The sequence below is a fragment of the Pseudomonas sp. B1(2018) genome (assembly GCF_003097365.1).
Taxonomy (GTDB): Bacteria; Pseudomonadota; Gammaproteobacteria; order Pseudomonadales; family Pseudomonadaceae; genus Aquipseudomonas; species Aquipseudomonas laurylsulfatiphila.
Genome location: NZ_PYUK01000021.1, coordinates 1 through 57,671, shown reverse-complemented (window position 1 = coordinate 57,671; position 57,671 = coordinate 1). Strand labels below are relative to the sequence as shown.

Below are 57,671 nucleotides of genomic sequence, written 5' to 3'. Positions count from 1 at the left end.
CAACGCAGAAGGAGTCACTGTAGTGGAGGCGACAACCTCGGGTGTACTGCCGGGAACTGAAGAGCGCGAACGCCTCAAACAAATGCTTGCCGAGGGAGATCCCAACCAAGGTGCGGTCGTCATCAATGACGCACAGCCAGCCCCTTGGAGGATTACAACGCCATAAACTTGAACCCCCACAGGGCCGCCATACCAACCGCCAGTGTCAGGACTGTACTTCGAGTCTTCCAGGCGATCCATGCAGCGATAATAGCCGCGGGAATCTGGGGATTGGCGAACGCAAATTCACCCTGTCCATTGGGGTACACCACCGAGGGTGAAACCAGAGCTGCCAGCACGCTGGCCGGCACATACACCAAGGCTCGACTCAGCAGCGTGGGAATTCGCCACCGGCCATAAAGCTCGACAAAAGAAAGACGCATGACAAAGGTTCCGATGCCGACCGCCAGAAACATCCCCCACAAAGACAAATCACTCATGGGGTTTCCCTCTCGACGTGACTGGCTGAAGCACTGCTCAAGTTTTTTTTGCCGGTGCTTTCAATCAATAACCCTGCAATGACTCCACCCAGGGAAGCCGTTACCAACCCAAGGTTGTAGGGCAAACTTACCGCTGACACTGCAATCAGCCCCCCTGTTACCGCCGCCCCCAAGCTCGCCGCACCGCGTATGCCCGGAACGAGTAGCGCTAGAAACGAAAGGGGTACAGCAAAGCTCAACGACCAGGTCTCAGGAATGCTTGCGCCCAGATACACCCCTGCAAACACTGATAGCTGCCAGGTCAGCCACATGGCAACCGCTGTCCCGGCATAAAAATGGGGTGCGAACCGCCCCAGTTCACCTGACGAAAACTTCAGCGTGCAAAGAGCATAGGACTGGTCAGAAAGCAGGTAGGACACCGGCCACGTCCAGCGACGAGGCAAGTGGTGCAGATGAGGGGCTAACGAAGCGCTGTACATGATAAAGCGCAAGTTGATGATCAAGGCCGTGACCACAATCGTCACAGGCAAGGCGCCATTTTGCAGTAGCTGGAGTGCAACCAGCTGGGCGGACCCCGAGTAGAAGAGCAATGTCATTCCCATGCTCATGCCTGGCGACATGCCCATCTCGATCGCCATGACCCCGGTGATCAAGCCGAATGGAACGACACCGGGAGTCAATGGGATGAGCGTTCGAACGCCGTTTAAAAAAGCTTCTGTTGCTGTTCGGTATGTCATGTCGTGTCCTTCAGTCAAACTTTGGCTACACCCTTGCAAGCCGGAATCTAATTGCCTTTCGACCGATCTACCAGACTCAATAACGACGTCCCCTCTCCTTCTCTTAGAAAATTCTCGACTATCACCGTCACCCCAGCCCCATGACATCAACAGGCCGCAGCGAAGCGTGCACGAGGGGCGTCGGGTGCCGCGTTTTTTGAAGGGAGCAGCACCCATCCCGACATTCGTGGTATTCGGGATGAGTGTGCATACCGCTGTTCATCAGCCCGGTAAGTTACCGTTCCGAGACGTCGATCCAGATCGTCTTGATTTCGGTGTACTGATCGTGGGCCCAGATTGACTTGTCGCGCCCGCCGAACCCGGACTCCTTGTATCCACCAAACGGCGTGGATGCATCACCTTCACCGAAGCAGTTGACCGTCACGATCCCCGCGCGAATTTCGCGTGAAAGCTTGATGGCGTTGCGCAGGTTGTCGGTGTAGACCGAGGCTGCCAGGCCATACACCGAGTCATTGGCCAGGGCTATGGCCTCGTCAACGGTGTTGAACGTTGTCACCGCCAGCACAGGGCCGAAGATTTCTTCTTGGAACAGTCGGCTATCGACACCTACGCCATCAACAACGGTCGGTTCAACGAAAATATCGCTCTCGGTGTGGCCGCCATAAACGACGTCGAGCTTCTCAACTGCGGCTTGCTCCAGATAGGAGCGAACCTTCTCGAAATGCGCCTTGCTGACCATGGCACCCAGGCGATTTTCCGGATCCAGTGGATTGCCCATTTTCCACTCGCGCATTTGAACGCCGATGCGTTTCAGCAACTCGACCTTGATGTCGGCGTGTACGATCAAGCGCGAAGACGCCGAACAGTTCTCGCCCATGTTCCAGAATGCGCCATTGACGACGTGGCTCGCGACCAGATCCAGATCTTCAATGTCATCCATCACGACAGCCGGATTCTTGCCACCACACTCCAGCACAATGCGCTTGAGGTTCGAATCCGCCGCGTAGTTCAGGAACCGGCGCCCTGTTGCTGTCGAGCCGGTAAAGCTGACCATGGATACGTCCATGTGACGACCAAGCGGTTCGCCGACTTCACTGCCCCCGCCCGACAGCACGTTGAAGACACCGGCCGGCACGCCGGCCTCATAAGCCAACTCGGCGACACGCAGCGCCGTCAACGTGGTTTCCTTGGCGGGTTTGACGATGATGGAGCAGCCTGCGGCCAGTGATGGGCCGATCTTCCACGCCAGCATGAGCAGCGGGAAGTTCCAGGGCAGCACCAGGCCGACAACCCCGATGGCTTCTCGTACTACCAGGCTCAACGCGCCGGAACCGACCGGTGCGGTACTGTCGTAGATCTTGTCGATCAACTCTGCATGCCAGCGGATCATGTGAATGGTTTCCGGAACATCCGTGAGCTGGCACTCGCGCACGGGTTTGCCGCTATCCAGACTTTCCAGGACAGACAGCTCGTGCGAGTGCTGCTCCAGCAGATCGGCAAAGCGCAACAACACCTTCTTGCGCTCGCCTGGGCTCAGCTTATGCCAGCGTCCATCTTCGAATGCTTCCTTGGCCTTGGCCACCGCGAAGTCAACGTCTTGAGCGTTGCAGGCAGTAATCTCGGCCAGTACGTCATTGGTCGCAGGGTTGATTGTCGTAAACGTTTTGCCCGACACCGAGATGTAGGACGCCCCGTTGACGAACGACTGAGTCGGAAACTTCAGTTCCTGCGCGATGGCGGCATATTCTGCCGCGCTGAGAAGGCCAGTCATTTTGCGCTCCCGGTCACCTGGGCGACGTCACGTTTGAGCGTGGTGATGATGTCCTGCAAGGCCTGCTTCTCGTGGTCGTACAGGGGTTGCAGAGGCGAACGTACACCACCTGTGCGAAGACCATTCAACGCGCAGCCAACCTTGATCGACTGCACGAATTTTCCGCTTTCCAGGAAGTCCATCAGCGGCATGAAGGCGCTCATGATCTTGCGACCTTTATCGAAGTCCTTCTCGACGACACAGGCCTCGTAGAGCGCAACGTGCTCGCGGGGAATGAAGTTCGAGCCGGCGCAAACCCAGCTGCGCGCGCCCCAGGCGAAGAATTCCAGTGCCTGGTCATCCCAACCACAGGACAGGCTGATGTTCGGATACTCCCGTGCCAGACGATGGACTTGCGCCATGTCGCCGGAACTTTCCTTGATGGCCACGATGTTTTTGCTTTCGACAACGGCCGCGAAATACTCCGGCCCCATGCTGACGCCCATGCGTGCAGGGTAGTTGTAGAGCATGATCGGCAGGCCCGCAGCGCGATCCACGGTCAGCGCATGGATGGCGTTTTCCTTCTCGGTCGGCAATGCATAAGGCGGAGAGCCCACCAGAATTGCATCAGCCTTGATCTCACGGGCGGCCTTGGCATATTCGACGGAATCTTCAGTGCGGATTGCTCCGGTACCAATCACCAGTGGCAGCCGTGCGCCGATGACATCCTTAGCCTGGGTCGCCAGTTCGATGCGTTCTTGAGCAGTATGGGCGTAGTACTCGCCGGTCGAACCGCCGATGATGATGCCGTGTACTTTCGACTCGATCAGATACTCCAGCACGTCGGAGAAAGCCGCCTTGTCGATCTCACCGCTTGCGGTCAAAGGAGTGATTGCCGGGGTATAAATGCCTTCGAATTTCATGATTGCCTCTCCATCACTAAGGGAATGTTTTCCAACTTGGCGTCGACCGCCATTTGTCACGGCCCCAACGACTTAATTGGTAAGCGCCGCCGCATCACGCAAGTTCAGCGAACGTGTTTCGGGAGCCATGGCCCAAGCCGCCATCAGCCCGATAAAGGTGACCACTGCGGCCACATACATCGTGTTGCCGATACCCAGTGTCTGCAGCGAAACAGGTACCAGGTAAGTGCCGACAGCTGCTCCCACACGGGAAAGAGAAGTTCCAATGCCTACGGCAAATGCGCGAATTTCCGTAGGGAACAACTCGTTCGGATAAACAAGTTGCAGAACTTGTGCTCCACCGATGAATACCGCGTAGGCGCCGAACAGCAAGAGCACCAGAACTTCATTGCTGTTTGAAAAAGTCGCCAGCCCCAACAGAGCCAGACCAGACCATAGAAAACTGTGTATCAGCATGCAGCGCCGGCCAATCGTGTTGATCAGCCTTGTCGCGACCACACAACCCACAACAAACAACATCGTGATGGCCATGGAACCGTATGAGGCCCACGCCTCTTTCAGATTCAACGCAAGGAGAACCTTGGGGGCGAAGGCATAGACGGCAAAAACCGGAATAATCGAGCAGGACCAGAAGATCGAAACAAAGAACAAGCGTTTCCCGTACCCGGAATGAAGCAAATCCCGGAATGACATTTTCTTCTGGTCTGGCTCTTCAGGCAGGTCTCTAAGCGAATAGTGCTGACCGTACACACGCTTGATCACGCGTTCCGCATCACCCTCGCGCCCTTTGCTCAAGAGCCAGCGCGCAGACTCAGGTGTGCCAACACGCAGCAATAGCAGCACCAGCCCAATGACAGCGGCACTCGCCAGCGCATAACGCCAGGCGTCATCACCGCCCACACTCAGGATTGAAGTGCCGACAACGTAGGCGAATGCCGCCCCGGCAAACCACAGGATGGTCAACGCTGCGAGCCTGGGGCCACGTTGCTTTTTCGGCAGGAACTCGACCAACAAGGACGTGGCCACGGGGTATTCAATACCCACCGCCAGACCGATGATGAATCTGAGGGCGAACAATACCGGCGCTGACTCGACCCAAAACTGTGCCAACGAACAAAGAATGAACAGCGTTGGCCCAACGAAATAAACTTTTTTTCGACCCAGCTTATCGGTCAACCAGCCACCGATGAAACCACCAAAAAACACACCCATTAGAGCCGATGCTGCAATCATTCCTTGCCAGAACTCTGACAAATTCAGCGCTGAGGTAATTTGCATCATCGCTATTCCGATAATGCTAAGTACATACCCATCGACAAATGACCCGCCCCCGGAACGGGCCGTCAGCAAGCGATGGAAGTTATTGAGAGGAACATCCTCAATAGATGTATTAGGACTTGTCATTATTATCTCCTATTTTGCTTCGGCAATTCCCTGGACTGAAGCGCAAACCAAAAACCCAGGCAAACTAAAGCCGTCTCGATAAAAAACCACCGGACTTATTGAACCAGCCAATAAACTAAGAACTTAACGTTTAACTTGCCTGTTACAGTGATGCGTAATCAGCTTTCTTTCCCCGCCCGGCACTGTCCCCATAGCAAGTTCATATTCACGCCTGCTGAAAGCAGGGGTTCAGGCGGGTTTCTGTTAGGCCCCGGGGCCGACAATAGAAAATCGATAAGTGGATCTTTCTTGCCGGCCAGCCAGTCGGCCAACAAGGTCCCTGTCACAGTACCGCGGGTTACGCCCAGGCCATTGCAGCACAGTGCTCCGTAGACGTTGTTGGCCAGTTGCCCGAAGTGCGCCATGTGGTTACGCGACAACGCCAGCGACCCGCCCCAGGTGTACTCGAAATTGACATCGGGGAGCATGGGAAATCTGCGCTCAAACGAATCCTTGTGTCGCTGGCTAAACCGCTCCAGGTATTTCTGGTGGCTGCGTCCATCGGCATTGAAGCTGAAGCTGTTACGCACCAACAGGCGGTTGTCTGTTGTCCGGCGCAAGGTAGTGCCGAACGGATCGGCAGGAATCACGCCCCAATACGGTTTGCCGCCCAGACGTTCCTGCTCATCTTCCGTCAACTGCCGGGTGAGGCTGCCGTAGGTGAAGATCGGCAACATGCGCCCTTTCAAAAAACCGAAGCTCATGGCGAACGCGTTATTGGTCAGCAGCAACTTGTCCGCAACAATACGACCGTTGTTGTGAGTGAGGATGGTTTTGTCGCCGTACTCCACTTCGGTAATCGGCGTGTTCTCATAAAGCGTCACGTTGGCCGGCAGGCTGTCGGCCAAGCCCTTTACCAAGGCGGCCGGCTGGATGAGTGCCGTGCCTGGGGTGAACAGTGCCTTGCGATAGAAATGCGTGCCGATGTGATCCGGCAAGTCCTTCTCTTCGATCATTTCGTATTCTTGCCCGAGTTTGTCCAGGCCACGGCGATAAGCATCCAGAACCGAGATACCCCGGTCTTCAATGGCCGCCTGATACTTCCCGCACATGCGAAACTGACAGTCGATCCGGTGTTTTTCCACGAGATCCTTCAGAATGTGTTGCCCCGTCAGATTCAACGCCATACTGATTTTTGCCGTCTTGATATCGCCGATATAGTCTTCTGCACCGATATCGTGTGGCAGGTCGATGGCAAAACCGGCATTTCTGCCGGAGGCCCCGTAACCGACCTCCTGGGCTTCAATCAAAACAACCTCATCATCCGGGAAGTTCAGCGCCAACTGGCGAGCTGCCGCAAGCCCGGTAAACCCGGCACCCAGCACCACCCAGCGGGCTGAGCGAACGCCGGAGTGGGACGGACGGGCCACTCTCGGCTGGCTCAGGTGGAACCAGCCGCATGTAGAGTCATCTGCAGGTGTGTATCTGATTTTTGCCATTTTCGCGACCTGGGCTCTTTTATATTTGTAGTTACTAAAAGCGTCCCTTCTGCACGTTCTCGTCACACTGTTCATGCAAGTGGCATCGGTTCTGCTTTTTAGAAGGTAAGTGCTACATCCAACCCTTCCGGCGCGGCGTATTCGGACATTCGGCGTCGCGACAATTCCAGATGCGCGCGCACGATATCTCCCGCCAGAACCTGATCATGGTTTTCAATGGCGCTGATCATTTCGTCGTGTTGTTGCGCTGCCACTTCCAGGTCCGCTTGCATATCCACTGTCGTGGGATGGCGATAGAAGATTTTCCCCAGCCGCGCATGGTCGATCAGCAAGCGTTGCAGACTTGGCATCAAGTATGCGTTGTGAGCCATCCTGCCGATCTGCAAATGGAACTCGTCGTTGTAGAGCACGCGCTTCTCTACATCTTTTTCTTCGATGGCCGTGCGGAAGAACGCCTGGATGCGTTTCAACTCTGCAATCTCGGATGGCGTTGCATGCGCGGCCGCCAATTGGGTGGTGGCGATGTAAATCAGTGGCGCGGCCAGAAAGAAGCTTCTGAGCGACTGGTAGCTCATCGATGACACGCGCGCGGCACGGTTCGCTTCGAGATCGATGTAGCCTTCGGCAGCCATCTGCCGCATGAGCTCACGCACAGGTGGTCGGGAAAGGCCGAACTCGTCGCATAAGGCCAGTTCGTCCACGACGGCGCCCGGTGCCAACTCCATGCTCAGGATCCGGCGACGCAACGCCTCTCCCAACACAGCTTTACGGTCAACGGGCAGATCCGGGGAGGCCTGCAGATCGAGTTCTTTGGTAGCCATTTATCAGAAACCTTTGTACGGGTGAGTGAACGCTGTCTACTACCTGTATTCGAACTATAAAACAACATTATTCTTTGTGTCTACAATTAAAATACACAAACAAAACAACCCTGAACACCAAGCGACCAATGGCCGGTGAGGCTGTGGTTTTGCGGGGCTTCAAAGCGATCCCATGGCGCGAAAAAACCGCCATCGGCCCTCGTGCCTTGACGAGGAGTCAAAGAGTCATCGGGGGCACCGTTACTTGACCAGTCGGACTTCCTTCGACGGGCGATAACCAAAGTAGGAGCTGTAGCACTTGCTGAAATGGCTCGGTGAAACAAAGCCACAGGCAACCAGCACATCGACCTGGGAGAGTTCCGTATGCTGCAGGAGCCGTCGCGCTTCGGTGATGCGCAACTCCAGGTAATAGCGTTGCGGGGTAGTTCCCAACTGCTCCCTGAACAGGCGCTCGAGTTGCCGGCGTGAGCGGCCGGCGTAAGCCGCCAGTTGCTCCAGTTCCAGGGGCTCCTCAAGGTTGGCATCCATCAGCTTGACCACCTCGCGCAGCGGTGCACTCAAACAGATATTCTCTGTCGGCTTGATGCGTCGGTAGCGAGACTCCTCAAAAGCAAGAATGTCCTCGATGCCCTCGACCAGGGCTTTGTCGTGCAATCCCTTGATCCAGTCCAGCGCCATATGGAATGCCCCGGAAGGGCTGGAGGCTGTAAGCCGGTCTCGATCGATCACGTAAGGCTCACTGCTGACCTGCGTCGCCTTGCAGAACTCGGCAAGCGCGGGACGGTGCTCGGGATGAATGGCGCAACGGTAACCCGCGAGCAATCCGGCGCGCCCAAGGAACCATGCGCCATTCCACAGCCCGGCGAGAGTGATGCCCAGGCCAGCGGCTGTCTTGAGCAAATGGATGAACTCATCGGACGCCCTGAGCTCTGTCCTGTACCCGCCACAAACGACCAGCAGATCGAGGTCTTGAAGCACCGAACAATTGATACGGGCATCTGGCCGGATGACCAGGCCCAGATCACTGATGACCTCCCCGTCGTTCAAGCCGAACGTGCGGGAGGAGAACAGCCTGGGGCGCAGAAGATTCGCCGTGACAATCGTATCCAGCGCCTGGGTGAAAGCGGGCAACGAGAAGTGCTCGAGCAGCAGGAATCCCGCTCGAACCATTTGCGTCGGCTGGTTGGGGTTGTCACTCACATAGCGAAGATTTTTCCCCTTCATGCCTCCGCTGAACTGGCGTCTTTCGATCAATCTTCGATCCACTTTTTCACGTTATGGAATGCATCATTTGCTGCATTGAAAATGCCCATCATCCTGACGCCACTCCGGTCTGCTCAAGCAAGCTGAAAGCCATGACGAAGGGGATCCTTGTCGTCGACAAAAATGGTGTTGTGGCCGGTGATTTGTGCCCAGCCACCGATACTGGGCCTGATTGCGTCAAACGCTCCCACTTTCACCGACGCTTCGACTTTGCCTTCGAAGATCGTACCGATCAGGCTTTTGTTGCGATACGTATCCCCGACCTTCAAGCGTCCTTTGCCAAACAGTTGAGCCATTCTTGCCGAGGTACCGGTACCTCCAGGCGAGCGATCAATTGCCTTGTCACCGTAGAACACTGCACCGCGCCCATCAGCGGCTGTTGAGTGCTCTTCATCACACCAGATGACATGGTGAACACCGCTGATTCTACTGTTTTCCGGATGCACGGGATCACTGACTTCCGCCAGCGCGGCGCGCAGCTTCTGACTCAGGCTGACGATGTCTGCCGTCGTCAATCCATTCAAGCCAGGCCAGTTTTCCTGCGGCTCGACCACCGCATAGAAATTACCGCCATAGGCAATGTCAACGACGAGCTCGCCAATGCCAGGCACATTGACCACCACATCGGCGCTGTGCAGATAGCTGGCTACATTGAACAGCCGGATGGAGTCGACATATTCACCGTTCATGGTGTAGTCGACATCCACACGACCTGCCGGTGTCTCGATGGCCAGCCGACCAGGTTCGCGAGGTGTGACCAGACCTTCTTCGATGACCACGGTGGACAAACCGATGGTACCCGCCCCACACATGGGCAGACACCCGCTGACCTCGATAAACAAGGCACCAAAGTCGCAATCATCACGGGAGGCTGGATAAATGATCACGCCTGACATGATGTCGTGCCCACGAGGCTCAAACATCAACGCCGTGCGTACCCAGTCATGATCACGAACGAAAATCTCGCGTCGTTCCGCCATCGACACGGAGGGCAATAATGGCCCGCCCCCCGTCACGACGCGAACCGGGTTCCCGCACGCATGGGAATCAACACAAAAAAAGCTACGTCTCATTCTGAAAGTCTCTCACACGAGTTTGCGCGGGGAGTGACGCTGCAACGCGCCGCGAGACAGCCGATCCAGAAGGAGTGCGACAGCGACGATCGCGAGGCCGGCACGCAAGCCCAACCCCATCTCCATCCTGGTGAGGCCTCGGGTGACTTCAGCACCTAGTCCACCCGCCCCCACCAGGCCTGCCAACACCACCATTGCAAGCGACAGGAGGATGCATTGGTTCAGTCCCACCAACAGCGTCGGCGCGGCAGTCGGCAATTCGATCTTGAACAGTATCGCCCTCGGCGAAGCACCGATGGCCTGGCCCAGTTCAAGGAACTCCTTGGGCAGTTGCTTAAAGGCAAGGGTCGTCAGTCTGAGCATAGGTGGAATGCCGTAAACGATGGTCGCAATGATCGCGGGCACCCGTCCCAGGCTGAACAGCATCACGGCAGGGATCAGGTAAACCCAAGGCGGTACGGTTTGCATGATGTTGAGGATCGGCAGGAACGCCTCGTCGACCCGTTTCACTCGTGCTGCCAGAACGCCGAGCGGAAAGGCGATGGATACTGAAATCAGCACCGCAACCGAGACCAAAGCAATGGTTTGCATAGACGCGACCCACAGCCCGGAGAACAGACAGAATGCCAACATCAACCCGGCAAACAGCGCCACTTTTTTGTTGGCAAAGAAGAATGCCAACACCACTACCCCGCCGATCAGGGCATAGGGATGCGGTGCAAGCAATGCACCCTCAACGCCGCCCAGTACCGCCTCGATCACCTGGCTGATGGCTTTGAACAGACCGTGCAAGTTGGCGTTGAGCCAATCGACGGCGGGTGCCAGGAATGCGCCTGGTGAAAAATGGATTTCTGCAGCAGTCATTTCGATTCTCCCATCCGGGAACGCGCGGCGCTCTGCGCCAACCGATCCAGAATCATGGTCAGGATCACAATGGCAATGGCGGCGTTGATCGACTTGGCGATGTCCAGCGTGCGAACCGCGCCATAGATCGACTCACCCAGGCCGCCGGAGCCGACGATGCCGGCAATGACCACCATGCCGAATGCCATCATCAGACTCTGATTGACCCCGGCCATGATGCTTGGCATGGCAAACGGCAGGCGGATCTTGAAAAACATCTGCCACCCGGTGACGCCGCTGGCGTCCCCCAGTTCGATGAACTCTTTTGGCGTCATGCGAATCCCCAGGGAGGTCAGGCGCATGGCAGGTGGCACAGCCACTATAAAAGTCGCCAACAGTGCCGTGGCGGTGCCATAGCCCAGCAGCGCAATGGCCGGCAGCAAGTAGATGTAGGGCGGCATGGTCTGGATCAGATCCAGGAACGGATCCACCACCCGGTCAAACGAAGGTGCGAGACCCGCCAGCACGCCCAGTGGAATCGCTACCACCAGCGCAAGCACCGTAGCGGTCAGCACCAGGGCAAGGGTGCTGACTGTTTCTGGCCATAAACCGATGACATCACAAAACAACAAGGCCAGGCCGGTAAGGATTGCGAAACGCAAACCGACGGCCCGCCAGCCGATCAGGGCAATGACTATCGCAATGACGTAGTAAGGTGGATAAGCGATGCACCACTGCACGCCTTCGTACACGCCCTTCAAAAACGCATTGGTCGTGTCGAACACTGACTCTCCATTGTCCATCAACCATTCAAGGCTCGAGTCGACGACCGAATCGAACTGGTTGGAAAAGTCAGGCGTGCTCATGTCGACGCCTCCAGTGCAGTGGCGGCCTTCGATACCGCGAACTCGTTTGGAATACCTTGAACGCCACGCAGCAAATCACGCGGGGTAATGATCCCCACCACCACCCCGTTATCGACCACAGCGAGTGCGTCGCGCTCGGACTTCATCGTCAAGCCGATCAGCTCGTTGATATCCGCGTCGACTGAGGTTTTGGTGAGTCTGGCGATGTCGCAACCGGGGTTTGCTACCTTGAACGGCTCGACGGGCGTCATGACAGAGCCGGCCCTGACCAGATGCAACCTGGAGATACCGGCGACAAATTCCGCAACGTAATCATCCGCCGGGTTGAGCACGATCTCCTCGGCAGTCCCCACCTGAATGATCGCGCCGTCCTTCATGATCGCGATCCGGTCGCCGATACGAATCGCTTCGTCCAGATCGTGAGTGATGAAGACAGCAGACTTGCCCAGTTCCTTGGTCAGTTGGCGGAACTCATCCTGCAATTGCCGACGAATCAACGGATCGAGTGCACTGAAAGGCTCATCCATCAGGATCACTTCCGGGTCTGCGGTGATTGCCCGAGCCAGCCCTACCCGTTGCTGCATGCCCCCGGACAGTTCGCTGGGGTAGCGTGACATCCAGTCGCTCAACCCGACTTTCGTCAAGGCCTGCTCGGCAACCTTGTAGCGCTCGGCCTTACCCACGCCTTGTACTTCCAGTCCAAACGCCGTGTTCTCCAGAACCGTACGGTTAGGCAGCAACGCAACGCTCTGAAAAACCATGCCGATGTGACGCGCTCTCACCTCCCGCAGCTGTGCGGCATTCAAGGACGAGAGTTCTTTGCCCTTGACTACAATCTTGCCGGCGCTGGGTGTGATGAGTTTGTTCAACAGCCTTATCAGGGTAGATTTGCCACTGCCTGACAATCCCATGATGCAGAAGATCTCTCCCCGGCGTACCTGGAGACTGACATCCGAGACCCCGACCACGCAGCCGTAGTTTTGCAGGATCTGAGTCTTGGTGAGCCCCTGCTGAACAACGGCATTCATCGCAGCAGGTGCGGCTTTCCCGAAGATTTTCCAGACTGACTGGCAATCTATCAGCACTTCGTTGGTATCAATGTTGGGCGTTGTCATTTTTCGTACCCGTCGAACCAGTTTTTCTGGTTTTTCTAATGAATCAAAGGGCGGCAGTGGCGTTTAAAAGGCGTTTAAAAAGGTGCTCGTTATTTCTTTATGTTTTCCCAGCGCTTCAAAAGCTCTGCGTGCCCATCAGTCCAGCCCTGAATGGCCTGCTCCATGGTCTTGCCATCCTTTACTTCACCGTTGATTGCAGTGATATCTGAAATCGGCACGTACACGCTGGCCATTACCTCACGCGCACGTGGGTATTCCTTTGAGAAGTCTTTATGACCAATCCAGTAGTAACCTTGTGGCGGAGGAAAGACACCCTTTGGATCCTTGAGGAACTTCAGGTCAAACTTCTGCGCCATCCATGAAGGCTCCCACACAGTGACGGCAACCCACTCTTTACGATCGACTGCCGATTTCAATGCGGCTGTCATGGCAGCGGTACTGCCCTCGAGCAGTTGCAACTTGATGCCGTAGTCCTTGACCGCCTTGCTCGCATCATTCATCAAGCCCGAACCTGGTTCGATACCGATGATCTTGTTGCCGAATTTCTCGGCGTTGTCATTGAGTTGTTCGATTGAGTCGATGTCGACGTATTTAGGTACGGCGATCGCCTGGTAAAGGCCATAGGAAACCGGAGAGAGTTTTTCCAGACGGTTCTTGTTTTTGTTCCAGTAGTCATTCGCCGCGTAGTCGGTTTGCGAGGCAAGAACCTGGATATCACCTTTGGTCAGAGCGGCATAAGCAATGCCCCACTCGGAAAACTCGATGACTTTTACGCTATAACCGGAGTCTTCAAGCACCTTTTTGGTAATACCGGTAATGGGTGTCAAGTCTTCCCAGGTCAACGTGCCCAGGGTGATTGTTTTTTCTTCCGCATGAACAGGCAGCATTACCATGCCCATCATTGCGACCGCGCACACTGCCTTCCAAATCTTCTTCATGGCGTTCCTCGATCTACATTAAAACTTATTATATTAGCCTCTAAACAATAGAGGCCCGTGGTGCACAGCTGTAAGCTCACCATCTGTTTGCGTTATTGTTGCCTATCAATCTATAAGCGGATTGATACTCAATGCCGTCGTTTCTTCGGCATTAACTTGTATCGAGCCTCGGCCAATCAAGCGAGGATCGGTATTACTTAAGAGGGAATGGCAGGTCTGCGTTCATCCCATGGGGCGCGATAAACATTTCCATGTTCTCGCGAGATAACTCCCAATGTTCAAAAACCAGATCGACTACAGCGTTCTCGTCACGATTCTCAATGGCTTCAATAAAAGAATCGTGGTGTTCTGCAGAAAGCTCTAGCCGCTGCTCCATGTCCTCATCACGAGGGCGGAAAAATGTATGGCCAATGCGTGCATGATCAATCAGCAGTCTTTCGAGGCTGGGCTCGAGGTATTGATTACCTGACATTTCGCCCATGATTGCGTGGAATCGATTGTTTTCCACGACCATCATCAGGGCATCACGCGAAATCGTGGCGGCACGAAAACGGCGTTGCGTTTCCTTCAGGTCGACCAGTTGATGAGCCTTGAAATTCTGAACGGCCAGGCGACCTATCGCGGCGTACACCATGGGGGCAACCAGGAAAAAGTTTCGCAGCGTCGAGTGATTCATGGGAATCACTCGGGCACCCCGGTTTTCCCTGATATCGATGTAACCCTCGCCCGCCAGACGCCGAAATACTTCTCGCACCGGGGTTCTCGAAAGCCCGTACCGCTCACTGATGGCGACCTCGTCCAGCGCCTCGTCAGGATCGAGTTCCATCGTGAGGATCTGACGCTTGAGATCATCATAAAGAGTGCTCTTGCCGTTTTTCACAATGACCTCCCGAGGCAGTCAAATCAGCGGTGACGGCTTGTTGTTGAATTCAGATTCGCACGGGTTCTGGGTGTCGTCAATGCTTTGTATTTTTTATGTATACACAGAAAATACTGTAAGAACACACATAGAAAATAGATTATTTACTTATAAATCATGCAGTTATATTTCAATGATAAAAATCAGTTGGTCGTTAACGGAAATGTAACCTGTCGCAAATTGAACGCCCCTTCGGCTCCTTGATCGGGTAGCAGTTCGAATCGGATGTCTGCGTACGCCACCCGCAAGACCGCAAACGACATGCTATTGCCATGACCCAACGACAGGGATCGCTTGGCAGTCTTCAAAATGATGTCGTAGTAAAGGCACCCCGCGCCAACACCCAACGCAGACACGTATCCACCCACAAATTCCCTCCTTGCCAGCGGGATAAATAGCCAGCTATTGGTTAACGAAAGTCTGAAGTATTCATTTGAACTTTCGGATTCTTTCGCCACTCGGCCTGTGCCTAACATCGGCTCCACAGCGAACCAGCCTCGGCATCGCTCAGTGGCATCAGGTTACGCAGGGATCCGGTTTCGAAGTCCTCTGCCGCCACCGACCACTGATCGCTTCGCCGCCTGGTGCCGTCGAAGTGTTTTTGCAGCAGGCCCTGGGATTTTTGAGGATCACCGATGAAGCTGGAAATTTTCCGTACGCTGTGGGGTTACACCGCCAGCAAGGCCCAGGCGCTCGAAGAGCTGCTGCAAGCGGGCTTTGATGGCATGGAAGCGCGCCTGCCACTGGACGCCCGCGAACGGGCTGAGTTTGGCGCCTTTCTCCAGGCCAACCGCCTGGGCTATATCAGCACCGTCTTCAGCGCCTACGACGTGCTGCCGGATCAGTCGGCAACGCCTGCCGTCCACCTCAATGACCTCGACCAGAAGCTCGCCTGGGCCGCTGAACTCTCCCCGCGCTTCGTCAACGTGCTGGCGGGCAACGACCGCTGGTCCCTGGCGCAACAGGTGGAGTTTTTTGGCCAGGCGCTGGAGCTGGCGCGCAAGCACGGTCAGGTCTGCAGTTTCGAAACCCATCGCTCGCGTTCGCTGTTCAATCCCTGGGTGACCCTGGAGTTGATCCGGCAACTGCCCGATCTGCTGTTCACCAGTGACATCAGCCATTGGGTCGTGACCTGCGAGCGTCTGTTGAATGATCCGGCCGATGACCTGAGCGCGTTCATCGAGCGGGTTCACCATATCCAGGCCCGGGTCGGTTATGACCAGGGGCCACAGGTTCCGCACCCGGCGGCGCCCGAATATGCAAAAGAACTGGCCTTCCATCAGCAGCACTGGGAAAGCATCTGGCGCTCGCAGCAGGCCCGCGGCTACCAGGTCAGCACCCTGACCCCGGAATTCGGTGCCGACGGCTACCTGCATCACTTGCCCTTCACCAATGTCCCGGTCGCCGACCTGTGGTCGTTGAACGTGTGGATGGGCCAGACCGAGCGCGAACACTTCGAGCGTTTCCACCACTCAAGCCATCCTTAGGGAGCCGATGCGTCATGCCTGACAATAAAAACAACAGCGCCAGCACTGACACACTCAAAGCCAACTTCAACAGCATCCCGGTGGTCAACATCGCCGGTCTGTTCAGCTTTGAACTGGAACACCGCCTGGCCGTGGCCGAACAATTGGGGCGCGCCGCCAGCGACGTCGGGTTTCTCTACATCACCGATCACGGTATCGACCCGCAACTGATCGCCAACCTGCGCAAGGCGGCCAAGGACTTTTTCGACCAGCCCCTCGACACCAAGATGCGCCACTACATCGGCACCTCGCAGACCCACAAGGGTTTTGTGCCCGAAGGCGAAGAGGTCTATTCCAAGGGCAAACCGGACCACAAGGAAGCCTTCGACGTCGGCTTCGAAGTCCCGGCCGATGATCCGCTGGTGCTGGCCAACACCCCCTTGCTGGGGCCCAACGACTGGCCGCAGCTGGCAGGTTTCAAGACAGCGGTGCAGGCCTATTATGAAGCGATCTTCGCCCTGGGCCGGCGCCTGTTCGGCGGTTTCGCCCTGACCCTGGGCCTGGAAGAAAACTACTTCGACAGCCTGGTCACCCGTCCGCCGTCGAAGCTGCGCCTGATCCACTACCCGTTCGACGGTGCCGCCCATGACGCACCGGGTCTTGGCGCCCATACTGATTACGAGTGCTTCACCATCCTCCTGGCTGACAAACCCGGCCTTGAGGTGATGAACAATCTTGGCCAATGGATAGACGCACCACCGATTGCCGATGCCTTCGTGGTCAACATCGGCGACATGCTGGAGGTGATGACGGCAGGCGCATTCGTTGCCACTGCGCACCGGGTGCGCAGCGTGAAGGAGGAGCGTTATTCCTTCCCGCTGTTTTATGCCTGTGACTACCACACCCAGATCAAACCGCTGCCCGGGTTCGCCCAGGCCGGCAACGACTACGAAGAGATCACGATCGGCGAACACATGTATGGCCAAGCGCTGCAGACCTATCAGTATCTGCGCCAGAGGGTGGCCAACGGGGACGTTCAACTGCCAGGCAAGGCACGCAAGCCCGCCAGTTTCGGACATTTGAAAAATCAGGCGCAACCGTCCTGATTGAAGTTTTCAGCTAAACCCCTACCTATGCCGGAGTCAGTAAAAATGAAAAACAATAAAAAGAACCTCTTGTGCCTGGCTGTGTTGGCAGCCGGCATGTTCGGTGCCTCGGTGAGCATGGCCGCATCAGATACGTTCAAGGTCGGCATGGAGATCACCTACCCTCCTTTCGAGTCCTATGACAAGGACAAGAATGTGGTGGGTTCGGACCCCGAGCTGGCAACGGCACTGGCCAAGCACATGAACGCCAAGGTGGAGTTCGTCGACACCAAGTTCCCGAGCCTGATCCTGGGCCTGAACTCCGGCAAGTACGACGCGATCATTTCCGGCATGTACATCACCCCGGAGCGCCAGACCCAGGCGCAGACCATCGCGTACGCCAACACCGGCGCCGCGGTCATGGTGCCCCAGGGCAGCGAGATCAATGCGAAAAAACCTGAAGACCTGTGCGGCCTGAAGCTGGGCCTGGAACAGGGCACGACCTGGGTCAAGGAATTCAGGAAGCTGTCCGACGAATACTGCGTGCCGAACAACAAGGGCGCCATCACCGTCAGCGAGTACCCTTCGGCACCCGAAGTGACCCAGGCCCTGCTGTCCAAGAACATCCAGGCCCAGGTTGAAATCGCCGGTGCCGCGAAAATGATCGCGGAAAAGACCAATGGCCGGGTCGTGATCACCACCGAGCATCCGATCTATCAGCAAACCCTGGGCATCTTCGTCAAGAAAGGTAACGACGAGACCTACCAGGCCGTGCAAAAAGCCTTCGAGGAAACGAAAAAGAGCGGAGAATACGCAGCAATCCTCAAGAAATACGGCCTGGAAGAACCGACCGCCAACTAAGAACCTGCCCTTGTAGTCTGGTTATCTGCCGCCCCTGCACGGGGGCGGCAGATCGAGGTGTCCCATGCAATTCGATTGGTCGTATTTCTTCTCCCTGTTCTCCCTGCCGGACTTCTGGAATGCCTGCGTCACGGTCATCCAGCTCAGTGCCCTGGCCTGGTTCATCGGCATGCTGCTGGGTTTTGTCCTGGCCACCGCCAAGCTGTCCCAATCGCCCTTGCTGCGCATTCCCGCAGCGGTCTACATCTGGTTTTTCCGCAGCATCCCGTTGCTGGTGCTGGTGGTGTTCGTCTACAACCTGCCGCAGTTGTTTCCCGGGAGCGGACCGATTCTGTCCAACCCCTTCTACGCAGGCCTGCTGGCCCTGGTGGTCACTGAAGCGGCGTACATGGCGGAGATCCATCGTGGCGGCCTGATTTCCGTGGCCAAGGGCCAGAGGGAAGCCGGACGCGCGCTGGGTGTCGGCGTGCTCGGCATGCAACGCCTGATCGTGATCCCCCAGGCGTTCCGTATTTCGCTGCCCACCCTGATCAATGAATACATCACGGTGGTCAAGCTGACTTCGCTGGTCTCGGTCATCTCCCTGACTGAAATCCTCACGGTCGGCCAACGCCTCTATGCCACCAACTTCCTGGTCATGGAAACCCTGGCGGCGGTGGGCGTCTACTACGTGTTGATCGTCACCGTATTCGGTTATTTCCTGCAGCGCCTGGAGCGTTACCTGGACCTGAACTTCCGCAAGCCGCACACACTCGACGCGGCCACTATTGCCAAGTTCAAGGCCAGCGCCGAAGCCTTGCCCGACATTGCACGCAAAGCCGCAGGCAACACCACCACGCCGATCCTGCAACTGAACAACATCCAGAAGAGCTATGGCACCCACAAGGTGCTGCTGGGTATCGACCTGAATGTCGACTACGGCCAGGTGGTCTCGATCATCGGGCCATCCGGCTCCGGCAAGACGTCGCTGATCCGCACGGTCAATGGCCTGGAAAGCATCGATACCGGCGACATCAAGTTGTTCGGCGAAACGTTCATCGAAGCCTCGGACAAACCCAACGGCTCGCGCCTGCGCAAAGGCGTGCGGCACATCGGCATGGTGTTCCAGAACTTCAACCTGTTCCCGCACCGCACCATCCTCGACAACATCACCCTGGCACCCCGGTACCACGGCCAGCCGGGCGAGCTGAGCGAGCATCGTGCCTATGCGCTGCTGGACAAGGTCGGCCTGCTGGCCCATGCCCACAAGTACCCGCACCAGCTCTCCGGCGGCCAGCAACAGCGCGTGGCGATCGCCCGGGCCCTGGCCATGGAGCCGCAGATCATGCTGTTCGACGAGCCGACCTCGGCCCTCGACCCGGAACTGGTCAACGACGTGCTCAACGTGATCCGCGACCTGGCCAGGGAAGGCATGACCATGCTGATCGTGACCCACGAAATGGACTTTGCCATGTCGATCTCCGATCGAGTGATCTTCATGGAGAACGGCAACATTCAACTCGATGCCGCCCCTGAAACCATTCGCTGCGAAGCTGAAGGCGAGAGGGTACGACGCTTCATGGGCATCGGTGCCCGCTCGCCAAACCTGTCTACAGTGGTGGATCACGCATGAATCTTGGAATTGCAGGACGTTGGGCGCTGGTGTGCGCCGCCAGCAAAGGCCTGGGTAAAGCCTGCGCACAGGCACTCGTTACCGAAGGCGTGAACGTGGTGATTACCGCACGGGGCGAAGACACGCTGAATGAAACAGCCCGTCAGCTGAGGGCGATAAATCCTGAAGTGACGGTCATCGCCGTGGCTGGGGACATTTCCACGCCCGAGGGTCGGGCGGCGGCGCTCAAGGCCCATGAGCATTTCGATATCCTGATCAACAACGCCGGCGGCCCTCCTCCCGGGGATTTCCGCGAATGGAATCGCGACGCCTGGCTCAAGGCGCTGGATGCCAACATGCTGACCCCTATCGAGCTGATCAAGGCAACGGTAGACGGCATGGCGGCACGCGGATTTGGCCGGATCATCAACATCACCTCGAGCGCCGTGAAGTCCCCGATCGAAAGCCTGGGCCTGTCCAACGGCGCGCGCAGTGGACTGACGGGGTTCATCGCGGGGCTGGCCCGGCAAGAAAACATTGCCAGCCGCAATGTGACGATCAACAACCTGCAACCGGGCTCGTTCGACACCGATCGACTGCGCGACAACCTGGTCGCTGCTGCCCACGAAATGGGGCAAGACAGTGAGGCATTCCTTGACGAATGCCGTCGTGAAATTCCTGCCAAACGCTTCGGCTCACCCGAGGAGTTCGGTGCGCTGTGCGCCTTCGTCTGCAGCAGACATGCAGGCTACCTGACCGGGCAGAATCTGTTGATCGACGGCGGGGCCGTTCGCTCCAGCCAGTGATGACGGCACAACTGTCTTCCCCAAGCTCCTGTAGGAGCTGTCGAGTGCAACGAGGCTGCGATCTTTTGATTTTCAAAAACAAGATCAAAAGATCGCAGCCTGCGGCAGCGCCTACAAAAAGCGCTGCAGACGCCATGCTCCTGTAGGAGCTGTCGAGTGCAACGAGGCTGCGATCTTTTGATTTTCAGAAGCAGGATCAAAAGATCGCAGCCTGCGGCAGCTCCTACAAAAAGCGCTGCAGACACCATGCTCCTGTAGGAGCTGTCGAGTGCAACGAGGCTGCGATCTTTTGATTTTCAAAAGCAGGATCAAAGGATCGCAGCCTGCGGCAGCTCCTACAAAAAGCGCTGCAGACGCCATGCTCCTGTAGGAGCTGTCGAGTGCAACGAGGCTGCGAGCTTTTGATGTTCAGAAGCAGGATCAAAAGATCGCAGCCTGGGGCAGCGCCTACAAAAAGCGCTGCAGACGCCATGCTCCTGTAGGAGCTGTCGAGTGCAACGAGGCTGCGATCTTTTGATTTTCACAAGCAGGATCAAAAGATCGCAGCCTGCGGCAGCTCCTACAAAAAGCGCTGCAGACGCCATGCTCCTGTAGGAGCTGTCGAGTGCAACGAGGCTGCGATCTTTTGATGTTCACAAGCAGGATCAAAAGATCGCAGCCTGCGGCAGCGCCTACAAAAAGCGCTGCAGACGCCATGCTCCTGTAGGAGCTGTCGAGTGCAACGAGGCTGCGATCTTTTGATTTTCAAAAGCAAGATCGCAGCCTGCAGCAGCTCCTGCAAAGCCACACCTCCCATTCCCTCAGGGCGACGGCAAGTAGTGCATCGTATGGGACTCCCCCATCAACAACGGACGATTCAATTCCGCACAAGCACGCAGATAGTCGGCTACCAGGGTGACCCGCTTGAGCTTGCGCAGGTCCTCGCTGTAATACATCCAGAACTGTCGCGTGACCTCCACCTCACCCGGCAGCACTTCGCACAGGCGGGGATCGGGGCCGGCGAGGAAGCAAGGCAGGATGGCCAGCGCCCGCCCTTCCAGGGCTGCATGGTAATGGGCGACCACACTGGTGCTGCGCAGGCGGCAGTTGGCGCCAGGCATCAGGTCGTTCAGGTAGAGCAGCTTGAAGCTGAAGGCCAGGTCTTCGACGTAGGTCACGAAGGGGTGGCTGGACAGGTCTTCGCGACAGCCGATCGACGGATGATTGGCCAGGTACTCCGGCGTCGCATACAGGCGCAGGCGGTAGTCGCACAGTCGCGAGCACACGTATGGACCGCGTTCGGGCCGCTCCAGGGTGATGGCGATATCCGCCTCGCGCCGTGACAGGTTGATGAAGTGCGGGACCGGCAAAATGTCCGCCGAGATATTCGGGTAGTGCTCGAGGAAGTGGCTCATCTGCGCCGTGATGAAACAGGTTCCGAAGGCTTCCGTGCAACCAATGCGCAGATGCCCGGAGAGCCCCCCGGTGGTGCCGAAAACCTGCTCGCAAGCCACCAGCAGCGTACTTTCCAGGCTTTCGGCGTGTCCGACCAGACGCTGCCCTTCCACGGTCAGGACGAAGCCTGAGGTTCGCGATTTCTCGAACAGCAAGGCACCCAGGCATTGCTCCAGGGCACGGATGCGCCGCGACACCGTGGTGTAGTCCACGCCCAGGCGTCGGGCCGCACCGCTGGCGGTGCGCGCACGGGCAACTTCGAGAAAGAAGCGCAAGTCGTCCCAGTTCAGTGGGGGCTGCGTTGTGCGTTTTTGCATATCCATCGGGCTTTTCTGCCAATACATATGGGAAATATGCCCTTATATACTCGCATCTCACCCAACTTGGCCAGCGTCGTTTTCCGGCCAGGAAAGTCCCCTCCCCAATAATAAATAACGAGGGCTGACAGCATGAGCGCATGGATAAACCCCGGCCTGCACGCCGGACGCAAACAGCTGCGCAACAGCGCAATCGCGACCACGGTTCTCGCCTGCCATTGGTCCGATCCTCTGCTCGCTTCGCAGCCGATCAGGCCCGCCCTCCTGCTCCGCCCACTCTCCTTCGAAAGATCGTCCGGGCGGCAATAACTCCAGCACATCCGCATTCAGGTGGCGCCCCGCATCGGGTCGCTACCCGGGTACCCGTACGCCCCTCAAAAGGCCGAACGACAAAAACAACTAGAAAAACGGAGCCTCACCATGACGACTGACCATCCGAACCACGCCCAGACCTGTGCACGGGTCAGGGCCAACCCCAAGTTCCAGCGTCTGGCGCGTCAGCGCGCACTGCTGGCCTGGACACTGAGCGGCGCGGTCCTGGCGATCTATTACAGCTTCATCATGGTGGTGGCTTTCGCTCCTGCCTGGCTGCACCTGCCGCTGTATGACGGCAGCCACCTCAGCCTCGGCATGCCAATCGGCGTGACGATCATCCTGTTGTCCTGGCTACTCACCGCCTGGTACGTGCACAGCGCCAACACCCGCTTCGACGTGCTCAGCTCGCAGATCCTCCAGGAGTCCCGCGCATGAAACGTCTGTCCGCCCTGCTCGCCCTCAGCCCTGTGCTGGCCCATGCCGACCCCATCATTGCGCAGAAGCAACCGCTCAACCTGCACGCCATCGGCATGTTTTTCGTCTTCGTCCTCGCCACCCTGCTGATCACCTGGTGGGCGGCACGGCGCACTCGCTCCGCCGCCGATTTCTACAGCGCCGGTGGCGGTATCACCGGTTTTCAGAATGGACTGGCAATCGCCGGTGACTACATGTCGGCGGCCACTTTGCTGGGCCTGTCGAGCCTGGTCTTCGCCAAGGGTTACGACGGCTTCGTCTACATCATCGGCTTCTTCGTCGGCTGGCCGATCGTCACCTTCCTGATGGCCGAGCGCTTACGCAATCTGGGCCGCTACACCTTCGCCGACATTGTCTCCTACCGCCTCGATCAAACCCGCGTACGCAGCTTTGCCGCCCTCGGATCGCTGACCGTAGTGTGCTGCTATCTGGTGGTGCAAATGGTCGGTGCCGGCCAGCTGATAAAGCTGCTGTTCGGTCTCGACTACCGCACGGCGGTGGTGGTGGTCGGACTGTTGATGCTGGTCTATGTGATCTTCGGCGGCATGCTCGCCACCACCTGGGTACAGATCACCAAGGCGGTCCTGCTGCTGGCGGGCGGCACCACCCTGGTGCTGATGGCCCTGAGTCGCTTCGACTTCAGCTTCGAGACGCTGGCCGCCCAGGCGGTGGCGGTGCATGCCAGCGGCGTGCAGATCATGGGTCCGGGCACCTTGCTGGCCGACCCGATCAACGCGGTGTCCCTATCCCTCGGCCTGGTCTTCGGCATTGCCGGTCTGCCGCACATCCTGATGCGTTTCTTCACGGTGCCCAATGCCAAGGAGGCACGTAAATCGGTGTTGTTCGCCACGGTGTTCATCGGTTTCTTCTTCCTGGTGGTCTGCGTCCTGGGCTATACCGCCATCGTCATCGTCGGCACGGATCCGCAGTACTACGTCGACGGCAAGCTCGGCGGGGCCATGATCGGCGGCGGCAACATGGTGGCCATGCACCTGGCGAAGGCGGTGGGCGGCAACCTGTTTCTCGGCTTCCTCTCTGCCGTGGCGTTCGCCACCATTCTCGCGGTGGTGGCCGGCCTGGCCCTGGCCGGTGCCTCGGCCATCTCCCATGACCTTTACGCGTCGGTATTGAAGAAGGGCTGCGCCGACGAGAAACAGGAAATGCGCGTGTCACGCATCGCCACCGTCTGCCTGGGCATCGTGGCGATTTCCCTCGGCATTCTGTTCGAGGGCCAGAACATCGCCTTCCTGGTCGGCCTGACGTTCGGCATCGCCGCCTCGGCGAATTTCCCGGTACTGATCATGGCCATGTACTGGGGCGGCCTGACCACCCGCGGCGCCCTCTATGGCGGCCTGACCGGCCTGGTCAGCGCACTGGCCCTGGTGATCGGCTCGCCGTCGGTGTGGGTCGGTGTGTTGGGGCATGCCCAGGCGCTGTTCCCTTACGACCAGCCGGCGCTGTTCTCCATGCCACTGGCCTTCGTGGTCATAGTGGTCGCTTCCAGGCTTGACCGCAGCGAGCGCGCCAACCGCGAGCGCGCCGCCTATGCCGACCAGTTCGTCCGTGCCCAGACCGGCCTTGGAGCTTCCATGGCCAGCAGTCACTGACGCTGATTTTTCCGGGGCTGACGCCCCGAGCGCGAGTCCGCTCCTTTGCTTCGCGCTTTTTTACACCCGCCCTGCGCCGCTCGGTGCAGGACACCCCACAAGCGCCCTTCCCTCGCCAATGCCAAGTGGCGCGGGAGCGGCTCGTCGACAACAAAAACAACAAAAGGCCTCCAATGAAACCCACCACCCTCACTCTGTTCCTGGCCGGCAGCGGCCTCGCTGCACAGGCTCATGCCGACTTCCTGGCCGACAGCACGGCCAGGCTGGAGATGCGCAACTTCTACTTCAACCGTGACTTCCGCCAGGCCAATGCCGCCCAGTCCAAGCAAGAAGAATGGGCCCAGGGATTCCTGCTGCGCTACGAATCCGGTTATACCGATGGCACGGTCGGTTTCGGTATCGATGCCCTTGGCCAGCTCGGCGTCAAGCTCGACTCCAGCCCTGATCGCTCCGGCTCCGGCCTGCTCAAGCGCGATAACGAGCCGCCCAAGCGCGCCAAGGACGAGTATGGCGAACTGGGCCTGACGGCCAAGTTCAAAGCGTCCAACAGTGTGCTCAAGCTCGGCACCCTGACCCCGAAGTTGCCGGTACTGCTGGCCAATGACTCGCGCCTGTTGCCGCAAACATTCCGCGGTGGCCAGTTGAACGTTCAGGAGATCAAAGGTCTGAGCGTCGACGCTGGGCGCGTGGATCGGGTCAACCAGCGCGACTCCTCGGACTACGAGAAAATGACCATCACCACCACCGGCGCCAAGGGCATTGTCGGTGGCCAGGCCCGCAGCGACGCCTTCAATTTCGCCGGCCTGGCCTACCAGTGGAACGAGCGGCTGAACACGGGCTACAACTACGGCGGCCTGGACGACTTCTATCACCAGCACCAGTTCAGTCTGGTCCACGTCCTGCCGCTGGGCGCAGGCCAGACGTTCAAGAGCGACCTGCGCTACGCCCGCTCCACCGACGATGGCCACAGCAACATCGACAACAATGCCTTCGGCGCCATGTTCACCTATGCCCTCGGCGGCCATGCCTTCGGCCTCGGTTACCAACGCATGAGCGGCGACACCGGCTTTGCCTATGTCAATGGCACCGACGCCTTCCTGGTCAACTTTGTGCAGATCAACGATTTCGCCAACAAGGACGAGCGCTCCTGGCAGGCGCGCTACGACTACAACTTCGCGGCCCTCGGTGTTCCCGGCCTGACCTTCATGACCCGCTACCTATCCGGCGACAGCATCGACCTGGGCGCCGGCAAACCCGACGGCCACGAATGGGAGCGCGACACCGACATCGGCTACGTGCTCCAGAGCGGCCCGCTGAAAAACCTCGGTCTCAAGTGGCGCAACGCTACGGTGCGCACCGCCCACTTCGGTAACGACCTCAACGAAAACCGCCTGATCCTCAGCTATACCCTGGCGCTCTGGTAAGTCCCCGCACAAGGCGTGCGCTGCCTGCATCGCTTGACGGTGCGGGCAGCGCACGCCTTGTGCATTTCTGTCGATTCAACGATGCAGCAGGCCCATGCTTTTTTGCACAACATACGGGATTTTTTGAGCATTCTTATTTGATTTATGCCTGCCTATACTCGATTCAACCACCTGGCCATGAACCCGGTCAGTCCCAATAAAAATAAATAGGGCACCCACCGTGAAGCTATCTTTGCTTGCCGTCGTCTCCCCACTTCCAGGTACCCGCGCGCGTCTCGGGAGCCTCCAATGAACAACCACTGCCAACCCTTCCTGGCCGCTCGTGATTTCCTCCTGGCCCACCGTACCGACTACGCCACCGCCGTACGTGACTTCCGCTGGCCGCAGCTGCACGAATTCAACTGGGCGCTGGATTACTTCGATGCCATGGCCGAAGGCAACCAGGCCAACGCCCTGTGGATCGTCGAAGAGGACGGCAGCGAACAACGCTACAGCTTCCAGCAACTGGCAGCGCGCTCCAACCAGGTGGCCAATCACCTGCGTGCCCTCGGCGTGCGCCGCGGCGAACGCATCCTGCTGATGCTCGGTAACGATGTCGCCCTGTGGGAAACCATGCTGGCCGCCTTCAAACTCGGCGCCGTGGTCATTCCCGCCACCGCCCTGCTGACCCCCGATGACCTGAGCGACCGCATCGAGCGCGGCCATGTTCGCCACCTGGTGGTCGGTAGCGCCCATGTCGACAAGTTCGACGGGCTGGGTGAAGACTGCAGCCGCATCTGCGTCGGCCCGTCCCCCGCCGGCTGGACCCCGCACAGCGCCGCCAGCGAGCATTCCGAGCAGTTCGAAACAGAGGGTCGCACACTGGCCACCGACCCGATGCTGCTGTACTTCACCTCCGGCACCACCTCCAAGCCGAAGATGGTGCTGCACAGTCACCAGAGTTACCCGGTCGGCCACCTCTCGACCATGTACTGGATTGGCCTGCAGCCGGGCGACCTGCACCTGAACATTTCGTCCCCGGGCTGGGCCAAGCACGCCTGGAGCTGCCTCTTCGCACCCTGGAATGCCGGTGCCTGCATCTTTATCCACAACACCGCACGCTTCAGCGCGCCAGCCCTGCTCGGCGTGCTCGAGCGCTATGGCGTCACCAGCCTGTGCGCGCCACCTACCGTGTGGCGCATGCTGATCCAGGAAGACCTGGCCAGTTACAAGACTCGCCTGCGCCTGCGCGAACTGGTGGGTGCCGGTGAGCCGCTCAACCCGGAGATCATCGAGCAGATCCTGCATGCCTGGGGCCTGTTGCTGCGCGACGGCTTCGGCCAGTCGGAAACCACCGCACTGGTCGGCAACACGCCTGGCCAGCGGCTCAAGCCGGGCTCCATGGGCCGTCCGTTGCCGGGCTACCGGGTGACCATGCTCGACCCCGATGGCGTGCCGGGTAACGAAGGCGAAGTGGCCCTGCCGCTGGACGTACGCCCGCTCGGCCTGATGCTGTGCTACGAGGACAGCCCGGAAAAGACTGCCGAAGTGATGCGCGACGGCTACTACCGCACTGGCGACACCGCACAGATCGACGACGAGGGCTACATCACCTTCGTCGGCCGTGCCGATGATGTGTTCAAGGCCTCCGACTACCGCATCAGCCCCTTCGAGCTGGAAAGCGCGCTGATCGAACACCCGGCGGTGATGGAAGTGGCCGTGGTGCCAAGCCCCGACCCCGTGCGCCTGGCAGTGCCCAAGGCCTATCTGATCCTGGCCCATGACGCACAGGGCAGTCACGAACTGGCCGGCAGCATCCTCGCGTTCGCCCGCGAGCACCTGGCGCCCTACAAGCGGGTACGGCGCATCGAATTTGTCAGCGAGCTGCCCAAGACCATCTCCGGAAAGATCCGCCGGGTGGAACTGCGGCAAATGGAAGTGCTACGTCGCCAGGGCGACGCACGTGGCCCGCAGGAATACTTCGAAGAAGACTTCCCGCAACTCAAAGGCTGACCCCCCGGGGCCGGCATGCCGGCCCCTCCCCCGAATTCAAACCCGACCACTCGGCCAACCACGCCGAGGGGACTCATTCGACCCAACGAAAGCAGGCAGGACCCGTAAATGACCTCTTCTATCGTTCCCAGCGTCAAGCTTCTCATCAACGGCGAATTCGTCGAATCGCGCAGCACCCAGTGGCGCGACGTGGTCAACCCGGCCACCCAGGAAGTCCTGGCCCGTGTCCCCTTCGCCACCGCCGAGGAAATGGACGCCGCCGTGGCCAGCGCCAAGCAAGCCTTCAAGACCTGGCGCAAGACCCCGATCGGTGTCCGTGCCCGTGTGTTCCTCAAGTACCAGCAGCTGATCCGCGAGAACATCAAGGAACTGGCCGCCCTGCTCACCGCCGAGCAAGGCAAGACCCTGCCGGATGCCGAAGGTGACGTGTTCCGCGGCCTCGAAGTGGTCGAGCACGCCGCCAGCATCGGCAATTTGCAGATGGGCGAATTGGCCAACAACGTGGCCAACGGCGTCGACACCTACACCCTGCTGCAGCCGCTGGGCGTGTGCGCCGGCATCACCCCGTTCAACTTCCCGGCGATGATCCCGCTGTGGATGTTCCCGATGGCCATTGCCACCGGCAACACCTTCGTCCTCAAGCCATCCGAGCAGGATCCGCTGGTGACCATGCGCCTGGTGGAACTGGCCCTGGAAGCCGGGGTACCCAAGGGCGTGCTCAACGTCATCCACGGTGGCGTCGACGCGGTGAACCTGATCTGCGACCACCCGGACATCAAGGCCGTGTCCTTCGTCGGCTCGACCAAGGTCGGCACCCACGTCTACAACCGCGCCACCCAGAACGGCAAGCGCGCGCAGTGCATGATGGGCGCGAAAAACCATGCCATCGTCCTGCCTGATGCCAACAAACAACAGACCCTGAACAACCTGCTGGGCGCCTCCTTCGGTGCTGCCGGCCAGCGCTGCATGGCCCTGCCCGTGGTAATCCTGGTGGGTGAAGCGCAGACCTGGCTGCCGGACCTGATCGAACGAACCAAGACCCTCAAGATCAATGGTGGTACCGAACCGGGCACCGACATCGGCCCGGTGATCTCCTGCGCCGCCCTGGAGCGCGTCAACGGTCTGATCGCCAGCGGCATCGAAGAAGGCGCGAAGCTTGAACTGGATGGGCGCAACCCGAGCGTGCCGGGCTACCAGGACGGCAACTTCGTCGGCCCGACCATTTTCTCCGGCGTCACCGCGCAGATGTCGGTGTACCGCGAAGAGATCTTCGGCCCGGTGCTGTGCGTCATGCACGCCGCCAACCTGGACGAGGCGATCGAGATCATCAACGCCAACCCGAACGGCAACGGCACTGCCCTGTTCACCCGCTCCGGCGCAGCCGCGCGGCACTTCCAGGAAGAGATCGACGTCGGCCAGGTCGGCATCAACGTACCAATCCCGGTACCGGTCCCGCTGTTCTCCTTCTCAGGTTCCCGCGCCTCCAAGCTGGGCGACCTGGGCCCGTACGGCAAGCAAGTGGTGACCTTCTACACCCAGACCAAGACGATCACCCAGCGCTGGTTCGACGAGGACGACACCGGCGGCGCGGTGAACACCACCATTACCCTGAAATGACCTTTGCCGGCCGGCGCCTTGCGTCGGCCGACGACAAGCGCGCGCAGGGTTTCCTGCGCCACTGCCCCCTATCGTAAAGGTAGCCAACATGCATATCGGATTTCTCGGCCTCGGCAACATGGGCGGCCCAATGGCCCGCAACCTGCTCAAGGCCGGCCACAGCCTGACCGTCTTCGATCCCTTCCCCCAGGCGGTCGCCGCCCTGGTGGAGGCCGGCGCCAGCGCCGCCGACTCACCCGCCGCCGTGGCCAAGGCCAGGGTTGAGGTGATCATCACCATGCTGCCGACCGCCGAGCACGTGAAGCAGGTCTATCGCGGCAAGGATGGACTGCTGGCCAATATCGGCCCGGGCGTGCTGTTGATCGACAGTTCGACCATCGACCCGCTGAGCACCCGCGAGGTGGCCAAATACGCCCTTGCCCAAGGCAACCCGATGCTCGACGCGCCGGTATCCGGCGGTACCGGAGGTGCGGCGGCAGGTACCCTGACCTTTATGGTCGGTGGCCCGGACAGCGTGTTCGACCAGGCCCTGCCGATCCTCTCGGCCATGGGCAAGAACATCGTGCACTGCGGCGCAGCAGGCAACGGCCAGGTGGCCAAGATCGCCAACAACATGCTGCTCGGCATCTCCATGGTCGGCGTCGCCGAAGCCATGGCCCTGGGTGTAGCCCTCGGGATCGACGCCAAGGTGCTGGCCGGGATCATCAACACCTCCACTGGTCGCTGCTGGAGCTCGGAGGTCAACAATCCGTTCCCGGGCGTACTGGAAAACGCTCCGGCTTCGCGCGGCTACAGCGGCGGATTTGGCAGCGACCTGATGCTCAAGGACCTGGGCCTGGCCACTGAAGCGGCCCGGCACGCGCGTCAGCCGGTCGCGCTCGGTGCCGTAGCCCAGCAGCTGTACCAGACCTTCAGCCTGCAAGGTAACGGCGGCCTGGACTTCTCCGCCATCATCAACCTGTTCCGCGGGGAAGCCTGAACATGAGCGAGCAGCAAGCCCCGGTGCTGGCCAGCGTACGCAACCGTGTCGGCCACCTGACACTGAATCGGCCAAGCGCGTTGAACACCCTGGACCTGCCCATGGTGCGTCTGCTCTGCCGACACCTGTGGGCGTGGGAGCAGGACCCGGAGATCGTCGCCGTGACCCTTCGCGGCGCCGGTGAAAAGGCCTTCTGCGCCGGTGGCGACATCCGCATGCTGTACGACAGCTACAAGGCTGGCGACAACCTGCATGAGCTGTTCCTCGAAGAGGAGTACGCCCTGGACGAGTATCTGCATGGCTACACCAAGCCAGTGCTGGCACTGCTCGATGGTTTTGTCCTCGGTGGCGGCATGGGCCTGGCCCAGGCCGCCTCGTTGCGGGTGATCACCGAACGCACGCGGATGGGCATGCCGGAAGTCGGCATCGGCTTTTTCCCCGACGTCGGTGGCAGCTATTTCCTGCCGCGCCTGCCGGGTGAGCTGGGAACCTACCTGGGTATCACCGGCTGCCAGGTGCGTGCCGCCGATGCCCTCTATGCGAATCTTGCCGACTACTACCTGCCCAGCGAACGGCTGGCCGAGCTGGATGCCTGCCTCGACCACCTGAACTGGACCGCTGCGCCCGTCGAAGACTTGCAGGACCTGCTCGCCGACATGGCCACCGAGCGACTTGCCGGCTCCGAGCTCAAGGCCTGTCGCCAGGCGATCGACGCGTATTTCGCCTTGCCCGATGTCCCGGCCATTCACGCCGCGCTGCAGCGCGAACAACGCCCCGAGCTGCAAGACTGGGCCGAGCAGACGGTGAAGCTGCTCGACAGCCGCTCGCCATTGGCGATGGCCACGACGCTCGAGTTGTTGCGCCGTGGTCGTGACCTGAGCCTGGCCGAGTGCTTCGCCCTTGAGTTGCACCTGGACTACCAGTGGTTCGACAAGGGCGACCTGATGGAGGGAGTACGCGCCCTGATCATCGACAAGGACAAGTGCCCACGCTGGAACCCGCCAACCCTGGCAGAGCTGGCACCTGCCCGGGTGCAAGCCTTCTTCAATGACTTTGAACGCGCCTCCGGCAAGCCCGTTCGTACCGCCTGACTGGCAGGAGACTTTGCAATGCACGATATCGAACTGACCGAAGAACAACGCATGATCCGCGACATGGCGCGCGACTTCGCCCGCAGCGAAGTTGCGCCGCATGCCCAGGCCTGGGAGAAGGCCGGCTGGATCGATGACGCCGTGGTGGCGCAGATGGGCGAGCTGGGCCTTCTGGGCATGGTCGTACCGGACACCTGGGGCGGCAGCTATACCGACTATGTGGCCTACGCCCTGGCCGTTGAAGAAATCTCGGCCGGCGACGGTGCCCTCGGCGCGCTGATGAGCATCCACAATTCGGTGGGCTGCGGCCCGCTGCTGAAATACGGCACCCCCGCGCAACAGGACAGCTGGCTGCCGCTGCTGGTCAGTGGTCAAGCGATCGGCTGCTTCTGCCTGACCGAGCCACAGGCCGGCTCCGAGGCGCACAACCTGCGTACCCGTGCCGAACTGCGCGACGGTCAGTGGATTCTCAACGGTGCCAAGCAGTTCGTCAGCAACGGAGAGCGGGCCAAGCTGGCCATTGTCTTCGCCGTCACTGATGCGCAACTGGGCAAGAAAGGGCTGTCGGCCTTCCTGGTCCCCACTGACAACGCCGGATTCGTGGTCGACCGACGCGAACACAAGATGGGGATCAAGGCCTCCGATACCTGCGCGGTGACCTTAAACAACTGCACCATTCCCGAAGCCAACCTGCTGGGTGAACGCGGCAAAGGCCTGGCCATTGCCCTGTCGAACCTGGAAGGCGGCCGCATCGGCATCGCCGCCCAGGCCCTGGGCATCGCCCGCGCGGCCTTCGAGGCTGCCCTGGGCTATGCCCGCGAACGCGTCCAGTTCGGCAAGCCGATCATCGAACACCAAAGCGTGTCCAACCTGCTCGCCGACATGCACACCCGGCTCAACGCCAGCCGCCTGATGGTCCTGCATGCCGCGCGCCTGAAAAGCGCCGGGCAACCGTGCCTGTCCGAAGCCTCCCAGGCCAAGCTGTTCGCCTCGGAAATGGCCGAACGCGTTTGCTCCAGTGCCCTGCAGATCCATGGCGGCTACGGCTACCTGGAAGACTACCCGGTGGAGCGCTACTACCGAGACGCGCGCATCACCCAGATCTACGAAGGCTCCAGCGAAGTCCAGCGCCTGCTGATCGCCCGCGAACTGAGCCACTACGCACTCTGACCCCCTCGAGCCGGACGCGACCGCCGCCTCCGGCTTTCACCTGCCTTCCCTCTCGCGGAGTTGCCCATGCCCGGCTTGCGCAATATTTCCATTAGCCGACGTCTGTGGCTGATTTTGCTGACATCCATCCTGATGCTGCTGATTCTCGCCGGCCTGATGCTCAAGCAGAGCCATGACGACCTTTACACGGCCAAGGCGCTGAAAACCCGCCACGTGGTCGAGACCGCCAGCGGCATCCTGCGCCACTTCCAGAGCCTGGAAGCCCAAGGCCTCAGTCGTGAGCAGGCGCAGCAGCAGGCCATCGCGGTCATGCGCGACTTGCGCTACGACCACGAGGATTACTTCTGGCTCGAAGACCTCGACACACGCATGGTCATGCACCCCAATGCCAAGCTCGAGGGCAAGCGCATGGCCGGTACACTCGATCCGGACGGCAAGGCGCTGTTCGACGAAATGGTCGCCACCGCCAAACGCGATGGCGCCGGGCTGGTGCACTACCGCTGGCCCAAGCCGGGTTCCGATGCGCCAGTGGAGAAGGTTTCCTACGTCGAACTGTTCAAGCCCTGGGGCTGGATTGTCGGCTCGGGCATCTACATCGACGACGTGCAGGTCGAGTTCCGCCGCCAGCTGCTCCAGGCTTTTGTCATATTGCTGACGATCACCCTGATGCTCAGTGCGCTGATCCTGCTGATTGCCCGCAGCATCGCCTCGCCACTGACGCGAGTGGTCGATGCAATGGAAAACATCGCCAGCGGCGAAGCCGATCTGACCCGTCATCTGGATAACCGCTGGCGCGATGAGCTGACGGACTTGAGCGGTCATTTCAATGTGTTCACCAACAAGCTGCGTGGCGTGATCAGCCAATCCATGCAGTCCGCCGACAGCCTGGACCAGGCTTCGAAGTCGCTCGGTGAAATCGCCGCCGATAGCCAGAACCACAGCCAGCAGCAATCGCAGCAGATGGAGCTGGTCGCCACCGCCATCCATGAGGTCTCCTACGCCGTGCAGGAAGTGGCCAGGAACGCCGAGCACGCAGCCAACGAAGTTCGCCAGGCCGAAGAGCAGGCACGCCGGGGCCAACACAACATCGACAGCAGCCTGCTCCAGATCGACCAGTTGTCCGATACCATCGGCCAGGCCGTCGAGGTGATCCAGAGCCTGGCCCGGGAAAGTATCCAGATCGGCAGCGTGCTGGAAGTGATCCGCGCCATCGCCGAGCAGACCAACCTGCTCGCGCTGAACGCCGCCATCGAGGCGGCGCGCGCCGGCGAACAGGGTCGCGGCTTCGCGGTGGTGGCCGACGAAGTGCGCCTGCTGGCACAGCGCACCCAGCAGTCCACCGCGCAAATCCAGGACATGATCGAGCGCCTGCACGGCAACTCCGAAGCCGCGGTGGATGTCATCAATGCCAGCAGCCAGGCCGCTCGACAAACCGTGGAGCAGGCCCACCAAACGGCTGAAAGCCTGCACCAGGTACTCGGCGCACTGCGCAATGTCACTGAACTGAACGCCTCGATCGCCAGCGCCACGCTGGAGCAGTCACACGTAGTCGAAGACATCAACCAGAATGTGACCCGAGCAGCCTCACTGGCCCACGAAAATGCCCAGGCAGCAGACCGTTCCAACGCGGCGAGCCAGGAACTGGGCCAACTGGCGGGTCAGCTCAATCGGCTGTTGGGGCAGTTTCGCGTATGAGGTGGATGAGCAACATGCAGACTTCCGGATCCCTTTTTGCCATGCCTGTCGACGAAGCGCGCAACACGCGCTACCTGGAAACGCGGCACAAGGCGGTCGAGCTGTTCGCCAGGCACGGTTTCAGCCGGGTCAGCATGCGCGACCTGGCCACTGGCCTGGGGATCACGGCCGGCTCCCTCTACAACCACATCGATAACAAAGAGGCACTGCTGTTTGAACTGATCGAGGAGCTCTACGAAGCGTTGCTTGATGGCGCCCGCCTGGTGACCCGGCGCAAATCCGCCCCTGCTATACGACTGCAGGGCCTGCTTGAGGCGCACCTGCGGCTGCACGAGCGCATGGCCGCGCATTTCCGCCTGGCTGAGTACGACCTCCATTGTTTGAGCTGCGAACAGCAGGCCTCGATCCTGACCCTGCGCGGACGCTACGAGGAACATCTGGTGGAGGCCATAGAGCAACTCACCGGTAAACCGGCTGGCGCCACCCTGCGCGCGACCATGAACGGCATCGTATCCCTGCTCAATCAGCTGCCGGCCTGGGTCGGGAAGCCCCAGGCCGGCATTGGAGCACGCCGCAAGCTGCTGCATGAGATGGTGATGAGCACGCTGCAGGGGGCATTGCGTGCAACTGAGGCCGCAGACCTTACACGCCCGGAAAAGCCACCGCTCCAGCGCTTATGAAGCATGCAGTGGCCAAGCGACGTCTTGGCCATCAGCCCTATGAATTTGCAGCGACGGCATCCCTGCCGATCAGCCTGTGAACCGAACGAGCGCCGCTAAAAAAACGCTCTTTCGCCCCCCCGGAAAAATCATTGCGAAACCCCACAGAAACGCTCACCAGTGCCTGGACCGACCGGCCACGGGTGCACGTTGTCACGCCCGAGACTGATATGTTTTTTTTCAGTTGTATTGCATATGGGTTTTTATTGTGTCATTTATAGCCTCGCCGATCACAGGACTGATCCACCGCGCCAACCCGGATGGCGGGCACCCGTTCCCCCAACGCCCTCCAGGGAGTCAACAATATGAACAAGACAGAACTTCTAGGTGCTCTGGCGCTATGCGCTTTCAGCTTTCTGGCACATGCCGACGAAGACAGCCTGCGTATCGGTATCGAAGCCGCCTACCCGCCCTTCTCCTTCAAGACACCGGAGGGCAACGTCAGCGGGTTCGATTACGACATCGGCAACGCCTTGTGCGAAGAAATGAAGGTCAAGTGCGAATGGGTCATTCAGGAGTTCGACGGCATGATCCCGTCGCTCAAAGTGCGCAAGATCGATGCCGTGCTGTCGTCGATGTCCATCACCGAAGACCGCATGAAGTCCGTGGACTTCAGCAAAAAGTACTACCACACGCCGGGCAAGTTCGCGATGAAGGCCGGCAACGTGATCAACGATCCTCTGGTCGACCTCAAGGGCAAGAAACTCGGCGTGCAACGCTCCTCGACCTACGATCGTTTTGCCACCGAGCAACTGGAAAAAGCCGGCGTCGTCGTGGTGCGCTACTCCTCGCAGAATGAAGCCTTCCTTGACCTCGCCTCGGGTCGTCTGGACGCCACCCTCGCCGACATCGTCAACACCGATGAGAGCTTCATCAAGACAGCGGCGGGCCAGGGTTTCGCATTGACCGGGCCCGACATCAACGACCCGAAATATTTTGGCCGGGGCGCCGGGATCGCCGTGCGCAAAGGCGACAGTGCCAACGTTGCGCGCCTGAGTGCCGCGATCGATGCCATTCGCGCCAATGGCAAGTACCAGCAAGTGATGGCCAGGTACTTCGCGTTCGATATCTACGGCGAGTAAGCCTGCGTCCTGAAACCTGAAACCTGACCCCGGCGCCGGCCCCTGCAGGCGTCTGCCGGGGCTTGTCCTGCGCGCCTCGCGGCGCTCGCTTGAGGAACTTCATCATGCTCCACGGCTACGGATCGAGCATTCTCGATGGCGCCTGGCTGACCATCAACCTGGCCTTGACCTCCATGTCCCTGGCGATTGCCCTGGGCCTGATCGGTGCGGCCTTTCGCCTGTCGCCGCTCAAATGGCTGGCCCTGCTCGGGGAAAGCTACACCACCCTGATTCGCGGCATTCCAGACCTGGTGCTGATCCTGCTGATCTTCTACGGCGGCCAGGACCTGGTGAACCGCCTCGCCCTGGCGCTCGGTTACACCCGCTATATCGACATCAACCCCTACATCGCCGGCGTCTGCACCATGGGCTTCATTTTTGGCGCCTACCTCTCGGAAACCTTTCGCGGCGCCTTCATGGCGATCCCCAAGGGCCAGGCCGAGGCCGGCGTGGCCTATGGCATGGGCGGTGCGCAGGTGTTCTGGCGAATCCTGGTACCGCAGATGATTCGTTTCGCCATTCCCGGGTTCACCAACAACTGGTTGGTACTGACCAAATCCACCGCGCTGATCTCGGTGATCGGCTTGCAGGACATGATGTTCAAAGCCAAGAACGCAGCGGATGCCACACACGAGCCCTTCACGTTTTTCCTCGCGGTGGCGGCGCTGTACCTGATGCTCACCAGCCTGTCCTTGCTGGTGCTGCGCTATCTGGAAAAACACTATTCGGTCGGCATCAAAGCCGCCGAATTGTGAGGGGAGCCACCCATGATTCTCGACTACAACCTGATCTGGGAAAACCTGCCGCTGTACTTCAACGGCGCCTTGTTGACCCTCAAAGTCCTGCTGATTTCCCTGGCCCTGGGCCTGGTGTTGGCGATTCCGTTGGCGCTGATGCGGGTGTCGCGATCGCCGCTGATCAACTTCCCGGCCTGGCTCTATACCTACGTGATTCGCGGCACGCCAATGCTGGTGCAATTGTTCCTGATCTACTACGGCCTGGCGCAGTTCGAAGCGGTGCGCCAAAGCGCGCTCTGGCCTTACCTCTCTAGCGCCACCTTTTGTGCCTGCCTGGCCTTCGCGATCAACACCAGCGCCTACAGCGCAGAGCTGCTGGCCGGCAGCCTGAAGTCCACCAACCACGGCGAGATCGAAGCCGCCAGGGCCATGGGCATGTCCCGCCTGACCCTGTACCGGCGCATTCTCATGCCGTCGGCCTTGCGCCGGGCATTGCCGCAGTACAGCAACGAAGTGCTGATGATGCTGCAAACCACCAGCCTGGCCTCCATCGTCACCCTCGTCGACATCACCGGGGCCGCGCGAACTGTCAGCTCACGGTTCTACCTGCCGTTCGAGGCGTTTATCACCGCCGGCCTCATCTACCTCGCCCTGACCTTCATTCTGGTGCGTCTGTTCAAGCTGGCCGAGTGCCGCTGGCTGGCGTACCAGGCACCGCGCAAGCACTAAGGAGCTGACATGGAGCACATTCAATACCTGTTGCCGTGGAGTGCCTCGGGCACCGAACGCACGCTGTCGCTGTTCCGCTTTGGCAGTGGACCACGCAAAGCCTACATCCAGGCGTCGTTGCATGCCGACGAGTTGCCGGGGATGCGCGTCGCCGTCGAACTCAAGCGCCGTCTGCTGGAACTGGAAACCCAAGGCCGCCTGACCGGGGTGATCGAGTTGGTGCCCATGGCCAACCCGATCGGTATCGCCCAGATGTTCCAAGCCACCCACCAGGGGCGCTTCGAGTTCTCCAGCGGCAAGAACTTCAATCGCGACTTCCCGGAGTTGGTCGATACCGTTGCACCGCTGCTGGAAGGCAAATTGACAGACGATGCCGACGCCAACATCGCCCTGATCCGCCGCGCCATGGGTGATGCCCTCGCTGCCCTGCCGGCACCGGCCTCGGAACTCGACGGCCTGCGCCGCCTGCTGCTGCAGCATGCCTGTGACGCCGATGTGGTGCTGGACCTGCACTGTGACTTCGAATCGATCATGTTGCTGTATGCGATGCCGCAACACTGGCCACGCTTGCAGTCACTGGCCGCACGCCTCGACGCGGAGGTCACGTTGCTGGCCGAAGGTGCCGGCGGCAGCGCCTTCGACGAAGCCTGCGCCATTGCCTGGCTGCGCCTGGCCGAGCGGTTTCCCGAAGCCAACATTCCCCTGGCATGCGCGGCCACCACCATCGAACTGCGCGGCATGGCCGACACCGGGCGCGAGCAATGCGTCGACAGCGCCCAGGCCATTCTCGGCTATCTCGCCGAACAGGGCCTGATCAGCGGTGACTGGCCAGCGGCACCGCCGAGCCGTTGCCAGGCCATGCCATTCGCCGGCGCCCAGTACGCCTGCGCACCCCATCCCGGAGTGGTGAGTTTTCTGCAACCGCTGGGCGCGCAGGTCAAGGTCGGCGATCCGCTGTTCGAAGTCATCGACCCGCTGACCGACCGCCATAGCGTGGTAAGCGCCAGCACCGACGGCATTCTCTATGCCCGCGAACGCCTGCGTTTTGCCCAGCCTGGATTGTGGCTGGCCAAAGTCGCAGGCATCACCCCCATTCGCCAGGGTCGCTTGCTCAGCGACTGATTCCAGAGAGTTCAAACCATGTACAAACTTGAAGTTCAGGACCTGCATAAAAGCTACGGCGCACACCAGGTACTCAAGGGCGTGTCCCTGCAAGCGCAGGCCGGCGACGTGATCAGCATCATCGGCTCCAGCGGCTCCGGCAAAAGTACCTTCCTGCGCTGCATCAACCTGCTGGAGCAACCCAATGCAGGCAACATCGTGCTCAATGGCGAACTGCTCAAGCTGGTGACCAACAAACTTGGCGGGCTGAAAGCGGCCGAACCCAGGCAGTTACAGCGCATGCGTTCGCAACTGTCGATGGTGTTTCAACACTTCAACCTCTGGTCGCACATGAGCGCTCTGGAAAACGTCATGGAAGCCCCGGTGCATGTGCTGGGCCAAAGCAAGAAAGAGGCACGGGAAAAGGCCGAGCACTACCTGGACAAAGTTGGTGTGGCGCACCGCATGCACGCCTGGCCGGCGCACATGTCCGGTGGCGAGCAGCAGCGCGTGGCGATTGCCCGCGCACTGGCGATGGAACCGCAAGTGATGCTGTTCGATGAGCCGACCTCGGCCCTCGACCCCGAACTGGTCGGCGAAGTGCTCAAAGTCATGCAGGACCTGGCACAGGAAGGCCGCACCATGGTGGTGGTGACCCACGAAATGGGCTTTGCCCGCGAGGTTTCCAACCAACTGGTGTTCCTGCACAAGGGCGTTGTCGAAGAGCGCGGCGACCCGCGTGAGGTGCTGGTCAACCCGCAGTCCGAACGCCTGCGGCAGTTTCTGGCCGGGAGCCTGAAGTAAGACCGCCACCCACCCGTCCACTGCTCGGCGCTGCCCTGACCAGGCAGGCTTGGGATACACTCCGGCCAACCTTGTCAGGGCATCAGGCACAGCCCTTCTCTCACCTTCAGGAAACGTTGAGCCGGATATGCCAACCCCATCGAAAGACACCACCGTCTATGCCGCGCCGGTCATGCGCAAACTGACGGAAATCGTTTCCGAACTGCCACCGTCACTGCGCAAGGTGGCGGACTTCATCCTGCGCCACCCGCTCAAGGCCGCGACGCTGACCATCGAGGAGATGGCTCAAGAAACACTGACCTCACCCGCCGCCGTCAACCGCCTGGCCAAAGCGCTGGACCTCGGCGGCTACAGCGGCATGAAGGCCGAGCTGGTCGCCACCTTGCAGCAGATGGTCTCGCCGGTCGACAAACTGCGCAACGAACTGGCCCATCGCCCGGGCGGCGCGTTTGGCCTGCATGAACAACTGCAGAGCGCCAGCAGCAACCTGGCCACGGCGGTGACCAACAACCACGCCGACACCTTTGAAGCCTTCGTCACTCGCCTGACCACGGCACGCAAAATCTACATCCTGGGGTTCGGCAACAGTGTTTACTTCGCCGGCCTCGCCGCGTCGACCCTGATGCCCTTCTGTGCCGACGCCACGGCCATCAGCATGGAGGGTGGCAACGAAAATGCCGCCTACCGCCTGGCCGCGATTACCGATCAGGACGTGTTGCTGGCGATCTCCCTGCCCCGCTACTCCCTCGACACCCTGCAACTGGCACGCTTCGCCAATGAACGCGGCGCATCCGTGCTGGCCATCACCGACTCACCCGCCTCGCCGCTCACCGGCATTGCCGAGCACACGCTGTTTGCCCCTTGCGACCACCCGGTGCTGACCAGCTCCAACATCGCCGTGCTGGCCCTGATCGAAGGCCTGGTCGCCGGCGTGATGGCGCGTAATAAGGAAGCGGTCAAACTGGCCACCGAACTGACTGAAAGCGTGATGTCGTACCTGCACATCCCTGCCAGCGGCAAACCCGCGAAGAAGTGATTGCGTTGTGGATTTGCCTTGCAGACCTGTGCCGTCACTGACAGCCATGGGTTGAGTCCACAGTGGTTTTCTGCCTCTTGCGACGGGCAGAAAACGGCCAGAAGCGGCCCGTGGCATTGACGATAAAATCGCAAGACTCCCACGTATTTTTACTGGACTTTAGGAGGCACCGGGAATCAGCTTCAATCGAAGCCAAGGACTAAGGATCGATTCTATACAAGAGCAGGGGTAATTAAGTTTTCGCACGAAAAACGTGGTGTTGTCGGGGATCTATCTCATATCGATTATCGCACTGGGGTATTAAAAATAATGGGTTCCCTCTCCATCTGAAAGCTGACCAAGAAGCAGCGATGCGTGGTCGTCCGCTTGGTTCGCTCTAAAACCAGAGCGAGAGGGCATATCAGCCTCTTTCGAAACGAACGTGGCATCACCAAGACATTAGTGATGCCACGGCCACGTGCATTTCTCCATCGATTACATCAATTCATCAGAGTCTCTGAACAACCAAGGCTGGCTGGCACGGTGCTTGACCTCAAATGCTGCAATCGCATCACCGTCTTGCAACGTCAGGCCGATATCGTCCAGCCCCTTAAGCAGGCAGTGTTTGCGAAACGCGTCGATCTCGAAACTCAACACTTTGCCGTCCGGACGGGTCACGGTCTGGGCCTGCAGATCGATTTGCAGCTGGTAGCCCGGATCGGCCTCGACCTGCTGGAACAGCTCGTCGACTTCAGCGTCGTTCAAGATGATCGGCAGCAAGCCGTTCTTGAAACTGTTGTTGAAGAAAATGTCGGCGTAGCTCGGCGCGATGATGCTGCGAAAACCGTATTCTTCCAGCGCCCAAGGGGCATGCTCGCGACTGGAGCCGCAACCGAAGTTCTCCCGGGCCAGCAATACGCTGGTGCCTTGATAACGCTCGGCGTTGAGGACGAAATCCTTGTTCAGCGGCCGCTTGGAGTTGTCCTGGTACGGCTGCCCCTCATCCAGGTAGCGCCATTCGTCGAACAGGTTCGGGCCAAAACCGGTTCGGTAAATCGACTTCAAGAACTGCTTGGGAATGATCTGGTCGGTGTCGACATTGGCACGATCCAGAGGCGCGACAAGTCCAGTGTGCTGGGTAAATGCTTTCATGCTGCGCTCCTTTAGATCAATTGACGGACGTCGACGAAACGACCGTTCACCGCGGCGGCGGCGGCCATGGCCGGGCTGACCAGGTGGGTACGACCGCCGGCCCCCTGACGCCCCGCAAAGTTACGGTTGGAAGTTGAAGCGCAATGCTCGCCGGACTCCAAACGGTCCGGGTTCATCGCCAGGCACATTGAGCAGCCCGGCTCGCGCCATTCGAAACCGGCTTCGAGGAAAATCTTGTCCAGGCCTTCCGACTCAGCCTGGGCCTTCACCAGGCCCGAACCCGGCACGACGATGGCCTGCTTGATGGTCGAGGCCACTTTGCGGCCCTTGGCAATCACCGCCGCAGCGCGCAGGTCTTCGATCCGCGAGTTGGTGCAGGAACCGATGAATACGCGGTCGAGGTGAATGTCGGTGATCGCCTGATTGGCGCTCAAACCCATGTATTTCAAGGCGCGTTCGATGGAACCGCGCTTGACCAGGTCCATTTCCTTCGCAGGATCGGGAACGTTCTGATCGACAGCCAACACCATTTCCGGCGAAGTGCCCCAGCTGACTTGTGGCTTGATCTGCGCGGCGTCGAGCTCGACTACGGTATCGAACCGGGCGTCGGTGTCAGACACCAGATCCTTCCAGGCTTCGACAGCCAGGTCCCACTCCGCGCCTTTCGGCGCGAACGGACGACCCTTGACGTACTCCACAGTTTTTTCGTCTGCAGCCACCAGGCCTACGCGGGCGCCGGCTTCGATGGCCATGTTGCAGATGGTCATGCGGCCTTCGACGGACAACGCACGAATTGCGCTGCCAGCGAACTCAATGGCGTGGCCGTTACCACCGGCGGTGCCGATCTTGCCGATCACCGCGAGGATAATGTCCTTGGCGGTCACGCCGAACGGCAATTGGCCCTCGACGGACACCAGCATATTCTTCATTTTCTTGGCGACTAGGCACTGGGTGGCGAGTACATGCTCAACCTCGGAGGTGCCGATACCATGCGCCAGTGCACCGAAGGCACCATGGGTGGCGGTGTGGGAGTCGCCGCAGACCACGGTCATACCTGGCAGGGTCGCGCCCTGTTCCGGAGCGATGACATGAACGATGCCGTGGCGGACGTCGTTCATCTTGAATTCGGTGATGCCATACTCGTCGCAGTTGTCGTCGAGGGTCTGCACTTGCAAACGCGATACCGGGTCGGCAATGGCTGCGATGCCACCCTTGCGCTCCGGCGTCGTCGGTACGTTGTGGTCCGGGGTCGCGATGTTGGCATCGATGCGCCAAGGCTTACGCCCAGCCAGACGCAAGCCTTCGAAGGCTTGCGGCGAGGTCACTTCGTGAATGATGTGACGGTCGATATAGATCAGCGCCGACCCGTCGTCGCGCTGCTTCACCAAATGCGAATCCCAGAGTTTGTCGTAAAGCGTTTTGCTAACCATCACACTATCCTCATTTGAGTTTTTATATGCCAAAAAACCTGGCTCGTGCGTCGACTCGAATAGCTAAAACTTTTTCCATTAGTTACGTCTGCATGCGAATCTTCAATTCGAGCACACACCGAAGCGATCCCGCTCAATCTAAGACAACAGAATATGGATTAACATTTAGGAGGCCCGGTTAGTTATATCGGTTAGTTGCACAATAGTGTCAGCCGTTGGCGTCGCCGATTTGGAGGCTTCGGATCGCACAGAGTTACGCACTTCCTCCAGTTCCTCGCCATTGAGCGCTTTATTCATCTTGAACGCGTCCAATGCGCCAACCCATTTAGCTATGGCCATCGTGCCTACACCATTGCCAATCGTATTCGTAATTCCTCGCGCCTCAGACATAAAGCGATCCACACCTAACAGCAAAACCATGCCAGCCACCGGGATGGTGTCAAGCGATGCCAGGGTAGCCGTCAGGATAATGAAGCCTGCCCCCGCCACGCCTGCGGAACCCTTGGATGTAAACATCAGAACTGTCAGCACAATCAACTGATCGGTCAATGTCAGCGGTGTATTCGTCGCTTGGGCGATGAATATAGCTGCAATGGTGTAGTAGATGGCTTGCCCATCGGGATTGAAGGTCAATCCGGAAGGAATTACGAGCCCTGCCACTGGCTTGGATACGCCAGCCTTTTCCATTTTTGAGATCATTTGCGGCAACACCGATTCGGATGAACAAGTACCCAACACGGTGAACAGCTCTTCTTTGATGTACTTCAAGAACTTCCAGAGGCTGAAGCCACTGTATCGGCAGATCGGCCCCAACACGAAAATCACAAAAATCGTGCAGGTCAGATAGACACAAGCCACGAGCTTACCCAACGAAAATAGGGAGCCGAATCCGTATTTTCCGATGGTGAATGCGATCGCACCGAAGGCACCGATTGGCGCCAGGCGCATTACCATGCTAACGATCCGAAACATGCCTTGCGTCAAGCTTTCGAGCATGTCCACGAAAAGTTTCGCACGCGGCCCGGCATTAGCAAGGGCTACCCCTAGCAAAACTGAAAACAATAGAATCTGCAGCACATTGCCTTTAGCGAAAGCATCGACGATCGTCTCGGGAATGATGCTCATCAAAAAGTCCATAGCCGATGTGTGCTTTGCTGCTGTGGAGTAACTGCTAAGACTTGACGTATCCAGAGAGGCGATGTCGACATTCATCCCGGCGCCGGGTTTAAATACATTGACGACCACTAAACCAACAATAAGCGCCAATGTGGAAACGACTTCGAAATAGATTAAGGCGCGGAAGCCAACCCGCCCAAGATCTTTCATGTTTTCCATGCCTGCGATTCCCGTCACTACCGTTAGGAATATGACAGGCGCCAAAAGCATTTTTATGAGTTTGATGAATGCATCACCTAAAGGTTTCAGCGCTGCACCTGTTTCAGGAACTAGCACACCGACGACAGCACCGATTATTACAGCGATTAGTACCTGTACGTATAGTTTTCCGAGCATTTTTTTCATTATAAAACCCTGAATTTTTATTTTTGTCAGGAGACATCGAGTAACCGGCTTTTGACCGACCTCGGGATATACTGAATTATTACTTGACGCAATTAAAAGCTGTCAGCGATTAATCAACGCCAGCAATGCGTTCGTCTAATGCCCATGTAGTCTTTCTGCTTTCATGTAGGAGCAAACCGGGTGCAAATATCTCCTCGAGTGAAGTCAAAGGCCTGATGTGAACCAATTTAACAGGGCAAAATTCGACGCCGAATTTCTTCGACAGCGTGTGCAAACCTTTTACGCCCGAGGCATCGTTTTCACGCCATTACACTCGCCTGAAACTTTAGCAATTTTTGTTCGCCTTATAATTGGATCCACCCGGCTCGCCGATTTGTGATCCTGCTGGCTCCAGGCTGTTCAGCAGAGTGTGATCGGAGTATATATATAGTGATCTCTACCCTGTGAGTTCTTTGAAATTACTACTTAATTAACTTTGAGTTACTAATGAACCAGACCCTCGATCTATCTTTTTTTCATCTCCTGGCCGAGAAAGGCAGCCTGGCAGCAACAGCCCGTGAACTGGGGGTAACGCCACCTGCGGTGAGCAAGCGTCTGAGCGCGCTTGAAGCACGCTTGGGCATTCGATTGGTCAACCGCACAACCCGCTCCATGAGCCTGACGGCTGAAGGTGAGATGTATTTCAGCCACGCCGAGCGCATCCTCACTCAGATCAATGAGGTGGAGCAGATGGTCAGCAGCTGCCGCGCCACACCCAAAGGCCTGATACGGGTCAATGCGACATTGGGTTTTGGCCGACGCTATATCGGCCCGGCTCTCGCTGCATTTCACACTCGTTATCCGGAAGTCAAGGTGCAGCTTGAAATCAGCGATCACCCTTTGGATCTTGCTACCAATGGTTTCGACTTAGCCATCCGGATCGGCAATCTGCCCGATGCAGCTTTCCATGCACGCAAGATAGCTTCCAATCGCCGACTGCTATGTGCCGCCCCCCTGTATTTGGAAAAACATGGCATCCCCACCCGGCTCGCAGACCTGCAAAACCATAGCTGCATTTTCCTGCGGCAGAATGAAGCGACGTACGGCGTCTGGAACTTCAATAAAGGCGGGCGAACTGAGAACATCAAAGTCCAAGGTGCACTGAGCTGTAACGACGGTGAAGTTGCCATGGACTGGGCATTGGAAGGGTATGGGATTCTGCAGCGTTCCGAGTGGGATCTCGCTCGCTATGTACGCAGCGGTCGCCTGAGGCTCGTATTGGAGGACCACACTGAGCAAGCGGATATCTATGCGGTTTACCCGCAACAATTGCATCTTTCGGCCAGAGTGCGCAGCCTGATCGACTTTCTAGTCGAGCGTTTTTCCAACATAAACAGTACGGGTGAAGACATAGGCCATCCTGATGTTGCGACGCTGACAAACTGACGGGCACTGCTCGAAATGATCATCAAGCGAATGGCGAACGGTTAACGGCATAGCAATTTTTTACATAACGGACCTGGTTAGGAGTTCAACTTCCAATTTGAATCGTTAGCCATCAGCGCTGCTGCCCAGTCGACGAAGACCCGTACCCGAGCAGACAAATGCCGTGAATAGGGATAGACGAGACTGATTGGCATGCTGCCCAAGGTCCAGTCCGGCAGCACCTCCACCAACCTCCCGGACCGAAGGTGCGGATTGGCTTCAGCCAGAGGCACTGAAACGATGCCAAGCCCTGTGAGTCCGGCTGTGATGTACGCGCCACCATGGTTAAAGCGCATTGCCGGCATCTGATCGATCGCGAAGCTTTTATCGCCGTTCTGGAGCACGGCAGTCAGCTGTTTGCCTGACCCTGGAAATGTGAAACCGAGATACCGGTGTTCCAATAAGTCGCCGGGTTTGAGTATAGGGTTGATATTGCTCAAGTAAGCTGGTGAAGCGCAAAGGCAAAAATGCATCTGTCCAACCGAACGGCAAACCAGTTCTTGGTCCGTTACCGGCCCGCCCCGAAACGCACAATCAATGCCCTCCTGCACAAGATCAACCACGCGTTCACTACAACCAATGTCCAGTTGGATGTTCGGGTGCAATGCCGAAAAATCAGAAAGCGATGGAATGATGAGGCAAGTCCCAACCGGCGACGGCATATCCACCCGCACTCTGCCTCGCGCCTCGCTACGAATTTGCGAAACCGACATTTCCAACTCGTCTATATCTTCGAGCACTGCGCGGGCCCGCTGATAGTAAGCGGCACCATCGGTGGTGGGAGTCACCCTTCTTGTGGTTCTGTGCAGCAGTTTGACTGACAGCAGCGATTCAAGGCCCTGTATCTGCCCTGAAATTGTGGTCTTCGCCACGTTCAATGAATCCGCTGCCCGAGTAAAACTTCCCACCTCGACAATACGGCAGAATGCTCGCATCGCTTCTAATCGATCAAAAGCCATTATTATCCGAGTTCTCGCACAGTGAAGCCGATATCACCAAGTTTATCCAGAATTCCACAGCCAAATATAGTCACTTCAAGACCGAAGCCTTCGGCTGCCTGGAGAGAGACATGAATTCGAAACGCCTCAACTATTACGCCGCCGCCCCTGTAGCGATGAACGCCATGATGGGGCTTGAAAAAGCCGCTTCTGACTCAGTGCTCCCACGCTCCCTGCGCGAACTGGTCCGCATCCGGGCGTCTCAAATAAACGGCTGTGCTTACTGTATTGACATGCATACCACTGATGTTACCCATCAGGGTGAAACCCTACGTCGCCTGGCGGCTTTGAGTGCCTGGAAGGAGACACCGTTTTTCAACGAGCAGGAGCGCGCGGCTCTGCTTTGGACCGAGACGCTGACGCTGGTTGCAGCCACTCATGCACCGGATGATATCTACGAAAAGGTCGCCGCCGTTTTCAACGATCAGGAGCTCGCTGAATTGACCTTTGTCATTGCTGTAATCAATGCATGGAATCGCTTTGGCGTGGGCTTTGCGATGCAACCGGAGTGAACGCCATGAAGCTGCCAATCAATACCAGTGTCGACGTCAGCATTCCCGACAGCCAATTAGCGCGCGAAGCGACGCAACTCATTCGCGACACCGAAAGCGAGTTGCTGTTTTCGCATTCGACCCGGGTCTATTTCTGGGCCGCCCTGATGGGTCAACGCAAGGGGTTGATCTTCAATCCGGAGCTTCTATACGTGGCCTCAATGTTTCATGACATCGGCCTGACCTCGAAGTACCAGAAGAGTCAGCTTCGCTTCGAAGTCGACGGCGCGAATGCCGCACGTGAATTTCTACACAGTCATGGCATCGGCGAGGATGATATAGCGAAGGTCTGGAATGCCATTGCTTTGCATACGACACCGGGCATACCGGAACACATGCATCCAGAGATCGCCCTGGTGCAGGCCGGTGCCGGGATGGACGTGGCTGGACGTGGCTTCGAGCAGTTCAGCGAACAACAACGTGAAGCGGTGATCGCTGCATATCCACGCGAACCCGGTTTCGCTTACAAGATGATTGACGAGTTTTACCGCGGGATGAAAAACAGGCCGGACAGCACATTCGGTACCTTCAACGATGACTTCCTTGCCTTCAAAGATCCGGGTTTCAAGCGAAAAGATCTTTGCAGCATTATTTTGTGCTCACACTGGGAGCATCGTTAAAGCTCTGAACATCCGCACTTTCTGCCCGATAAATCCTTCCTCCGGGCCATGAGTGCAAGGTCAGTGACCTGGCACTCATGGGGTAGCCATCAGACGCAAATTCATATCAGACCGCGGCTGCCTGCATAGTCGGCTACCACTTGATTCAATGCAGCGCTCATTGCGCGCTCATCTTCGCTTGTCAGCGCCATTTCAAGGCAGTCCATGTACCCCAGCAATTGTGCCTTGACCCGATGGGCGAATTCCGGACTCACTTCCTGGTCCTCATAGAACAGCACATACGCACGACAGAACTCGCCAATAACGAAACACATCGTCGCGTGTTCGGGAACATTGCGGATGATCTGCTCACACTGCACGCGCACGCGTTTGAAGGCGTCCGTGCCGGGCAAGGCTTGGCGAAATTCCTGGACTGCGGTGGAAAAATTCATGACTGACTCCTTGGACGTAATTAACGATCGAATGCCAGGCGCTGGCCGTGCTGGCCCGACAGGATTGCCATTCCATCCCAGACTCTTTGCCCATTGACGAAGGTGCTGACAATGCTCGAAGAAAAGGTGTTGCCCTCGAACGGACTCCAGCCGCATTTGGATAAGACCTCGGCGCGCTGGACGGTGTGCTGCCGACAGGGATCGACCAGTACCAGGTCAGCGGCATAACCTTCACGCAAGAAGCCTCGATCTTTGACTTCGAATAATCTTGCAGGGGCATGACTGACTGCCTCGACCACCCGCTCGAGAGTCAATTCACCCGCGAACACCCTCTCCAGCGCCACTTGCAGGGCAAACTGCACCAATGGGACGCCTGACGGGGCTTTCTGGTAAGGGGCGTTTTTCTCTTCGAGCAAATGAGGTGCATGGTCAGTGGCCAGCACATCAATGCGCCCTTCAGCCAACGCCCGGACAATCGCCACTCGATCGCGCTCGGTCTTGACCGCCGGATTGCATTTGAGCCGCATCCCCAAACGCTGGTAATCGCCGTCATTGAAGTGCAGGAAATGCACACAGGTTTCCGCAGTAATGCGCTTGCTCGCCAACGGCCCGAGCTCGAAAAGCTCCAGTTCCTCGGCAGTGGAAATGTGCAACACATGCAGACGCGCGTTGTGTTTACGCGCCAGTTCGATCGCTAGCCGGGTGGACTTTATACACGCCTCGCGCGAACGAATCAGTGGGTGCAGGTGCGCGGGTATGCCTTCGCCGTAACTGCGCAGGGCCTTTTGCAGGTTGTCCTCAATCATCGGCGAGTCTTCGCAGTGGGTGATGATCGTCACGGGCGAATCGCGGAAGATGCCGTTCAACACCTCGGGGTCATCCACCAACATGTTACCAGTAGACGCACCCATGAATACCTTGACCCCCGGCGTACTTCTGGGATCGATCGCGCGAATAGCCTCCAGATTGTCGTTGCTCGCACCCATGTAAAAGGCGTAATTGACAACCGAGGATTGCGCCGCGATTGCGTATTTGGCTTCCAGAGAATCGCGATCCAGTGCCGGCGGCCGGGTGTTGGGCATTTCCATGAAACTGGTGATGCCACCGGCTGCGCAGGCCCGGGATTCGCTGGCGATGTCGGCCTTGTGAGTCAAGCCCGGTTCACGAAAGTGCACCTGATCGTCGATCATTCCCGGCAGCAACCAAAGCCCCGTGGCATCAATTACCCAATCGTCCCTACGCGGCTCAATGGAAGGGGCAATCTGCGCAATCCGACCGCCCTCAATGCGCAGGTCGCTGCAAAAGCGCTGACCTTCATTGACCAGTGTTGCTCGGCGAATTAGCCAGGATTGTGGTGAGCGTTTCATAGCGTCAGTTCCTGTGTGGTGTGGTACAGCACCTCGGTGGCCTCGATGAAATCATCCAGCACCATTGCCTCATGAGGGTTGTGCGAACCGTGCTGGTTACGGATGAAGAGCATGGCGCTGGGGATCCCGGCGTTGGCGAAAACCGCAGCGTCATGCCCTGCACCACTCGGTGTCAGGACGCCCTCCCAGCCATGCTCGCGGGTCGTGCGCACAAAGGCTTCGACCCAGGGTTCATGCATGGCCGCCGGTTGCGTATCGATGCGTTTATCGAACTCGAACCGCACCTGACGGTGCTCCTCGATCTGTCGGACTTCATCCAGGATCAAGGCATGGAAGGCCTCCAGCGTAGGTTGATGCAGACTGCGGATTTCCAGGCTGAAGTTGACTTCGCCGGGTATCCGCGAGACTGCGTGATGCGCGGCGTTGGTGCCCAGGGTCCCGACCGTGACCACCAGATCGCGGTCGTCATTGAGCCACTCGCCCCACAACTGATCGATGCGCGCCACCAGTTCGCTGACGGCAAATACCGAGTCATGGCGGTCCTCACGGGACACCGCGCCGGAGTGCCCGTCCTCGCCCAGGCATCGCACCAGGTTGTGTCGCAGATTGCCGCGAATACCGGGTACTACGCCTATGGCTTGGCCCATTTTTTCCAGGGACTCGGCCTGTTCGATGTGCACTTCCAGATAACCGGCGAACTGCTGGCGGTCGATCAGCCATTGCTGACTGCGAATTGCATCCAGATCAGCGCCGACCGCCTGCATGGCCTCGCCCAGGGTCCTCTTACTGAAGCGGTTGACCAATGCCAGGTCGTTAGACGTGAGCCCCCCCATCAACGCTCGTGAGCCCATATAGGATTTACCAAACCAGGCGCTCTCTTCACCGCGCAGGCCTAGCACGCGAATCGGACGCTGGGTCCGAACCGCTTGCTCATCCAGTCGACACAAGCACAACAGCCCCGCGACGACACCCGCCAGACCATCGTAATTACCACCCTGGGGCACTGAGTCCAAATGTGAGCCAATCCAGATTGCTGGTTGCCCGTCGTCATCGGCCCGTTGAAAAAACACGTTGCCAGCAGGGTCGGTGAGAACCCGCAAACCATTGTCACGAGCGAACTGCGACAGGTAGGCAATCGCAGCGTTTTCGCCAGCACCATAGCTCTCACGGGTAATGCCGATTTCCGGGTCACGGGACAGTTCACTGATTTCGCTGAACATGCGCCGCGCTTGTTGCTTCCAGAGAATGCTCATGGCAAGGCTCCAAAGGCTGCGGCCGGTGAATCGTCGAGGCTGCCGACCAGTGCGCTCAAATGGCTGATGCCCTTGCGCCGGCAATACACTTCCAGTTCATTGACCATCAGGTTCATGGTCTTTGGATGAATGAAGGTAGCGGTACCGACCTGCACCGCACTGGCACCGGCATAGATGAACTCCAGCGCGTCATCGGCAGTGGCAATGCCGCCGCAGCCGATCACTGGAATCTGCAAGGCCTTGGCGCACTGATAGGTCAATCGCACCATCAGCGGCTTGATCATTGCGCCGGAGATCCCGCCCATAAAATTACCCAGCCGTGCTCGACCTTTTTCGATGTCGATCGACAGCCCGAGCAAGGTGTTGCCAACCACCACAGCGTCCGCGCCTTCATCCTGCGCGGACAATGCGATGTCGACGATTTCGCCTGCGTTGGGGGTCAACTTGACCCACAGCGGCAACGAGGTACTGGCGCGCATCAGCTTGATGACCTGCCGCGTGGTATCGGCGTGCATACCGAACGACGCGCCGTGTGCTTCAATATTGGGGCATGAGATATTCGCTTCGATACCGGCCACGCCTGGCACATCGCTCAGGCGTGCTGCCAGTTCGGCAAACCCCTGGGCGGTCGGTGCCGAAATGCTGACGATCAGTGGCGAATCAAAATTGCGGTAGAACGGCACCACCTTCTCGATGAATAGATCGGCACCTTTGCTCGGGATCCCGATGGCATTCATCATGCCGTCGGCCAGTTCACACACCCGCGGCATGGGGTTGCCGGTGCGTTTTTCGCTGGTAATGGTCTTGGTGACCAAGGCGCCCAGATTGTTGAAGTCCAGCAGGTGGGTGAGCTCTTCAGCGAAGGTGCCGGATGCTGGCATCACCGGGTTCTTCAGGCGCAGGCCGCCGATGTTTACGCTGAGATCAATCATTCCAACACCTCCGCCAGGTCGAATACCGGGCCTTCCAGACAGACACGTTTGCCGATTTTCAAACCATCGACTTCGAAGACATCGACGCAGCATTGGCACATGCCAAGACCGCAGACCATTTGCTGTTCCAGCGCGACCTGGCCAGCGAGGCCCAACTCGTGCGACAAGCGTTTGAGCAGGCGAGTCAGGCGTTTGGAGCCACAGGTGAACAAGGCGTTGCTGCCCTCGTGGGTAATCACCTGGCGTAACAACGCTTCAATATTTTCCAGCGAACTGCTGCCATCCTCGTCGAGTGCGCAAATGACTTCGGCGCCCAGGGAGGCAAAGCGCTCGCGTGATAACAGGCTTTTTTCGCTGCGGGCGCTGAGCACTGCGGTCAGCTTGATCCCCAAGGCATGGGCTGCTTCGGCCAACGGCGCCAGGGTCGCCAAGCCGACACCACGGGCAACGATGGTCATATGTCGCCAGTTCGGATCAAGATCGAAGCCCTTGCCCAAGGGGCCGAGGATTTCCAGGGTTTGCCGCTCACTGAGGGTTTCCAGACCGAAGGTGCCCTTGCCGGTGACCTTGTACAGAAACTCAACCTGGCCAGTGACCGGGTCGGCCTTGTAGGTGCTCATCGGCCGGCGGAAGAAAGGTTTGTGTTCGCCTTCGCTGGGGCACAGCAAGTTGAAAAATTGCCCAGGCTGCGAATGGCACGCGGTGCCATCGGCTTGCAGGATCAGACGTTTGTATTCGTCGTTGACCCATTCGTTGGACAGCACCACCGCCAGCGTATCGTTAGGCGGGGTGACGGCGATGGCCTGGCAGCAGGTCGAAATTCCGGTCATTTTGAAAGCCCTCTTTGTTCTTGTTTAAGCGCTTTGTCTAATTTTTGATACAGTCGAGTGAAAAGAGAAGCAACGCCGCCTAAATCATTCGGCAGCGTCGCGACTTTCACTTCATCTCTGGAGTTTATTTTACGCCTTTGAAAAAGGATCGTCTAATTTTTGATACATTTTTTGCAAAAAATTTTTAGCTTCAACCGTTCGTTTCAAATACCTATTTTTGCTGCGCTGACAGCGGGTTCGCCAACCGAGCTTCACCGCCGTGGCCTTGACTGCGTGGCAGCAGGAACAGCGTGGCGGCCATCGCCAACAAGTAGATTGAGGCGAGCAGCATGATTGCCGCCGAAAACGAATACGCCAGGGCTATCGCTCCGACCACCAGTGGCCCGAATCCACCGACCCCGCGTCCGACGTTGAACAGTACGTTTTGCGCAGTGGCCCGGACTTGAGCGGGATAGAGATCCGAGATCAACGCGCCGTAGCCACCGATCATGCCATTGACAAATATGCCCATCACCACGCCAGCGAACAGCATGCTGATGGGGTCACTCAGGTTGGCATAAACCAACACCATCCCCGCTGCGCTGGCCTGATACAGCAAAAAGATCCGCCAGCGGCCGAAGCGGTCCGCCAGTTGCCCGAACAACCAGATGCCGAAGGCCATCCCCACTACCGTGGCAGCGGTCCAGGTGCCGGACGCGGTCAGCGAGAAACCGAACTGGCGCGACAGGTAACTGGGCATCCAGATCATGATTCCGTAATAACCGAAGTTCTGCACCGAGGTCAGTACCATCACGCCGATACTGGCTTTGGTGGTTGGCACATCCTTGAACAATTGGCCAAAGCGCTGGGTAAAGGAGATAGGGTTGACCGAGGCTTTGATAAACTCCTCCGGCTCGCCCATGGTGTGGCGAATCACGAAGGACAACAACGCCGGCACCAGTCCGACCAGAAACATTCCGCGCCAACCGATATGTGGCAACAGCAGCGGAGTCAACAGTGCAGCTGCCAGTACACCAGCCTGCCATCCCATGCCGACGTAGGATGATGCGCGGTTGCGCTTGTTGGCCGGCCAGGTCTCGGCGATTAGCGCCATGCCGATACCGAACTCGCCGCCCAGGCCAAATCCGGCCAGGGTTCGGTAAGTCAGCAAGTCCCAGTAACCCTGGGCCAGCGAGCACAAACCGGTGAAAACTGAAAACACCAGAATGCACACGCTGAGCATCTTCACCCGGCCATAACGGTCGCTGAGTTGGCCGAAGATCAAGCCGCCCGCCACAGCACCGAGCAACGTCCAGGTGACCAGCGAACCTGCTTCGGAGGTGGTCAGCCCCAGGCCGAGGGTGATGGCCGGCAACATGAAGCCGAGGATCAGCAGATCGAAGCCGTCCATGGCGTAGCCGGTCACGCTGGCGATCAACGCCTTGCGCGGTGACGCATCCGCCTTGACGGCGCTTGAGTCGTTATGAGTTTTCACAATCATTACCTCTTATTGTTATCTCTGGTTGACGGGTGAGCCGGGATCGGGGTCGCCGCCTGACTCGTCCCTGGAAGGAAACAGCGCCGTCCTTCTTGCGCCGGAGCGATGCGCTGAGTCTACGAACAAATGAGACGTCTTGTCTAATTTTTGATACGGAACCGGCGAAAAATTAAGACCCCGCTTTTTACAGGTGCCACTCCAGGTTGATCGATAGCGCATCGACATCCGTACCCGGCCCCTTCTCATTGCCGAACTTGTTGCGCCAGTACTCGTATCCAGGCCCGATCCACAGCACGTTTTTTTCGCCCCAACCCAACTGCCCGACATCCAGCATCAACGAAGTGCGCATCAACTGTTCAGCGGCTGTGGGCCGGTTCTGATAGTCGTCACCCTTCTTGCTGCTGTAGGTGTAAAAGCCCTGGAATTTGAGTGGCAGCGGTCCCGCCATGAACGGCACGCCCCACGTGAGGTTGAACTGAAAGAACGGATCAAACAGTAGATCGTTGTGATTACCTGGCTTACCGCACACGTCCAGACCGCAGTGATTCCATTCCCGGGCGTAGAGCACGCTGGCGTCGAGAAAACCCGCGGGCAAGGCAAACTTCAGCGTCGGACCAAGCACCAACAGGCGTTTTTCAGAAGCGAACTCATTGTTCTTGGTGTTGAAGTCAAAGCCGGCGGTCAAGGCCACGTCCTTGACCGGGCCGAACGCCAGCGGCTTGTCGAATACCTTGCCGTACTGCAACTGGTTGCGATATGTCAGGTAAAACTCGGTAGCACCGGTGCCTCCGCCCTTGGCTGGGTCGGTACTGTCTGACTTGAACACATCCAGGTTAATGAAGTTTTGCCCCAGCCTGTAGCTGCTGACATGGGTAATTTGCAGAATGTTTTTCGCCACATCCTTGGTTTTGCCGGGATCGCTGTAATGGTCGCTATAGCGGTAGCCAATCAAAGTGTCGCTGTAGCCAGGCGCCGCCAGCGCGCAAGGCGTCACGACAGCCAGTGAAATCGCCAGCAATGACGGTAAGCCTATTGAATGGTCCATTGTTGTGCTCCGTATTTTTATTGATTTAGGGGCGAATCAGGTCACGCAATCAGAGTTATCTGTTCACGGCCTCACGTTTTGTTTGCGGTGCGACAAGGTCAAGGGTTCAGGTCGATGAGGTTCTCCGGGACTGGTTTTCAGGCATGACAAACCCAGTGCGCCTCAATAAAGGCGACGGGATTCAGGGTTCTACATCAGTGAGAAAGGGACTGCTCGCCAGGGATCATCCTGGAGCCAGGCTCGGCACAGGAATCTGGGGTGGGATATTCATGGACATGGCCGCACCATTTTTGTATTTTTTAGACAAACAAGTATTGCCCGTCTAAATATTGATACAACGAAGTCGTGAAGAGGTCAACAATTTCCTTGTTCGAACCGCATGAACGGCAGGCATCGTCCGCGCAGAAAATGGTTGGAGCAACGTGTTCCACCCCATTTACATTAGCAATTCGGAGTTTTAGTGAGCCAGATCGACTACCAGGCAATCGGTGAGCGCCTTCGGGCCTACCGCATCGGCCGCCAATTGAACGCCGACCAGGTGGCCGAGAAACTCGATATTTCCCGTGCAGCGGTGTATCGCCTGGAACTGGGAAAAATCGTCAAGCTCGAGACCCTGGATCGCCTGGCACAGTTGCTCAAGGTTTCCCTGACCAGCCTGTTGGGTTCCGACACCGAATACTTCGACAATGCCCTGGGTTACTTCGAGCGCATGCGTCAGCTGGAAGCGCGCTCGTTGAGCATCCAGTCGTACTTCGACCCATTTTCCTATCTATTGACCTCCCCTGCTTATTCCGAACTGTTCAAGACCATGCTCGACGAAGCACGGCCGAAGAATTTCGACGCAAACCAAGCGGCGATGCAGGCGCAGATTCTCGAGATTCTCAACGAACGTAAAGCGACGTTTTCCAAACAAAAGTTCGAGGTTCAATCAATCATCAGCCTCCGCCAGATCGAGCGCTACCTGCATATCGGTCTGGTCGGCCGCCTCGACCTACCACCAAGCGTCAGGATGGAGCGCTCACTGCTGGCGCGGCGCGAAGTCGAAAACCTGATTGACCAGATCGGTAGCGAAGGCTCGCGATTCAATATCTACCTCATCGACGAAACCCTGCCCAGCGCCACCTTCCAGATTTTCGAGCAACAGCACACGAGCTATGTGGCCGTCAGCCCCTACCGTCTCGGAGAACTGCCCAATATTCATACCGGCATTGCCAGCGTGAGCTCGTCACCCGAAGCCGTCGAAATGTACAGGAGCATGACCCGCGGGCTACTTGAGCGCGCGCATTCAGGTGAGGCGGCAAAACGGGAGCTGAGCAGGTTGTTGGCCAAACTCTGAGAAGTAGCGTTGTTTCGCCAGAGATGATGCGAGTTTGAAACGGCCTATTGGGCATCCCTTCGGGACACTCGAACAATGGATGGGTGAGGCGCACTTCATGACGCGAAAGCTGATCGGGGTGATTACGCAGATAAGCTTGAATGTGCTCGCCTACAACTCACGTTAAGATGGCCGTAATCATCTCAGCACCATGAGTCAGGACTTTCTTGTTCACGATGAGCGCGTTTGCTGTCGACCGGCAAGGCCGGAGGAGGCGATGTGAGACCATTCCCGCTCATACCTGGCGCCTCTTTGGACATGTTTCTTCAAGCGTGCCTGCCACGCAGAGACGCGGTTCCTCCAAACTTGACGGTAAAAGCCATCATCCCGGGCATCTCGAATGCTCGCTACAGGCTGGACCACGACCTGACGCCTTTCATTGAGGATGCGGTTCAGTCCAACAAGCGTGAGAGCGAGGAGCTCGCCAAGGCCGGGAAGCCGAACCATATCCTTCCGCTGGCCAATA

52 protein-coding genes and 2 pseudogenes (1 of these 54 running past the window's edge) are annotated in these 57,671 nt (G+C 58.5%); 28 read left to right on the top strand and 26 right to left on the bottom strand.

The genetic code is table 11. From position 1 onward, the window contains the following. Positions 1-166: the final stretch of a MaoC family dehydratase gene (locus C9422_RS26360; protein ID WP_116582702.1), read on the top strand. The gene continues 353 nt to the left of window position 1, outside the view; the window shows 166 of its 519 coding nt (coding positions 354-519); its start codon lies beyond the left edge, outside the window; its stop codon occupies positions 164-166. On the opposite strand, the gene C9422_RS26355 is transcribed toward C9422_RS26360, so the two are convergent. The 14 genes from C9422_RS26355 to C9422_RS26290 all read right to left on the bottom strand — a co-directional run bounded on the left by C9422_RS26355 (position 153) and on the right by C9422_RS26290 (position 14,570). Further along, entirely contained in the window at positions 153-479 is a 327-nt protein-coding gene (locus tag C9422_RS26355) for an AzlD domain-containing protein (RefSeq protein ID WP_116582701.1), read from the bottom strand. The two genes, C9422_RS26360 and C9422_RS26355, sit on opposite strands and share 14 nt — an antisense overlap. Next, positions 476-1,216, bottom strand: a complete 741-nt coding sequence (locus tag C9422_RS26350; protein ID WP_116582700.1) for an AzlC family ABC transporter permease — start codon at positions 1,214-1,216, stop codon at positions 476-478. Before C9422_RS26350 ends, C9422_RS26355 begins: the two co-directional genes overlap by 4 nt. Before the next feature lie 274 nt (positions 1,217-1,490). Further along, positions 1,491-2,987, bottom strand: coding sequence for an aldehyde dehydrogenase (locus C9422_RS26345; RefSeq protein WP_116582699.1), 1,497 nt, complete (start codon positions 2,985-2,987; stop codon positions 1,491-1,493). Then, a complete protein-coding gene (locus tag C9422_RS26340; protein ID WP_116582698.1) occupies positions 2,984-3,889 on the bottom strand; it encodes a dihydrodipicolinate synthase family protein in 906 nt (301 codons plus the stop codon). The genes C9422_RS26345 and C9422_RS26340 overlap by 4 nt, the downstream gene beginning before the upstream one ends. Positions 3,890-3,961: 72 nt before the next feature. Next, a complete protein-coding gene (locus tag C9422_RS26335; protein ID WP_116582697.1) occupies positions 3,962-5,293 on the bottom strand; it encodes an MFS transporter in 1,332 nt (443 codons plus the stop codon). Positions 5,294-5,451: 158 nt separating this feature from the next. Then, entirely contained in the window at positions 5,452-6,771 is a 1,320-nt protein-coding gene (locus C9422_RS26330) for an FAD-binding oxidoreductase (RefSeq protein ID WP_116582696.1), read from the bottom strand. Between the two features lie 98 nt (positions 6,772-6,869). Then, complete coding sequence (locus tag C9422_RS26325) at positions 6,870-7,592, bottom strand: GntR family transcriptional regulator (RefSeq protein WP_116582695.1); 723 nt, start codon at positions 7,590-7,592, stop codon at positions 6,870-6,872. Between the two features lie 240 nt (positions 7,593-7,832). Continuing rightward, entirely contained in the window at positions 7,833-8,816 is a 984-nt protein-coding gene (locus tag C9422_RS26320; protein WP_116582753.1) for a GlxA family transcriptional regulator, read from the bottom strand. A 113-nt stretch (positions 8,817-8,929) separates the two neighbouring features. Next, on the bottom strand, positions 8,930-9,928 hold the full coding sequence (locus C9422_RS26315) for a 4-hydroxyproline epimerase (protein WP_116582694.1): 999 nt from the start codon (positions 9,926-9,928) through the stop codon (positions 8,930-8,932). Positions 9,929-9,940: 12 nt separating this feature from the next. Continuing rightward, on the bottom strand, positions 9,941-10,792 hold the full coding sequence (locus tag C9422_RS26310) for a proline/glycine betaine ABC transporter permease (protein ID WP_116582693.1): 852 nt from the start codon (positions 10,790-10,792) through the stop codon (positions 9,941-9,943). Beyond that, a complete protein-coding gene (locus C9422_RS26305) occupies positions 10,789-11,637 on the bottom strand; it encodes a proline/glycine betaine ABC transporter permease (protein ID WP_108232451.1) in 849 nt (282 codons plus the stop codon). Before C9422_RS26305 ends, C9422_RS26310 begins: the two co-directional genes overlap by 4 nt. After that, positions 11,634-12,752, bottom strand: a complete 1,119-nt coding sequence (locus C9422_RS26300; protein ID WP_116582692.1) for a glycine betaine/L-proline ABC transporter ATP-binding protein — start codon at positions 12,750-12,752, stop codon at positions 11,634-11,636. The genes C9422_RS26305 and C9422_RS26300 overlap by 4 nt, the downstream gene beginning before the upstream one ends. A gap of 89 nt (positions 12,753-12,841) precedes the next feature. Beyond that, entirely contained in the window at positions 12,842-13,690 is an 849-nt protein-coding gene (locus C9422_RS26295; protein WP_116582691.1) for a glycine betaine ABC transporter substrate-binding protein, read from the bottom strand. Between the two features lie 193 nt (positions 13,691-13,883). Continuing rightward, positions 13,884-14,570 carry a GntR family transcriptional regulator gene (locus C9422_RS26290; protein ID WP_116582690.1) on the bottom strand — a complete coding sequence of 229 codons (687 nt, stop codon included), beginning with the start codon at positions 14,568-14,570 and terminating at the stop codon, positions 13,884-13,886. Between the two features lie 674 nt (positions 14,571-15,244). Here C9422_RS26290 and C9422_RS26280 point away from each other — a divergent pair. The 5 genes from C9422_RS26280 to C9422_RS26260 all read left to right on the top strand — a co-directional run bounded on the left by C9422_RS26280 (position 15,245) and on the right by C9422_RS26260 (position 20,418). Next, positions 15,245-16,096, top strand: coding sequence for a sugar phosphate isomerase/epimerase (locus C9422_RS26280; RefSeq protein ID WP_116582688.1), 852 nt, complete (start codon positions 15,245-15,247; stop codon positions 16,094-16,096). Positions 16,097-16,110: 14 nt separating this feature from the next. Beyond that, the gene (locus C9422_RS26275; RefSeq protein WP_116582687.1) at positions 16,111-17,181 is read left to right on the top strand and encodes an isopenicillin N synthase family oxygenase; all 1,071 of its coding nucleotides are present in this window, start codon (positions 16,111-16,113) and stop codon (positions 17,179-17,181) included. Between the two features lie 45 nt (positions 17,182-17,226). Continuing rightward, on the top strand, positions 17,227-18,021 hold the full coding sequence (locus C9422_RS26270; RefSeq protein WP_116582686.1) for an ABC transporter substrate-binding protein: 795 nt from the start codon (positions 17,227-17,229) through the stop codon (positions 18,019-18,021). Positions 18,022-18,085: 64 nt separating this feature from the next. After that, the gene (locus C9422_RS26265) at positions 18,086-19,633 is read left to right on the top strand and encodes an amino acid ABC transporter permease/ATP-binding protein (protein WP_116582685.1); all 1,548 of its coding nucleotides are present in this window, start codon (positions 18,086-18,088) and stop codon (positions 19,631-19,633) included. Continuing rightward, a complete protein-coding gene (locus C9422_RS26260; protein ID WP_116582684.1) occupies positions 19,630-20,418 on the top strand; it encodes an SDR family oxidoreductase in 789 nt (262 codons plus the stop codon). The genes C9422_RS26265 and C9422_RS26260 overlap by 4 nt, the downstream gene beginning before the upstream one ends. Positions 20,419-21,218: 800 nt before the next feature. On the opposite strand, the gene C9422_RS26255 is transcribed toward C9422_RS26260, so the two are convergent. Next, positions 21,219-22,196, bottom strand: a complete 978-nt coding sequence (locus C9422_RS26255) for a LysR family transcriptional regulator (RefSeq protein ID WP_007978286.1) — start codon at positions 22,194-22,196, stop codon at positions 21,219-21,221. Between the two features lie 393 nt (positions 22,197-22,589). Here C9422_RS26255 and C9422_RS26250 point away from each other — a divergent pair, with 393 nt between their 5' ends. The 16 genes from C9422_RS26250 (at position 22,590) to C9422_RS26175 (ending at position 40,780) form a co-directional block, all read left to right on the top strand. Further along, positions 22,590-22,919, top strand: coding sequence for a DUF485 domain-containing protein (locus C9422_RS26250; RefSeq protein ID WP_103398016.1), 330 nt, complete (start codon positions 22,590-22,592; stop codon positions 22,917-22,919). Beyond that, positions 22,916-24,565 carry a cation acetate symporter gene (locus C9422_RS26245; RefSeq protein ID WP_116582683.1) on the top strand — a complete coding sequence of 550 codons (1,650 nt, stop codon included), beginning with the start codon at positions 22,916-22,918 and terminating at the stop codon, positions 24,563-24,565. Before C9422_RS26250 ends, C9422_RS26245 begins: the two co-directional genes overlap by 4 nt. A gap of 173 nt (positions 24,566-24,738) precedes the next feature. After that, positions 24,739-25,989, top strand: a complete 1,251-nt coding sequence (locus tag C9422_RS26240) for an OprD family porin (RefSeq protein WP_116582682.1) — start codon at positions 24,739-24,741, stop codon at positions 25,987-25,989. A 288-nt stretch (positions 25,990-26,277) separates the two neighbouring features. After that, positions 26,278-27,981: an AMP-binding protein gene (locus C9422_RS26235; RefSeq protein ID WP_116582681.1), complete on the top strand. Its 1,704-nt coding sequence runs from the start codon at positions 26,278-26,280 to the stop codon at positions 27,979-27,981. 108 nt (positions 27,982-28,089) lie between these two features. Continuing rightward, positions 28,090-29,598, top strand: a complete 1,509-nt coding sequence (locus C9422_RS26230) for a CoA-acylating methylmalonate-semialdehyde dehydrogenase (RefSeq protein WP_116582680.1) — start codon at positions 28,090-28,092, stop codon at positions 29,596-29,598. Between the two features lie 88 nt (positions 29,599-29,686). Beyond that, on the top strand, positions 29,687-30,577 hold the full coding sequence (gene mmsB / locus C9422_RS26225) for a 3-hydroxyisobutyrate dehydrogenase (protein WP_007978273.1): 891 nt from the start codon (positions 29,687-29,689) through the stop codon (positions 30,575-30,577). Positions 30,578-30,579: 2 nt separating this feature from the next. Then, positions 30,580-31,668 carry an enoyl-CoA hydratase/isomerase family protein gene (locus C9422_RS26220; RefSeq protein ID WP_116582679.1) on the top strand — a complete coding sequence of 363 codons (1,089 nt, stop codon included), beginning with the start codon at positions 30,580-30,582 and terminating at the stop codon, positions 31,666-31,668. A gap of 18 nt (positions 31,669-31,686) precedes the next feature. Next, a complete protein-coding gene (locus tag C9422_RS26215; protein WP_116582678.1) occupies positions 31,687-32,838 on the top strand; it encodes an acyl-CoA dehydrogenase family protein in 1,152 nt (383 codons plus the stop codon). 66 nt (positions 32,839-32,904) lie between these two features. After that, positions 32,905-34,533: a methyl-accepting chemotaxis protein gene (locus tag C9422_RS26210; protein WP_116582677.1), complete on the top strand. Its 1,629-nt coding sequence runs from the start codon at positions 32,905-32,907 to the stop codon at positions 34,531-34,533. Further along, positions 34,530-35,213: a TetR/AcrR family transcriptional regulator gene (locus C9422_RS26205; RefSeq protein WP_116582676.1), complete on the top strand. Its 684-nt coding sequence runs from the start codon at positions 34,530-34,532 to the stop codon at positions 35,211-35,213. Before C9422_RS26210 ends, C9422_RS26205 begins: the two co-directional genes overlap by 4 nt. Before the next feature lie 344 nt (positions 35,214-35,557). Then, complete coding sequence (locus tag C9422_RS26200; protein ID WP_116582675.1) at positions 35,558-36,334, top strand: ABC transporter substrate-binding protein; 777 nt, start codon at positions 35,558-35,560, stop codon at positions 36,332-36,334. 104 nt (positions 36,335-36,438) lie between these two features. Continuing rightward, entirely contained in the window at positions 36,439-37,128 is a 690-nt protein-coding gene (locus C9422_RS26195) for an ABC transporter permease (RefSeq protein ID WP_007978261.1), read from the top strand. Between the two features lie 12 nt (positions 37,129-37,140). Then, entirely contained in the window at positions 37,141-37,839 is a 699-nt protein-coding gene (locus tag C9422_RS26190) for an ABC transporter permease (protein WP_007978259.1), read from the top strand. Positions 37,840-37,848: 9 nt separating this feature from the next. Next, positions 37,849-38,961 carry a succinylglutamate desuccinylase/aspartoacylase family protein gene (locus C9422_RS26185; protein WP_116582674.1) on the top strand — a complete coding sequence of 371 codons (1,113 nt, stop codon included), beginning with the start codon at positions 37,849-37,851 and terminating at the stop codon, positions 38,959-38,961. An 18-nt stretch (positions 38,962-38,979) separates the two neighbouring features. After that, on the top strand, positions 38,980-39,744 hold the full coding sequence (locus tag C9422_RS26180) for an ABC transporter ATP-binding protein (RefSeq protein WP_116582673.1): 765 nt from the start codon (positions 38,980-38,982) through the stop codon (positions 39,742-39,744). A 127-nt stretch (positions 39,745-39,871) separates the two neighbouring features. Continuing rightward, positions 39,872-40,780, top strand: coding sequence for a MurR/RpiR family transcriptional regulator (locus C9422_RS26175; protein WP_116582672.1), 909 nt, complete (start codon positions 39,872-39,874; stop codon positions 40,778-40,780). A 474-nt stretch (positions 40,781-41,254) separates the two neighbouring features. Here the strand turns inward: C9422_RS26175 and leuD are convergent, their stop codons facing one another. From leuD to C9422_RS26160, 3 genes are all read right to left on the bottom strand, one after another. Next, positions 41,255-41,911 (bottom strand): 3-isopropylmalate dehydratase small subunit, encoded by a 657-nt coding sequence (leuD, locus tag C9422_RS26170; protein ID WP_116582671.1) that lies wholly within the window; start codon positions 41,909-41,911, stop codon positions 41,255-41,257. 11 nt (positions 41,912-41,922) lie between these two features. Beyond that, a complete protein-coding gene (leuC, locus tag C9422_RS26165) occupies positions 41,923-43,341 on the bottom strand; it encodes a 3-isopropylmalate dehydratase large subunit (protein ID WP_116582670.1) in 1,419 nt (472 codons plus the stop codon). Between the two features lie 165 nt (positions 43,342-43,506). Then, the gene (locus C9422_RS26160; protein WP_116582669.1) at positions 43,507-44,862 is read right to left on the bottom strand and encodes a dicarboxylate/amino acid:cation symporter; all 1,356 of its coding nucleotides are present in this window, start codon (positions 44,860-44,862) and stop codon (positions 43,507-43,509) included. 486 nt (positions 44,863-45,348) lie between these two features. Here C9422_RS26160 and C9422_RS26155 point away from each other — a divergent pair, with 486 nt between their 5' ends. Further along, on the top strand, positions 45,349-46,287 hold the full coding sequence (locus C9422_RS26155; protein ID WP_116582668.1) for a LysR family transcriptional regulator: 939 nt from the start codon (positions 45,349-45,351) through the stop codon (positions 46,285-46,287). Positions 46,288-46,364: 77 nt separating this feature from the next. On the opposite strand, the gene C9422_RS26150 is transcribed toward C9422_RS26155, so the two are convergent. Continuing rightward, complete coding sequence (locus tag C9422_RS26150) at positions 46,365-47,285, bottom strand: LysR family transcriptional regulator (RefSeq protein WP_116582667.1); 921 nt, start codon at positions 47,283-47,285, stop codon at positions 46,365-46,367. Positions 47,286-47,395: 110 nt separating this feature from the next. On the opposite strand from C9422_RS26150, the gene C9422_RS26145 reads away from it, so the two are divergent. Then, a complete protein-coding gene (locus tag C9422_RS26145; protein ID WP_116582666.1) occupies positions 47,396-47,836 on the top strand; it encodes a carboxymuconolactone decarboxylase family protein in 441 nt (146 codons plus the stop codon). Between the two features lie 5 nt (positions 47,837-47,841). After that, entirely contained in the window at positions 47,842-48,495 is a 654-nt protein-coding gene (locus C9422_RS26140; protein ID WP_116582665.1) for an HD domain-containing protein, read from the top strand. Positions 48,496-48,596: 101 nt separating this feature from the next. Here C9422_RS26140 and C9422_RS26135 read toward each other — a convergent pair whose 3' ends face one another. From C9422_RS26135 to C9422_RS26105, 7 genes are all read right to left on the bottom strand, one after another. Next, entirely contained in the window at positions 48,597-48,926 is a 330-nt protein-coding gene (locus C9422_RS26135) for a hypothetical protein (protein WP_116582664.1), read from the bottom strand. A 20-nt stretch (positions 48,927-48,946) separates the two neighbouring features. Then, entirely contained in the window at positions 48,947-50,293 is a 1,347-nt protein-coding gene (locus C9422_RS26130; protein ID WP_116582663.1) for a dihydroorotase, read from the bottom strand. Beyond that, a complete protein-coding gene (locus C9422_RS26125; RefSeq protein WP_116582662.1) occupies positions 50,290-51,546 on the bottom strand; it encodes a Zn-dependent hydrolase in 1,257 nt (418 codons plus the stop codon). Before C9422_RS26125 ends, C9422_RS26130 begins: the two co-directional genes overlap by 4 nt. Beyond that, positions 51,543-52,478 carry a dihydroorotate dehydrogenase gene (locus tag C9422_RS26120; protein WP_116582661.1) on the bottom strand — a complete coding sequence of 312 codons (936 nt, stop codon included), beginning with the start codon at positions 52,476-52,478 and terminating at the stop codon, positions 51,543-51,545. Before C9422_RS26120 ends, C9422_RS26125 begins: the two co-directional genes overlap by 4 nt. Then, positions 52,475-53,308 carry a dihydroorotate dehydrogenase electron transfer subunit gene (locus C9422_RS26115; protein ID WP_116582660.1) on the bottom strand — a complete coding sequence of 278 codons (834 nt, stop codon included), beginning with the start codon at positions 53,306-53,308 and terminating at the stop codon, positions 52,475-52,477. The genes C9422_RS26120 and C9422_RS26115 overlap by 4 nt, the downstream gene beginning before the upstream one ends. Before the next feature lie 211 nt (positions 53,309-53,519). Further along, on the bottom strand, positions 53,520-54,782 hold the full coding sequence (locus C9422_RS26110) for an MFS transporter (RefSeq protein WP_256590034.1): 1,263 nt from the start codon (positions 54,780-54,782) through the stop codon (positions 53,520-53,522). Positions 54,783-54,969: 187 nt separating this feature from the next. Continuing rightward, positions 54,970-55,830: a hypothetical protein gene (locus tag C9422_RS26105; RefSeq protein ID WP_116582658.1), complete on the bottom strand. Its 861-nt coding sequence runs from the start codon at positions 55,828-55,830 to the stop codon at positions 54,970-54,972. Between the two features lie 460 nt (positions 55,831-56,290). Here C9422_RS26105 and C9422_RS26100 point away from each other — a divergent pair, with 460 nt between their 5' ends. The 3 genes and pseudogenes from C9422_RS26100 to C9422_RS32665 form a co-directional block, all read left to right on the top strand. Then, a complete protein-coding gene (locus C9422_RS26100) occupies positions 56,291-57,166 on the top strand; it encodes a helix-turn-helix domain-containing protein (RefSeq protein ID WP_116582657.1) in 876 nt (291 codons plus the stop codon). 14 nt (positions 57,167-57,180) lie between these two features. Next, positions 57,181-57,332: pseudogene (locus C9422_RS32670) on the top strand (IS5/IS1182 family transposase); the annotation flags it as partial. 92 nt (positions 57,333-57,424) lie between these two features. Then, positions 57,425-57,671: pseudogene (locus C9422_RS32665) on the top strand (patatin family protein); the annotation flags it as partial.

Excerpts from the sequence above, each read along its gene's own strand:
- C9422_RS26250 (WP_103398016.1), top strand. The coding sequence starts at position 22,590 with ATGACGACTGACCATCCGAACCACGCCCAGACCTGTGCACGGGTCAGG.
- C9422_RS26120 (WP_116582661.1), bottom strand. The coding sequence starts at position 52,478 with ATGATTGATCTCAGCGTAAACATCGGCGGCCTGCGCCTGAAGAACCCG.
- C9422_RS26150 (WP_116582667.1), bottom strand. The coding sequence starts at position 47,285 with ATGGCTTTTGATCGATTAGAAGCGATGCGAGCATTCTGCCGTATTGTC.
- mmsB (WP_007978273.1), top strand. The coding sequence starts at position 29,687 with ATGCATATCGGATTTCTCGGCCTCGGCAACATGGGCGGCCCAATGGCC.
- C9422_RS26175 (WP_116582672.1), top strand. The coding sequence starts at position 39,872 with ATGCCAACCCCATCGAAAGACACCACCGTCTATGCCGCGCCGGTCATG.
- C9422_RS26125 (WP_116582662.1), bottom strand. The coding sequence starts at position 51,546 with ATGAGCATTCTCTGGAAGCAACAAGCGCGGCGCATGTTCAGCGAAATC.
- C9422_RS26255 (WP_007978286.1), bottom strand. The coding sequence starts at position 22,196 with ATGTATTGGCAGAAAAGCCCGATGGATATGCAAAAACGCACAACGCAG.
- C9422_RS26205 (WP_116582676.1), top strand. The coding sequence starts at position 34,530 with ATGAGGTGGATGAGCAACATGCAGACTTCCGGATCCCTTTTTGCCATG.
- C9422_RS26305 (WP_108232451.1), bottom strand. The coding sequence starts at position 11,637 with ATGAGCACGCCTGACTTTTCCAACCAGTTCGATTCGGTCGTCGACTCG.
- C9422_RS26145 (WP_116582666.1), top strand. The coding sequence starts at position 47,396 with ATGAATTCGAAACGCCTCAACTATTACGCCGCCGCCCCTGTAGCGATG.
- C9422_RS26105 (WP_116582658.1), bottom strand. The coding sequence starts at position 55,830 with ATGGACCATTCAATAGGCTTACCGTCATTGCTGGCGATTTCACTGGCT.
- C9422_RS26320 (WP_116582753.1), bottom strand. The coding sequence starts at position 8,816 with ATGAAGGGGAAAAATCTTCGCTATGTGAGTGACAACCCCAACCAGCCG.
- C9422_RS26235 (WP_116582681.1), top strand. The coding sequence starts at position 26,278 with ATGAACAACCACTGCCAACCCTTCCTGGCCGCTCGTGATTTCCTCCTG.
- C9422_RS26240 (WP_116582682.1), top strand. The coding sequence starts at position 24,739 with ATGAAACCCACCACCCTCACTCTGTTCCTGGCCGGCAGCGGCCTCGCT.
- leuD (WP_116582671.1), bottom strand. The coding sequence starts at position 41,911 with ATGAAAGCATTTACCCAGCACACTGGACTTGTCGCGCCTCTGGATCGT.
- C9422_RS26300 (WP_116582692.1), bottom strand. The coding sequence starts at position 12,752 with ATGACAACGCCCAACATTGATACCAACGAAGTGCTGATAGATTGCCAG.
- C9422_RS26220 (WP_116582679.1), top strand. The coding sequence starts at position 30,580 with ATGAGCGAGCAGCAAGCCCCGGTGCTGGCCAGCGTACGCAACCGTGTC.
- C9422_RS26345 (WP_116582699.1), bottom strand. The coding sequence starts at position 2,987 with ATGACTGGCCTTCTCAGCGCGGCAGAATATGCCGCCATCGCGCAGGAA.
- leuC (WP_116582670.1), bottom strand. The coding sequence starts at position 43,341 with ATGGTTAGCAAAACGCTTTACGACAAACTCTGGGATTCGCATTTGGTG.
- C9422_RS26210 (WP_116582677.1), top strand. The coding sequence starts at position 32,905 with ATGCCCGGCTTGCGCAATATTTCCATTAGCCGACGTCTGTGGCTGATT.
- C9422_RS26200 (WP_116582675.1), top strand. The coding sequence starts at position 35,558 with ATGAACAAGACAGAACTTCTAGGTGCTCTGGCGCTATGCGCTTTCAGC.
- C9422_RS26315 (WP_116582694.1), bottom strand. The coding sequence starts at position 9,928 with ATGAGACGTAGCTTTTTTTGTGTTGATTCCCATGCGTGCGGGAACCCG.
- C9422_RS26340 (WP_116582698.1), bottom strand. The coding sequence starts at position 3,889 with ATGAAATTCGAAGGCATTTATACCCCGGCAATCACTCCTTTGACCGCA.
- C9422_RS26295 (WP_116582691.1), bottom strand. The coding sequence starts at position 13,690 with ATGAAGAAGATTTGGAAGGCAGTGTGCGCGGTCGCAATGATGGGCATG.
- C9422_RS26190 (WP_007978259.1), top strand. The coding sequence starts at position 37,141 with ATGATTCTCGACTACAACCTGATCTGGGAAAACCTGCCGCTGTACTTC.
- C9422_RS26130 (WP_116582663.1), bottom strand. The coding sequence starts at position 50,293 with ATGAAACGCTCACCACAATCCTGGCTAATTCGCCGAGCAACACTGGTC.
- C9422_RS26155 (WP_116582668.1), top strand. The coding sequence starts at position 45,349 with ATGAACCAGACCCTCGATCTATCTTTTTTTCATCTCCTGGCCGAGAAA.
- C9422_RS26195 (WP_007978261.1), top strand. The coding sequence starts at position 36,439 with ATGCTCCACGGCTACGGATCGAGCATTCTCGATGGCGCCTGGCTGACC.
- C9422_RS26140 (WP_116582665.1), top strand. The coding sequence starts at position 47,842 with ATGAAGCTGCCAATCAATACCAGTGTCGACGTCAGCATTCCCGACAGC.
- C9422_RS26260 (WP_116582684.1), top strand. The coding sequence starts at position 19,630 with ATGAATCTTGGAATTGCAGGACGTTGGGCGCTGGTGTGCGCCGCCAGC.
- C9422_RS26325 (WP_116582695.1), bottom strand. The coding sequence starts at position 7,592 with ATGGCTACCAAAGAACTCGATCTGCAGGCCTCCCCGGATCTGCCCGTT.
- C9422_RS26230 (WP_116582680.1), top strand. The coding sequence starts at position 28,090 with ATGACCTCTTCTATCGTTCCCAGCGTCAAGCTTCTCATCAACGGCGAA.
- C9422_RS26330 (WP_116582696.1), bottom strand. The coding sequence starts at position 6,771 with ATGGCAAAAATCAGATACACACCTGCAGATGACTCTACATGCGGCTGG.
- C9422_RS26275 (WP_116582687.1), top strand. The coding sequence starts at position 16,111 with ATGCCTGACAATAAAAACAACAGCGCCAGCACTGACACACTCAAAGCC.
- C9422_RS26215 (WP_116582678.1), top strand. The coding sequence starts at position 31,687 with ATGCACGATATCGAACTGACCGAAGAACAACGCATGATCCGCGACATG.
- C9422_RS26160 (WP_116582669.1), bottom strand. The coding sequence starts at position 44,862 with ATGAAAAAAATGCTCGGAAAACTATACGTACAGGTACTAATCGCTGTA.
- C9422_RS26115 (WP_116582660.1), bottom strand. The coding sequence starts at position 53,308 with ATGACCGGAATTTCGACCTGCTGCCAGGCCATCGCCGTCACCCCGCCT.
- C9422_RS26335 (WP_116582697.1), bottom strand. The coding sequence starts at position 5,293 with ATGACAAGTCCTAATACATCTATTGAGGATGTTCCTCTCAATAACTTC.
- C9422_RS26135 (WP_116582664.1), bottom strand. The coding sequence starts at position 48,926 with ATGAATTTTTCCACCGCAGTCCAGGAATTTCGCCAAGCCTTGCCCGGC.
- C9422_RS26180 (WP_116582673.1), top strand. The coding sequence starts at position 38,980 with ATGTACAAACTTGAAGTTCAGGACCTGCATAAAAGCTACGGCGCACAC.
- C9422_RS26280 (WP_116582688.1), top strand. The coding sequence starts at position 15,245 with ATGAAGCTGGAAATTTTCCGTACGCTGTGGGGTTACACCGCCAGCAAG.
- C9422_RS26265 (WP_116582685.1), top strand. The coding sequence starts at position 18,086 with ATGCAATTCGATTGGTCGTATTTCTTCTCCCTGTTCTCCCTGCCGGAC.
- C9422_RS26245 (WP_116582683.1), top strand. The coding sequence starts at position 22,916 with ATGAAACGTCTGTCCGCCCTGCTCGCCCTCAGCCCTGTGCTGGCCCAT.
- C9422_RS26310 (WP_116582693.1), bottom strand. The coding sequence starts at position 10,792 with ATGACTGCTGCAGAAATCCATTTTTCACCAGGCGCATTCCTGGCACCC.
- C9422_RS26355 (WP_116582701.1), bottom strand. The coding sequence starts at position 479 with ATGAGTGATTTGTCTTTGTGGGGGATGTTTCTGGCGGTCGGCATCGGA.
- C9422_RS26270 (WP_116582686.1), top strand. The coding sequence starts at position 17,227 with ATGAAAAACAATAAAAAGAACCTCTTGTGCCTGGCTGTGTTGGCAGCC.
- C9422_RS26185 (WP_116582674.1), top strand. The coding sequence starts at position 37,849 with ATGGAGCACATTCAATACCTGTTGCCGTGGAGTGCCTCGGGCACCGAA.
- C9422_RS26350 (WP_116582700.1), bottom strand. The coding sequence starts at position 1,216 with ATGACATACCGAACAGCAACAGAAGCTTTTTTAAACGGCGTTCGAACG.